The following is a 56,274-nucleotide window of genomic DNA, read 5'->3' as shown; positions in this document are numbered from 1 at the left end:
CCGCCTCGACGGCGCCGACCTGCTCAAACTGGCGCCGCACAAGCGTCCGGTCAACCTGATGTTCCAGTCGTACGCGCTGTTCCCCCACATGACGGTGGCCAAGAACGTCGCCTACGGGCTGGAGCGCGAGAACCTCCCGAGGGCCGAGATCAAGGCCCGGGTGGGCGAGGTGCTGGAGAAGGTCGGCCTGGAGCCGATGGCGAACCGGCGCCCGGCCCAGCTCTCGGGCGGCCAGCAGCAGCGTGTGGCGCTGGCCCGCGCCATCGTGAAGCGCCCCCGCCTGCTGCTCCTGGACGAGCCCCTCTCGGCCCTGGACAAGAAGGTCCGCGCCGAGATGCAGCTCGAACTCAAGCGCCTCCAGCACGAGGTCGGCATCACCTTCGTCGTGGTCACCCACGACCAGGAGGAGGCCATGTCCCTGGCCGACCGCATCGCGGTCATGGACCAGGGCCGGGTCGAGCAGGTCGACGCCCCCGTGACCCTCTACGACCGCCCGCGCACCTACTTCGTGGCCGACTTCATCGGCGCGAACAACCTGTTCACGGGCGCGATCCGCGGCGGCGTCTTCTCGGCCGAGGGCCTCGGCCCGCTGCCGTCCAAGGCGACCACGGCCGACGGCCCGGCGGCCTTGGCGATCCGCCCCGAGCGGGTCCGCCTGACCGAACCCACGCCCGGCATGGTGCAGGGTGTGGTCGTCGACGTGAGCTTCTACGGCGGCGTCTCCCACATCGCGGTCGAGGTCACCGGCCTGGGCCGCAAGGTCCTGGCGGCGACGCAGGGCTCGGCCCGCATCACCCCCGGGACCGTCGTGGGCGTGACATGGCGTCCGGAGGACGCGGTCCTCATCGCGAACTGACGACCGCTTCAGATCGACCACCGCCGCGTTCCCGTCATCCGGGACGCGGCGGTGTCTTCTACGGCCGAAAACGCGGGATAGGCGGCTGGGAGCGCGGAAGAAGCGTTCCCGGGCCGGGTTCCCCGCGTGGTCCGTTCCCCGCGCGGTTTGTTCTCCTGCGCGGTTCTTGCCCTGTGCGGTCCTTGTGCTGCGCGGTTCGCTCTCTTACGCGGCCCGTTCCCTGCGCGGCTTGTTCGCCACGCGGCTTGTTGTCCTGCGTGTCCGTTCCCCCGCGTGATCCTCCCTTTCCGGCATGACGTGCCTGCTGGCGGGTGGAGAAACGGGCAAGGAGTCGGGGCGCGCGGACGTCAGGCTTCTTGGGGTGGCGGGGTGGTGCCGGCGCGGCGGGCCGGGGCGCCGTTCCTGGGGCGGGGGGTGCGGGTGGTCTTCTGGCGGGCCGCCGGGGTCTCCTTGAGCGGGTGGCCGGTCGACATGCGGGCGAAGTCGAGGATGAGGCCCACGGCCTCGTCGGGGCCGATCGAGTGGTGGCGGGCGATGATGCGGTAGCCGTAGGCGTCTTCGAGGGCGACCAGGTTGCGGGCGATCTGCTCCGAGTCGCCGGCCAGCTTGAAGACCCCCTGGGCCGCGCCGATCTCCAGGATGGTCTGGTACATCGCCACCTGGCGGTCGTAGAGCGTGGTCAGCAGGGTGCCGTAGACGCGGTTGCGGCCGGCCGCGCCGCCCAGCTCGCACAGCAGGCGCACGCCCGCGTCGTCGGGCCCCTCGGGCAGGCCCGAGCGGATCGTCGTGATGAGTTTCTGGGCGGGGTCGGCGATGCCGCTGATCTTCTTGACCCGCTGCTCGTAGAAGCGTTCCATGCCGGCGTGGTGGGCCTCGATCAGCAGGTCGCGCAGATCGGGGTAGTGGTAGAGCACCGCCCCCGACGTGAGACCCGCCTCTTCTGCGATCTGGTTCAGATGGACGCCCTCGGCACCGTGCTGGATCATCGCCCGCCTGGCCGCGTCGATCAGCTCGACCCGCCGGTCTGCCCTGCTCTTGCGCTGAGTCATCGCACCCCGCCCCGTATGGAGGATCTCACAACTAGTGTCGCAGCTCTTGACGTGGTTGCTCGATAAGTATTTGAATCACGATTCAACAAATATCGGTCGGAGGGGATCGTGATTACGGACGCACTGCCGCGGGTCTTCTGGACCGACCGGCCCGGTCCGGCCGCGTACCCGCCGCTGACGGGCGGCACGACGGCCGACCTGCTGGTCGTGGGCGGCGGCTTCACCGGCCTCTGGGCTGCTGTGCTGGCCAAACAAGAAAACCCCGCGTGCGACGTCGTTCTGGTCGAAGCCGAACGTATCGCGTTCGGCGCCACCGGCCGCAACGGGGGTTTCATCGCCGACTCCATCACCCACGGCCTGACGCACGGCGCGCACCGCTGGCCTGGGGAGATCGATCTGCTGCTGGCGATCGGCCGGGAGAACCTGGCCGCCATCGCCGACTTCGTGGCCGAACACGACATCGACGCCGATCTGCGGCTGGTCGGCAAGACGTCGGTCGCCGTTGCGCCCCACCAGGTGGCGGAATTGCGGGCCGCCGAAAAGCGCCACCGGGACCATGGCGAGGACGCCACATTCCTGGACGCCGACGACATGCGGGCCGACGTGCACTCGCCGACCTACCTGGGCGGACTGCGGCTGCGCGGCACCGGCGGTCTCGTCGACCCGGTGAAACTTGCCTGGGGCCTGCGCGGCGTCGCCGAGAACCTCGGCGTGCGGATCTACGAGCACACGCCGGTGACCGGCATGGAACGCTCCGGTTCCTCGGTACGCGTGCCCACGCCCCAGGGCGTGTTCGACGCCCGCCAGGTGCTCATCGCGACCAACGCGTTCCCGTCGCCGCTGCGGCGGCTGCGCAACTACGTGCTGCCGGTGTGGGACTACGTGCTGGTGACCGAGCCGCTCGACGCCGAGCGGCGGGCCTCGCTCGGCTGGGCCGAGGCGCAGGGCGTCACCGACTCGGGCAACCAGTTCCACTACTACCGGCTGACCGCCGACGACCGGCTGCTGTTCGGCGGGTACGACGCCGTCTACAACTTCGCGGGCGGCGGCACCGACCAGCGCCCCGCCTCCCACGCCCTGCTCGCCCGCCACCTGCTGGAGACGTTCCCGCAGCTCGAAGGCGTGCGGGCGACCCACCGCTGGGGCGGCCTGATCGACTCGACCAGCCGCTTCACCCCGTTCTTCGGCACCGCCCTCGGCGGCCGGGTGGCCTACGCCCTCGGCTACACCGGGCTCGGCGTGGGCGCCTCGCGCTTCGGCGCCCTCGCCGGGCTCGACCTGCTGGCGCGGCGGGAGACCCGGCGTACCGGCCTGAAGATGGTGCGCCGCCGCCCGGTGCCGTTCCCGCCCGAGCCCATCCGGTGGCCGGTGGTCGAGTTCACCCGCCGGGCACTGGCCCGCGCCGACGCGAACGAGGGCAGACGCGGGCCGTGGCTCCGCGTGCTCGACCGCTTCGGCATCGGTTTCGACAGTTAGAAGACGTACAGATGACGACTCTGATCAACCCCGCGACCGGCCATGCCATCGAGGAGATCCCGGACAGCACCGACGTCCCGGCGAAGGTCGCGCGGGCGCGGGCCGCCTTCGAGCAGTGGCGTGAGGCGACCCCGTCGGAGCGGGCCCGGGTGCTGCTGCGCCTGGCCGACCTGGTCGAACGCGACGCCGACGAGCTGACCCGCCTGGAGGTCGAGGAGACCGGCAAGCCGGCGGCCGTCTTCCGCGACGGCGAACTGCCCTTCGCGGCCGACAACCTGCGCTTCTTCGCCGGCGCGGCCCGCTCGCTCGACGGCACCGGCGCGGGCGTGCTCAGCGCCGGCTACACCTCGATGCTGATCCGGCGGCCGATCGGCGTCGTGGGCTCGATCGCGCCGTGGAACTTCCCGTTCATCATGGCCGTCTGGAAGGTCGGCCCGGCCATCGCGGCAGGCAACGGCGTGGTCGTCAAGCCCGCCCCGCGCACTCCGCGCACCACGCTGCGCCTGGCCGAGCTGATGGCCGAGGCGGGCGCTCCCGAGGGCCTGCTGGGCGTCGTGACCGGCGGCGGCGACGTCGGCCAGGCGCTCGTGACCGACCCGGGCGTCGACATGGTGAGCGTGACCGGCTCGACCGCGACCGGCAGGGCCGTGATGCGCGGCGCCGTCGACGGCCTCAAGCGCGTCCACCTTGAACTCGGCGGCAAGGCCCCGGCCCTGGTGTTCGCCGACGCCGACCTGGAGGCCATGGCCTTCGGCGTGACGATGGGGGCGACGTACAACACCGGACAGGACTGCACGGCGGCGACCAGGGTCTACGTCGAGCGCTCCCGCTACGCCGAGGCCGTGGACGCCCTCGCGGGCGCGCTGGAGAAGGTTCGCCCGGGTGACCCCTGGGCGGAGGGGACCGACATCGGTCCGCTCATTTCGGCCGAGCACCGGGACAGGGTGCACGGCTACGTGGCGCGGGCGTCGGGCCGGGTCGTCCGCGGGGGCGGCCCGCTCGACGCTCCCGGCTACTACTACACGCCGACCCTGGTGGCCGACGCCGACCAGTCGAGCGAGATCGTGCAGGGGGAGGTGTTCGGCCCCGTCCTCGTCGCGTTGCCGTTCGACGGGGAGGACGAGGCGGTGCGGCTGGCCAACGACACTCCCTATGGGCTGGCGTCCTCGGTGTGGTCGTCCGACGTCTCCCGGGCGCTGCGGGTGTCGCACCGGCTCGACGTGGGGGTGACCTGGGTGAACGACCACCTGCCGATCGCGTCGGAGGCGCCGCACGGCGGGGTGAAGGGGAGCGGGTTCGGCAAGGACATGAGCCAGGAGGCGGTTGGGGAGTACTCGGTGACGAGACACCTGATGATCAAACACGCCGCCCCGGCGGCCAGAGACTCCTTCCGCCCGGCCTGAGCGGCGGGAACAGCCACGACAATCGTCTGATGTCCACCTTCTCTGCATTCGACGGCACCGTCCTGTCCTACCGGGTCGTCGGCCAGGGTGACCCGCTCGTCGTGCTGCCCGGCGGCCCGATGCAGGACGCCTCCTACCTGGGCGACCTCGGTGGCCTGCCGGGCCATCGCCGGTTGGTGATCCTCGACCCGCGCGGCACCGGGAGCTCGGCGACCCCGGCCCATCCCGCGACGTACCGATGTGACCGCCAGGTCGCCGACGTGGAGGCGCTCCGCCTCCACCTGAGCCTCGACCGAATCGACCTGCTGGGCCATTCCGCGGGCGCCAACCTCGCCGTCCTGTACGCCGCCGCCCACCCCGGCCTGGTCGGCCGCCTGGTCCTAGTCACCCCGAGTCTCTTCGCCGTCGGTCTCGATCCGACGGCCGACGACCGGCTCGCCGTCGCCCGCCTGCGCGTCGGCGAGCCCTGGTATCCCGAGGCGATCGCAGCCTTGGAACGGCTCGTCGCAGGAGCCCGAGCCGATCCGGAGGCGATCACGCCGTTCTTTCACGGCCGCTACGACGCGGCGGCCAAGGCGGCGGTCGAGGGTCCCGCGCGCAACATGGAAGCGGCCCGGATCTTCGGTTCCGACGGCGCCTACAGCCCGGCCGCGACCCGCGCGGCCCTCGGGGAACTGGCGGCCCGGGTGCTGCTCATCGCGGGGCAGTACGACGTCAACAGCGTCCCGGCCAAAGTCGAGGCGTTCGCCGCGTTGTTCCCCGCCGCCGAGTGCGTCGTGCAATCGGGTGCCGGGCACTATCCCTGGCTCGACGACCCCCGCACGTTCGTCGCGACCGTCTCGTCCTGGTTGGCGGCTCAGCCCGACTCGGAGTCGAAGTAGAGCTCTGACGTGACCCGATAGCGGTCGCCCCGGTAGATCGACCGGGTGAACTCGACGATGCGCCCGTTCACGTCGCGCGTCGTGCGTTCCACCAGCAGCGCCGGAAAGTGTTCCGGCACCCCCAGCAGCTCCGCCTCCGTCTCGTCGGTCACCGTCGCCTCGATGGTCTGCACCGCGCTGCGCACGTCGACCCCGAACCGCTCCCGCAGCACCTTGTAGAACGACCCCGTCTCCATGTCGGCCGGTTGCAGTCCGGCCACCAGCTCATGGGGCAGGTGGAGGCGTTCGATCGCCATCGGCGCGTCGTCGACGACGCGGAGCCTGACCACCCGGAGAACAGGGGTCGCGGGGGCCAGTTGCAGCCTGCTGGTCAGTTGGGGGCCGGCCGGGGAGGAGGCGAACTCCAGGATCGCGCTCAGCCATTTTCCCTCGGCCGGCGGCGCGTAGAACGATCCAGTCTGGGTCGCCGACAGCGCCTGGGTGACGCGCTGGGGGCCGGTGAAGGTGCCCCGTCCGTGTTCGCGGACCAGGACGCCCGAGCGCACCAGGTCGTCTATGGCCGCACGCAGCGTCGGGCGGGAGACGCCCAGTTCCTTGCACAGGTCGCGTTCCGACGGGATGGCCTCGCCGGGTTTCTTGTCGGCCACGTAGTCGAGCAGGAAGTCGCGTACCCGGTCGCGCTTCAGCCCCGCCCGCATGTTGACAGTCACGCCCTCGACCTTACCAGCGTCTTACCAGTTGTCGAATGTAAACACTGAATAACGGCTCTTGACGGGTCTACTGGTTAAGACCACTCTAGCGCCAGCAGGCAGATTGCTTACCAATATCTGACCACTGGGAGTACCAATGGCCCCCCGGTTCCTCGCCGCGGCAGCGGTCCTGGCGCTCGCCGCCGGGCTCACCGCTTGCGGCTCTTCGCCCACAGGAAGCACCACTCCGGAAGCGCCCGCCGCGACCGCGCTCACCGTCTGGATCATGCGCGACAGCATGTCCGACACCCTGCTCGGCACCTTCGAGCGCGACTTCGAGGCCGCGCACCAAGGGGTCACCCTCGACGTCCAGATCCAGGAGTGGGACGGCATCGGCCAGAAGGTCACCAGTGCCCTGGCCAGCAACGACGCCCCCGACGTGATCGAGGTGGGCAACACCCAGGTCGCCGAGTACGCCGCCAGCGGCGGCGTGAAGGACCTCACCGACAAGGTGACCGAGCTCCAGGGCGCCGACTGGCTGCCCGGTCTGGCCGACCCCGGCAAGATCGACGGGAAGCAGTTCGGCATTCCCTGGTACGCCGCCAACCGCGTCGTCATCTACAACAAGGACCTGTTCGAGAAGGCCGGGGTGGCCACCCCGCCCGCGACGCGGGACGAGTGGATCGAGGTGACCACCAAGCTCAACGCCGGCGGCAACCAGGGCATCTACCTGCCGGGCCAGAACTGGTACACCCTGGCCGGGTTCATCTGGGACGAGGGCGGCGACCTGGCCCTCAACGAGGGCGGCACTTGGAAGGGCGGCCTCGACACCCCGCAGGCTTTGGCCGGGATCGACTTCTACAAGAGACTCCAGGCGCTGGGCGAGGGGCCGAAGGACTCCGACGAGGCCAACCCGCCGCAGGCCGACGTGTTCGCCAAGGGCAATGTGGCGCAGCTCATCTCGGCCCCGGGCGGCGCGGTCGCCATCGAGAAGGCCAACCCCGAACTGGCCGGCAAGCTCGGCTTCTTCCCGATCCCCGGCAAGACCGCCGACCGGCCCGGCGCCGTCTTCACCGGCGGCAGCGACCTGATCATCCCCGAGGCGTCCAGGAACCCCGATCTCGCGTACGAGGTCATCAAGGCCCTCGCCGGTGAGAAGTTCCAGACGGAGATGGCCAAGGAGATGTCCTACGTGCCGAACCGGGTGTCGCTGGGCGGCGTGCTGACCAGCGAGGGCGCGGCGGCGATGGCCAAGGGGGCCGCCAACGGCCACGCGACGCCGAACTCGGCGAACTGGGCGGCCGTCGAGGCCAAGAACGTCATCAAGGAATACATGACGACCTACCTGACCGGCGCCGACGGCCGCGCCGAGGCGGCCAGGGCCTCGCAGGTCATCGCGGACATCCTCAACACCAAGTCCTGACGGGAACCGGGAGGCGGTCCACCGGCCGCGGCCGTTCCCCGAAGCCCGGCCGGCCCGTCCCAGAGCGAGGCCCGAGCTCGTGGCAAGCGGGCGGTCTGTCCTGAGGGCAGCCGCGCCCCAGTTCGTACAGAGAAGGAAGGACTTCTGTGGTCACGCAGGCTCCCGAGCGGCCCGTCGCCGCGGCGGCCCCGCCTCCACCGAGGCGGCGGCGCGGTCTCCCGGCCCTGTGGCCGTACCTGCTGGTGATCCCGACCGTCGCCGGTGCCGGCTACCTGCTGTTCTATCCGCTGATCCGAAGCGTGATCATCTCGTTCCAGCACTTCAGGACCGGTGAGCTCATCAGGGGTGGGGCCGCGTTCGTGGGGCTGGAGAACTACCACGAGGCGCTGGGCTCGGCGGAGTTCTGGGCGGTGGTCCGCCGGACCCTGGTCTGGACGGGCGTCAACACCGTCCTGATCATGGTCATCTCCACCCTGGTCGCGCTCATGGTCGCGCGGCTCGGGAAGAGGTTGCGGCTGGCCGTCCTGGCGGGGCTGGTGCTGACCTGGGCCACGCCGGTCCTGGCGGCGACGACGATCTTCCAGTGGCTGTTCCAGTCGAAGCTCGGAGTGGTCAACTGGCTGCTGACGAGCATCGGCCTGACCCGGTTCGACGGGTACACGTGGTTCGCGAACGGGACCGCCACGTTCGCCATCATGGTGCTGCTCGTCGTCTGGCAGTCGGTGCCGTTCGCGGCGCTGACCCTGTACGCCGGCCTGACCACCATCCCGCAGGAGCTGTTCGAGGCGGCCCGGATCGACGGCGCGACCGCGTGGCAGGTGTTCCGCGACGTCACCTTCCCCATGCTCCGGCCGCTGTTCGGGCTGATCACGTCGCTGGAGATCATCTGGGTCTTCAAGTGTTTCGCCCAGATCTGGGCGATCAGCCAGGGCGGCCCCGACGGCGCGACCACGACCCTGCCGGTGTACGCCTACCAGGTCGCCCAGTCGCTGCACAAATACGACCTCGGCTCGGCCATCTCGACCCTGACCGTGCTGATCCTCCTGGTCGTGCTGGTCCCGCACCTGCGCCGCATGTACAAGCACGAGGGAGCCGACCAGTGATCAAGCGCCTGCCCATCACGCTCGCCGCCCTGTCGGTGCTGGCCGTCTCGGTGTTCCCGGTCTACTGGATGGTCGTCACCGCGTTCAAGCCGACCCGGGACATCCAGGCCGACACCCCCCAGTTCCTCCCGCTCCACCCCACGCTCGAACACTTCGCGACCGCGATCGACTCGGAGGGTTTCGCGCTGTTCTGGCGCAACTCGCTGCTGGTGTCGCTCGGCGCGGTCCTGCTCAGCCTGGTCGTGGCGCTGCTGGCCGCGTTCGCGGTCGCCCGGATGCGGTGGCGGGGGCGCAAGGCGTTCATCCTCATGGTGTTCATCGCGCAGATGGCCCCGTGGGAGGCGCTGCTGATCCCGATGTTCATCATCGCCCGCGACACCGGCATGCTCGACCGGCTCTCCATGCTGACGCTCATCTACTTCATGAGCACGCTGCCCTTCACCATCGTCACCCTGCGCGGGTTCCTGGCGGCGATCCCGGAGGAACTGGAGGAGGCCGCCCAGATGGACGGCGCCAGCCGGGCCGCCGCGTTCCGGAAGGTCGTCCTGCCGCTGCTCGCGCCGGGGCTGATGTCGACGTCGCTGTTCGGGTTCATCACCGCGTGGAACGAGTTCGCGTTCGCCAACGCCCTCATCATCAAGAACCAGGACGACCGCACGCTCCCCGTCTGGCTCTCGTCCTTCTCCAACGTCTTCGGCACCGACTGGGGCGCCACCATGGCCGCCGCCACGCTCTTCATGCTGCCGGTTCTGCTGATCTTCCTGATCCTCCAGCGCCGGGTGACCTCCGGGATCATCGCCGGCGCGGTCAAGGGCTGAGAAAGGAAACCCAACGTGATCATTCCGCGGCCACGTGACCTGGCCGTCCTCGGGGGCTCCGTCGCCTTCTCCGAGGATCTCGTCCGGCACCGGCCCGATCCGGGCCTGCCGGAGGAGGGCTACCGCCTGACCCTCGACGAGGGCGGCATCGAGCTGGCGTCCGGGGGGCCCGCCGGGGCCTACTACGGGCGGCAGACGCTGCGCCAGCTCGGCGAGCGGCTCCCGGAGGGGGTGATCGAGGACGCGCCCCGGTTCGGGTGGCGCGGGGTGATGCTCGACGTGGCGCGGCACTACATGCCGAAGGCGTTCATCCTGCGGCTGATCGACCTGATCGCCGAGCTGAAGCTGAACGTGCTGCACCTGCACCTCACCGACGACCAGGGCTGGCGGCTGGAGATCCGGCGTTACCCGCGTCTCACCGAGGTTTCGGGCGACCACTACACCCACGAGGACATCCGGGAGATCGTCCGGTACGCGCAGGAGCGGTTCGTCCGCGTCGTCCCGGAGATCGGCATGCCGGGGCACGTGCAGGCGGCGCTGGCGGCGTACCCGGAACTGGGCAACGACCCTTCGCGGTCCTACGAGGTGTGGGCCGACTGGGGCGTCAGCGAGCACACCCTCAACCTCGAAGAGGAGACCATCGCCTTCTTCCACCACGTGCTCGACGAGGTCTGCGACCTGTTCCCCGGCGAGTACGTCCACGTCGGCGGCGACGAGTGCCGTAACACCGAATGGGAGCGCACTCCACGCGCCCGGGAGCGCATCCGCGAGCTCGGCCTGCCGGGCGCGCACGCCTGCCGGGCCTGGATCACCGCCCGGATGGCCGAGCACCTGGCGAAGAAGGACAGGAAACTCGTCTATTGGTACGAGAAGCCCGACGGTCCCCCCGGCGCCACCACCATGACCTGGCTCGACGAGGAGAGCGGCGAGCTGGCCGCGCTCGAGGGCCGCGACGTCGTGCTCGCCCCGCACCTGCGCACCTACCTCGACTATCCGCCGGAGCAGGAGGCGGGCCCGTTCTTCCCCGACCGGGTGTTGTCGTTGTCGAACACCTATCACTTCGCCCCGCCCGCCGCCCCGGGGATCATCGGCGTCCAGGCGCAGCTCTGGACCGAGTACATGCCGACCCCGGCCGACGTCGAACGTCAGGCCTTCCCCCGGCTGCTCGCGTTCGCCGAGGTCGCCTGGGGTTCGGCGGACGACTACTCCGACTTCCTGCGTCGCCTCGACCCCCACCTGAGCCGTCTCGCCGCACAGGGCGTCTCGGTGGGTCCGCTCATCCCATAGAAGAAAGGTCAGATGTGTCCAGCAAGAAGTGGTTAGCCGGCGGACTGATGTCCGCCCTCGCCGTCATCGGCCTGGTGGCGCTGCCGGCCGAGGCCGCGACCGCCGTCAAGGTCCAGTACAAGACCAGCGCGTCCGGGGCCCAGGCCGACCAGGCCGAGCCCTGGCTGAACCTGGTCAACACCGGCACCACCGCCGTGGCGCTCAACACCGTCAGGATCCGCTACTACTTCAAGGCCGACTCGGCGTCGCAGCAGTACCGCTTCGCCTGCTCGTGGGCGGTCGTCGGCTGCTCGACGATCACCGGCGCCTTCGGCACGATCTCGCCCGGCACGGCCACCGCCGACCGCTACCTGGAGATCGGCTTCACCGGCGGCTCGCTCGCCCCGGGCGCCTCCACCAGCGACATGCAGCTCCGGTTCTACCGGGCCGACTGGCAGCGCGTCACGCAGAGCGACGACTACTCCTTCGGCGCGCAGACCTCGTACGCCGACTGGAACAAGATCACCGTCTACCAGTCGGGCGCCCTGTTGTGGGGCAACGCCCCGGCCGGCGGCAACCCCAGCCCGTCGCCGTCGGCTTCTCCGAGCACGTCACCTCCGCCTGGAGGCAACAACGGCGTGGTCTTCGACGACTTCAGCTACTCCTCGCACACCGACCCGAACATCACCGCGCACAACTGGACGATCCGCACCAACCAGGGCGGACCCGGCATCCCCGGCGCGACCTGGCCGGCGTCCAACATCACCTTCCCGACCGTGAGCGGCGCCAACAAGGCCCTCCAGCTCAAGTCGGTCACCGACGGCACCTCGGCCGGCACCCAGCAGTCGGAGGTGCTGCACCAGCGCAAGTTCCTGGAGGGCACCTACGCCGCGCGGGTCTTCTTCACCGACACCCCGACGACCGGCCCCGACGGCGACCACATCGTGCAGACCTTCTTCACGATCACCCCGCTCAACCAGGACCTCGACCCGAACTACAGCGAGCAGGACTTCGAGTACCTCCCCAACGGCGGCTGGGGCGAGCCCGCGAACATCATGTACGCCACCTCGTGGGAGACCTACCGCAACGAGCCCTGGCTCGCGGTCAACACCCACACCGCCAACCGCATCAGCTACGCAGGCTGGCACGACCTGGTTCTCCAGGTCTCCGGCGGCGAGATCAAGTACTACATCGACGGCCAGTTGTTCGCCACCCACGGCGGCGACTACTACCCGGAGACCGTGCAGTCGGTGAACTTCAACCTGTGGTTCATCAGCGGCGGACTCGTCGGCAGCGCCACCCAGCGCCAGTGGATCCAGCAGGTCGACTGGTTCTACCACGCCAAGAACGAGGTGGTCGCGCCCGCCACCGTGATCCAGCGTGTGAACGACTACCGCACCGCGGGCACGAGCTGGGTCGACACCGTCCCGGCGAGCTGACGCTCGGGGACTGACCGGCGGCTCGCGCGCATTCGGGGCGCGCGAGCCGTTCAGTCGTTGCCCGGCACGTTCTTCAGGGCCTCACGTCGCGACAACCCGCTGAGCCCCTGGTGCTCGACGTAGCGCACGACCTCGCGCGGGTGGGTCTTGGCGTATTCGCGCAGCGCCCAGCCGATGGCCTTGCGGGCGAAGAAGTCGGTGTCGGACAGGCTCGGCTCGATGCAGGCGTAGAGGAGCGCGCTGTCGGTGTGTTCCTTGAAGGTGTTCTGCGACAGGATCGCCGTGCGGCGTTTCCACAGGTCGGGGCCGTGGGCCCAGTCGAGCATCGTCGGGCGCATCGTCTCGGGGAACCGGCGCAGCAGGCCGCCCACCCGGTGGACGGCCAGTTCGTCGACCAGGTCCCACCAGGCGCCGGTGACGATCATCTCCTCGTACATGGGCAGGGTGTAGAGGGTCTGCCACGGGCGGTAGAAGCGGAAGCCGGTCAGGTCGACCGCCGCGTAGCGCTCCTCGCGGTATTCGGCCTCGCGCCACAGTTCGAGGACGGCCCGGCGCCACACCGGCGCGGAGTCGAGCCGGTGGCCGGCGAACACCTTCTTCAGCGCCAGCCGCCTCGGCCCGCTCCGCACGCCGAGGAACGGCATCTCGGACTTCATGTAGGCCCGCATCACCGGCGCCTTCCCGGGGTCGGCGAGGTCGCCGAGAGCGGACCGGACCGCGTCGACGAGGCTCATCGCGGCCGGTTGGTCCGCTCTCCGGTCGCCAGCCCGTCGAACAGGACCGTGATGTAGTGGTCGGCGAGCGCGGTGGTGTTGAGCCGCCCGCCCGGACGGAACCACCGGACCGCCACCCAGATCGAGTCGCGGAGCATGCGGTAGGTCAGCTTCGGGTCGACGTCGGCCCGCAGCTCGCCGGTGGCCTGGCCCTTCTTGATCTGCTCCATCCACATGCGCTCGATCTCGTCTTCGGCCTTCACGAGGTAGTCGAAGCGGTGGTGCTCCAGCGAGCGCAGGTAGTTCCAGTCGTTCTGCATGACGGTGATCGCGGCCCGGTGGGGTTCGAGCGTGGCGAAGCCGGTGCGGACCATCTGGGCGAGCACCTCGGCCGGGCCCTTCCCGGAGTCGAGGATGACCCGGTAGCGCGCGGTCAGGTCGTCGAGGAAGGTGCGGAGGACCTCGTCGACGATCGACTCCTTGGAGTCGAAGTGGTGGTAGAGGCTGCCGGACAGGATCCCGGCCTCGTCGGCGATGTTCCGGACGGTGGTGGCCTGAAAGCCCTTGCGCGCGAACAGTTCAGCCGCCAGTTTGACCAGGTGGTCGCGGCGCTCCGAGGCGGTCACCCCGTGGGTTCTGCGCGCCGTCACGGTGCTCTTGCGCTGGTTCACCCACCCATTATGGGCTGTTGGGGCCGGCGGACCATTCAGAGCGCGGAATCGGCGATGATCGAGGATGGCGAAAATCAAATTCCCGTTCACGCTGGGCGTCGCCTCGGGGGAGCCCGCGCCCGACGGCGTCATCATCTGGACCCGGCTCGCCCCCGACCCCCTGAACGGCGGCGGCATGCCCGCGAGCGCGTTCGACGTGCGGTGGGAGGTGGCCGAGGACGACACGTTCGCGAAGCTCACGGCGTCGGGCACGGCCAGGGCCCAGCCCTCCGGGGCGCACAGCGTGCACGTCAAGGTCACCGGTTTACACCCGGCGTCGGTCTACTTCTACCGGTTCCGCGCCGACGGCCACACCTCGCGCGTGGGCCGCACCAAGACCGCGCCCGCACCCGCCTCGACGGCGCCGCTGAAGATCGCGGTGGCGAGCTGCCAGCGCTACGAGCACGGCCACTTCACCGCCTACAAGCACATGGTCGCCGACGACCCCGACGTGATCCTGCACCTGGGCGACTACATCTACGAGTACGGCAAACCGGCGGTGCCCGAGCCGGGCCGCTACGTCCGGCCGCTGAAGGACTCGACCGCCGCCTGCACCACCCTCAACGCCTACCGCGAGCGGTACGCCCTCTACCGCCTCGACCCCGACCTCCAGGCCGCCCACGCCGCCGCGCCCTGGATCACCATCCCCGACGACCACGAGGTGGTGAACAACTACGGGGGCCGCACCGGCGACCCGAAGCGCAGGAAGGCCGCCTACCAGGCCAACGCCGAACACCTGCCCTACCGCGTCAAGCCGGCCGGCGACGCGATGCAGTACTACCGATGGCGTCCGTTCGGCAAGGTGCTCGACCTGCTGGTGGCCGACGCGCGGCAGTACCGCGTGGCGGGCGACATCCTCGGCCCGGCCCAGACGACCTGGCTGCTCGACCGGCTCAGGGATTCCACCGCCCGCTGGACCGTCCTCGCCCAGGCGCTGTTCTTCGCCCCGCGCACCCCGCCGAGCACCGACGCCTGGGACGCCTACCCGCAGAGCCGCCGGAAGGTCCTCGACGCCGCGCCGGAGAACTTCGTGGTGCTGAGCGGCGACGTCCACAACGCCTGGGCGGCCCGGCTTGACAGGGGCGTGGAATTCGTCGCGACGTCCGTCAGCAGCGCCCCGCCGGCCGTCCGCGACGACGTCCTGGAGCGCAACCCGCACCTCGGGTTCTTCGACGGACGGCGCGGCTACCTGGTCGCCCACGCCTCGATGGAGGAGTTCACGGTCGACTACCGGGCCGTCGGGTACGTCGACCGCCCCGGCGCCCCGGTGTCCACGGCAGCCTCCTTCCGCGCCGTCGGTAACAAGCTCGAACGAATCGACTTGTGAAATTGCAGGTAAGACCTCTAGCGAATAGGAAACTTTCCTATTAGATTTCGGGCATGCCCAAGTGCGGTGCCGCATGACGCGAAGCACGGAGCTGTTGCGTCTGGCTGATTCGGTCATCCTCCCCGGCTTCATCGGGACCTCGCCCCCCGACTGGCTTCGCCGGCGTCTCGCCGACGGCCTCGCCGGGGTGGTCTTGTTCTCCCGGAACGTCGACACGCCGGACCAGCTCGCGGCCCTCACGGCCGCGCTGCGCGCGGAGAACCCCGCGCTCCTGGTCGGCATCGACGAGGAGGCGGGCGACGTCACCCGGCTGGAGGCCCGTACGGGCAGCTCCCGCCCCGGCAACTACGCCCTCGGCGTGGTCGACGACGTGCATCTCACCGAGGAGGTGGCCAGAGACGTCGGACACGACCTGGCCGCCGCCGGAGTGACGATCAACTTCGCGCCCGCCGCCGACGTCAACTCCAACCCCGACAACCCGGTGATCGGGCTGCGCTCCTTCGGCGCCGATCCCGGCCTGGTCGCCCGCCACACGGCGGCGTGGATCAGGGGGTTGCAGTCGGCCGGCGTGGCGGCCTGCGCCAAGCACTTCCCCGGCCACGGGGACACCTCGCTCGACTCCCACCACAGCCTCCCGGTGGTGGCGGTCAGCCGCGAGGAACTGCACGAGGTGGAGTTGTGGCCGTTCCGCGCCGCCATCCAGGAGGGCGTGCGGGCGATCATGACGGGACATCTGGTCGTGCCGGCGTACGACGAGACGATGCCGGCCACCCTGAGTTCCCGCATCCTCACCGACCTGCTCCGGGGCGAGCTCGGCTTCGACGGCGTGGTGATCACCGACGCCATCGAGATGGCCGCCGTCGCGGACGTCTACGGCATCGGCGGCGCCGCCGCCCGCGCGGTGGCGGCCGGGGCCGACTCCATCTGCGTCGGCGGCGAGCACGCCGACGAGGCGACCTTCGACCACATCCGGGAGTCGATCGCCGACGCCGTCACGGGCGGCCTGCTGCCGGAGGCCCGGCTGCACGAGGCGTGCGCCCGGGTGGCCAAGCTGGCCGCCTGGCGCTTCACCCCCGGCGACCGCGTGCTCAACGGCGGCCCGGTCGGCCTGGCCGCCGCCCGCCGCGCGATCAGGGTGAGCCACCACGACGGCGCCCGCCTGCCGCTCAGCGCGGCCCCCCACGTCATCGAGCTGGCGCCGGACACCAACCTGGCCATCGACAAGGGCCAGCCGTGGGGCGTCGCCGATCCGCTGGGAGCGCTCCTCCCCGGCACCACGGTGACCCGCCTCGGCGAGGCCGAACTGGCCGACGGCCTGCCCGCCGACCTTCTCGACCGGGCCGCCGACCGGCCGCTCGTCGTGGTCGTGCGCGACGCCCACCGCCACGCCTGGCAGATGGACGCCCTCGGCCACGTGCTCGCCGCCCGACCCGACGGCGTGGTGGTCGAGATGGGCCTGCCCGGACGCACCGACCTGGGCTCCGTGCACATCGCGACACACGGCGCGTCGCGGGTCTGCGGGCAGGCGGCGGCCGAGACCTTGACCGGTCGTTTGCCGTGAAATCCCCATAATCAACGGCCTCGCGGGCGCAGCCGCGGGGCCGTTTCCATTTCCAGACCAAAATTCTGATCACAGAGTGCTATCAATCAACTACGCAGAGCTATATGCTCGGCAGTGCTTTGACCGGCCAGTCAAACAGACCGTCAAGGAAAGCGCGAGAAGGAGCCGTAGTGATCAAGAAGATCTGCGTGACCAGTGCGATGCTCGCGGCCGCCGCCGGTGCGAGCCTCATCGCCACCCCGGCCCACGCCGACACGTGGTCCGACAACTGGAGCGCGAACATCGGTTCGGCTCAGTCGGGCAACAACTTCGGCTGGGTCGCGGCGCGCAACGCCGGCTCCGGCCGTTCGACGAACGTCAACACCATCAACGGCATCTCCGCTACCGCCACCGGCGGCAGCGTGACCGTGGTCTACATCTTCAAGTAAACCGCCGGTCGCGTCCCCAGCACTCACCCCACCCGAAGGAGAGATCATGTTCAAGAAGCTTGCCATGACCGGTGCCGTCCTCGCCGCCGCCTGTGGCGCGAGCCTGATCGCCGCGCCCGCCCACGCCGACACCTGGATCAGCAACGGCAGCGTGAACCGCGGCTCCGCCCAGTCGGGCAACGTGTTCGGCAACGTGGCCGCCACCAACATCGGCGGCGGTTCGTCGACCAACTCCAACACCATCAACGGTGTCTCGGTCACCGCCCGCAACAGCGTCGCGGGCCTCGCCTACCGCTTCGACGACTAGTCGTCGACTCCGGCGCGCGCCGGGCTCTCCTTCCGGGCCCGGCGCGCGCCGTCGCGCGTTGCGGCCATGATGGGTTCTTGTACGTCATGCCGCACATGCAAGGGGAATGTCGATGAAGGCCGCGTATGTCACCTGGGACGGGCCCGATCCGGAACGCGAGACCGTGCTCTCGGCGTGGCTAGCCGAGGGGATCGAGGGCGCACCCGTCCGGTGGGACGACCCCGAGGCCGACTGGTCGGAGTTCGACGCGGCCGTGGTCCGCTCACCGTGGGACTACGTCGGCCGGCGCGACGAGTTCATCGACTGGGCCTGGCGGGCCGAACAGCACACCCGGCTGCTCAACCCGGCGTCGGTGCTGGCCTGGAACACCGACAAGACCTACCTGAAGCACCTGGGCGTGCCGACCGTGCCGACCCACTGGAGCTCGCTGGCCCTGCCCGACTGGCCCGAATACGTCGTCAAGCCGACCGTCTCCGCCGGGGCCCGCGACACCATCCGCACCACCTCCGCCGAGGAGGCCGCGGCGTTCGCCGCCTCCCTTGAGGCCCAGGGCCGGCCGATCATGGTGCAGCCCTACGTCGAGAGCGTCGAACACGAGGGCGAGTTGTCGCTCCACTACTTCAACGGCCAGTTCAGCCACGCCGTCCGGCGCACCCCGCTGCTGATCCCCGGCATCGGCGACCTCAACGACGCCGGGGCCAAGGCCACCCTGCGCGACCCCGACGACGACCAGTTCGACCTGGCCGAGGAGATCCTGGGCAAGGTGGCCGAGCCGCTCCTCTACGCCCGGGTCGACCTCGTGCGCATGCCCGGCGGCGAGCCGGTGCTGATCGAGCTGGAGCTCACCGAGCCGTTCCTCTACCTCGACACCGAGCTCGAGGCCCCCGGATTCTTCGCCCGTTCCCTGAAGGAGATGCTCTCCTGAGTCATCCGTGGGCGGTGATCCCGCCGTCCACCGGGATGACGGTTCCCGTGAGGTAGGAACCGGCCCGTGACGCCAGGAAGATCGCCGTCCCGGCCATGTCGTCGGGACGGCCGATGCGGCCGAGCGGCACGCTGTCGGCGACCATCCGGCGGGCCTGCGGGTCGTCGAGCACGAACGACATCATCTTCGAGTCGAACGGGCCGGGCGCGATGGCGTTGACGGTGATCGACTCCTTCGCCAGGCGGTCGGCCAGGTGCCGGGTCAGCATGTGGACGGCCGACTTGGTGGCCGAGTAGGCGTAGCTCTCCATCGCCGGGGTGCGCAGGCCGTCGACCGAGCCGATGTTGATGACCCGGGCCGGGTCGTGGGGGGTCGCGGCCTTCCTGAGCAGGGGGAGGAACCGCTGCGTCAGGGCGAAGACCCCCTTGACGTTGATGTTCCAGAGCTTGTCGAAGGCCGACTCGGGATAGTCGTCGAGGGGCGCGCCCCAGGCCGCCCCGGCGTTGTTGACCAGCACGTCGAGCCGGTCGTGGCGGGCGGCGACCAGGTCGTGCACGGCCTCGACGCCCTCCCGCGTGGACAGGTCGGCCCGCACCGACCCGCACCCCAGCGCGGCGGCGGCCTCCTCCAGCTGGTCCTGCTTGCGGGCGGTGAGGTAGACGGTCGCGCCGCCGTCCACGAACCCCTGGGCGATCATCCGCCCGATCCCACGGGACCCGCCGGTCACCACGACGATCTTGCCTTCGACGGAGAAGAGAGTCATGGGGCCGAGGGTACCGACCGGTCGGTCTGTAGGGAACGGGGACCTTCCGTGTGTTAGCGTTCGGGTATGCAGCGCGCCCATCTGACGACGACGCCGGACTCCGTCCCGGCGCGCTGACCACTGCCTTACTTCGAAGCCCGGGGCGCACCGCCCCGGGCTTCGGTGTCGTGTGCGCCCCTTTCTCACCAAGGGAGACGCATCGTGTACGACCACCGCAGACTCGGCCGTGAACTCGACCTGTTCGACGGCGATCCGCTCATCGGCGCGGGGTTGCCCTTCTGGTTGCCCGACGGCGCGGCGGTCCGGATGGCGCTGGAGGACTACGTCCGCGACGTCGAGAGACGCAACGGCTACCGGCACGTCTACTCACCGATCATGGGCAAGCGCGAGCTCTACGAGATCTCCGGCCACTGGGACCACTACCGGGACGACATGTACCCGCCGATGTCGGTCGGCGAGGAGCAGGTGGTCCTGCGGCCCAGCCTGTGCCCGCACCACGCGCTGATCTACCGGTCACGCGGGCGCAGCTACCGCGACCTGCCGCTCCGGCTGGCCGAACTCGGCGGGATGTACCGGTCGGAGCCGTCGGGCGTGCTGGGCGGGCTGACCCGCGTCCGGGCCATCCAGCTCAACGACGCGCACATCTTCTGCACCGCCGACCAGGCCGTCGAGGAGGCCCGCGCGGCCCTCGAACTGATCGCCGCCGCCCACGCGGCCATGGGCGTCAAGCCGGTGCGCCACCGCCTGTCGCTGCCGGGCTCCTCCGGGAAGTACGTCGCCGTCCCCGGCCTCTGGGAGCGCGCGGGCGAGATGCTGCGGGAGGTGCTCCACGACGTGGAGTACGAGGCCGTCGAGGGCGAGGCCGCGTTCTACGGGCCGAAGATCGACATTCAGATCGCCGACAACCTCGGGCGGGAGTCGACCCTGTCGACCGTCCAGATCGATCTCTACCAGCCCGCCCGGTTCGGCCTGGAGTACACCGGCGCCGACGGGGCCCGGCACCGGCCGGTCATGGTCCACCGGAGCATCGTCGGCAGCGTGGAGCGGGCCGTCGCCCACCTGATCGAGGTGCACGGCGGCGCGTTCCCGGCCTGGCTCGCGCCGGTGCAGGTGGCGGTGCTGCCGCTGGGGGAGGACGAGGTGGCCTATGCCGGGGCGGTGGTCTCGCGGTGTGCCGGCCTCGGGCTGCGCGCGGAGCTCGCGGGGCCCGGGAGGGGCAGCCTGGGGGCGCGGATCCGGGAGGCGCGGCTCGTGCCGTACCAGTTGATCGTCGGGGCCCGGGAGGCGGCGGCCGGTGAGGTGTCCATCCGCCTTCGCGACGGGCGCAAGCCCGCCGCCCTGCCGGTGGGGGAGGCGCTCGGGAGGATCGGGGAGATCACCTCGCGACGGGGGACCGGGTTGTGGTGACTAAGCTTTCGATGACCGCCCATTACTACCGAGGGAACCCGCGATGAGCGACGTGCGTGCCGAGTACGAGGAGCTGAAGGCCAGGGGACTGAAGCTCGACCTGACCCGGGGCAAGCCCGCCTCGGCCCAGCTCGACCTGTCCACCCCGATGCTCTCGCTGCCTGGGACGTCCTACCGCTCCGCCGACGGCACCGACACCCGCAACTACGGCGGGCTCAACGGCCTGGCCGAGCTCCGGGCGCTGTTCAGCGGGTTCCTCCAGGTCCCGGCCTCGCAGCTCATCGTGGGCGGCAACTCCAGCCTCGCCCTCATGCACGACGCGATCGTCCACTGCCTGCTGGGGGTGCCGCTCGGCGCCGCCCGCCGGTGGGCCGACGAGGAGCGGGTGGCCTTCCTGGCCCCCGTGCCGGGATACGACCGGCACTTCGCGTTGTGCGAGCGCTTCGGCATCGAGCTCATCCCGGTCGCGATGACCCCCGCCGGTCCCGACATGGACGAGGTCGAGCGCCTCGTCGCCGCCGACCCGGCGATCAAGGGCATCTGGTGCGTGCCGAAGTACTCCAACCCCGACGGCACGACCTACTCGGCCGAGACCGTCGCGCGGCTGGCCACCATGACCACGGCGGCGCCCGACTTCCGGATCTTCTGGGACAACGCCTACGCCATCCACCACCTGTTCGACCAGGAGGCCGAGCTCGCCGACCTGCTGGCGCTGGCCACCGAGGCCGGCAACGCGAACCGGGTGTTCGTGTTCGGGTCGACGTCCAAGGTGACCCTGGCCGGTTCGGGCGTCTCGTTCTTCGGCGGCTCGCCCGAGACGATCGCCTGGTACCTCGGCTACATGGGCAAGGGCACGATCGGCGCCGACAAGGTCAACCAGCTCCGCCACGTCGAGTTCCTGCGCGACGAAGACGGCGTGCGGGCCCACATGCGCGCCCACGCCGACCTGATCCGGCCCAAGTTCGAGACCGTCGACCGGATCCTGTCGAAGGAACTGTCGGGCCTGGCGACCTGGTCGTCGCCGCTCGGCGGCTACTTCATCTCGCTCTCGGTGCCCCAGGGCACGGCGAAGGAGGTCGTGCGCCGCGCCGCCGAGGCCGGCATCGCGCTGACCCCGGCCGGGGCCACCCACCCCTACGGGCAGGACCCGTCCGACTCGGTCATCCGCATCGCCCCCACGTTCCCCGACCTGGCGGAGCTCGAAGCGGCGATCAGCGGGCTGGCCGTCTGCGTGCGGCTGGTCGCGGCCGAGCGCGCCTGAGCGCGCCTTACCTGAAGTGATCGCTCGATGACTGATAGACATCGAGCATGGCGTTGCACTCCGGACACACGCACCACAAACACCCGGCGTCGCGATCGGTCAACCCGGTCACGGCGCTGGGTCTCGACCTGACCGCGCCCACCCACCGGCTGTTCGACACGCCGGTGCCCGCCGAGGCGGCGTGGCAGTTCGTCCACGACGAACTGATGCTCGACGGGAACGCCCGGCTCAACCTGGCCACGTTCGTGACGACGTGGATGGAGCCGCAGGCCGCCCGGCTGATGGCCGAGTGCGCCGACAAGAACATGATCGACAAGGACGAATACCCGCAGACGGCGGAGTTCGAGCGGCGCTGCGTCTGCATCCTGGCCGACCTGTGGAACGCGCCGTCGCCGTCCGACGTGATCGGCACGTCCACGACCGGGTCGAGCGAGGCCTGCATGCTGGCCGGGATGGCGCTGAAGCGCCGCTGGTCGGGGCCCGGGAGACCCAACCTGGTCATGGGGGCCAACGTCCAGGTGTGCTGGGAGAAGTTCTGCCGCTACTGGGAGGTCGAGCCCCGGCTGGTGCCCATGTCGGGCGAGCGTTTCCACCTGACCGCCGAGGAGGCGGTCAGGTACTGCGACGAGAACACCATCGGGGTGGTGGCCGTTCTCGGGTCGACGTTCGACGGGTCCTACGAACCGGTCGCCGACATCTGCGGGGCCCTCGACGCCCTCCAGGAGGCGCGCGGGTGGGACATCCCCGTCCACGTCGACGGGGCCTCCGGGGCGATGATCGCGCCCTTCCTCGACCCCGGGCTGGTGTGGGACTTCCGGCTGCCGAGGGTGGCGTCGATCAACACGTCGGGGCACAAGTACGGGCTGGTCTACCCCGGGGTCGGATGGGTGTTGTGGCGGCACACGGACTGCCTGCCGGAGGAGCTGATCTTCCGGGTCAACTACCTCGGCGGCGACATGCCGACCTTCGCGCTGAACTTCTCCCGGCCCGGGGCCGAGGTCGTGGCGCAGTACTACAACTTCCTGCGGCTCGGGCGGCGGGGCTATCAGGAGGTCCAGGGGACCTCCCGGGCGGTGGCCACCCACCTGTCGCGGAAGATCGGCGAGATGGGGGTGTTCCGGCTCATCTCCCGGGGCGACGAGCTGCCCGTGTTCGCGTTCACGACCGCCGACCCGGTGACGGCCTTCGACGTGTTCGACGTGTCGCGGCGGCTGCGGGAGCGGGGGTGGCTGGTGCCGGCGTACACGTTCCCGAAGGACCGGGAGGACCTGGCGGTGCTGCGGATCGTGGTGCGCAACGGGTTCAGCCACGACCTGGCCGATCTGCTGCTGGCCGACCTGGAGCGGGTGCTGCCCGACCTGGAGGCGCAGCCCCATCCGATGCACCGGGACATGAAGGCGATGGGCTTCCACCACTGAGGGCGCGGGTCGGAGAGGCGGCGTTCAGCCGCAGTCGGAGCCGTCGCCGGGCAGCCGGCCCTCCGCCGCGGCCCGCAGGCGGTCGGCGAACTCGTCGTAGTAGCGCAGGTCGCGCGGGCCGGCCGAGCGCAGGACGGTCAGCGCGCACGCGCGGAACGTCTCGCTCAGGCGGCTGTAGTAGGGGACCCGGGGGCGCAGCAGCGCGCCGTCCATCGCGCGGCGGACCGTCTGGGCGAAGTCGCCGAACTCCGCGACCAGGCTCTCCGGCTCCTCCGCGTCGCCGCGCAGGCAGGTGAGGGCCTCGGTGAACTGGCGCGTCTCGTACTCGCTCACCTCGTAGGCGGCGGCGAGCACCGGCGCGTAGCTGCCGCAGGCGAACAGCTTCGCCTGGACCGCCGGGGTCGTCAGGTGCTCGACCAGGCTTTCCGCGGCGGCCCGGTTGCGGGTCTTGGGGGAGATCACCAGCACGGAACCGCCGAGCACGCCGCCCCGGGGCAGCGGCCGGTAGGAGAAGGTGAGCCTGCCGCCGGCGTCGCGGAACCGGCTGTCGAGCCACAACGAACGGAACACCGAGGGCCAGTGCCGCATCACCATGGGGGCCGGCGGGCGGGCGCTGCGGAAGGCCCGCAGGGTGTCGCCCTCGGAGTGGTCGAGCGAGTCGCCGTCGATCAGGCCGGTCTTCAGAGCGGTCCGCCAGGCCTCCAGGCGGGGCCCGGCGACCGCGCGCAGTTCGGCGCCGCCGGGCATGTCGCCGGGGTCGGACAGGAGCGGCACGAGCTCGGGGCCGATCGCCTCGATGAGGTTGACCATCGCGCCCTCGTAGTCGTCGAGCTGGGTCAGCGCCTGGCCCGGCGGCTTGGCGCCGGACGCCTCGCCGCCCCAGATCCTCGACACGAGCTCGCCGGTCGCGCCGATCGAATAGGCGAGCGGCACGTCGGCGGCGAACGGGACGCCGTACTGGGTCCCGCCGATCTGACCGGCGGCGACGGACTTGGCCATGAAGGCCGAGGCCGGGTGGGGCAGCTCGACGGGGGAGGCGTAGCCGTTGGCCACGAACTCGGCGAGGTGCGCGACGTCGAGGACCAGGACGTCGTAGGGGCACGCGCCGTCCTGGTCGGTGGCGGCCATCTCGGCCCGCGCCTCGTCGGGGATCCGGGAGATCTCGACGTACCGGGCCGTGTGGCCGCGGTCGTGCCACGCGTTGACCAGGCCGCGCTGGGTGCGGTCCATGCTGTCGTCGTAGCCCGCGGCCACCGTTATCTCGTCGGTGTTCCCCGGGCAGCCGCCGGCGGGGGCGCGGTTCAGGAACGACATCGCCCCGCTGAAGGCGATGGTCAGCGCGAAGCCGGCGACGAACGGCCACACGGGACGCCTGCGGCGGGTCATCGGGGCTCCCTGAGCCGGTCGAGGGCCGTGGTGACGTCGAAGCCGGCGGCTTCGACGCAGAAGACGCCGCTCTCGCCCGCGTGGTCGGACCGCAGGGCGGGCGGGCACGCGGTGCCGCCGACGTTGACGATGTAGACCGGGGCATCGCTCGGTTTGCCGGTCGCCTGCTCGACGACCTCGGCGGTGATCCGGCGCAGGTCGGCCTGCTTCCCCGGGCTGGTGTCCGTCACGATCACCATGACGTCCATGGGACGGTTTCCCATGCCCGCGATGGTCGAGGCGGCGTCGAGGTCCCAGTCGCGCGGCGTCCACTGGGCCAGGTAGCCGACCACCTGGCCGCCCTGCGAACCGGCGAGGTCGGAGGGATAGGCGTTGTAGATCTGCGGACGGCCGTCCCGGGACGGCCGGCGCGCGATGTCGAGCGAGATCCGGTCGGTGGGGCGGAGGGCGTCGACGATCTCCCCGACCGCCCGCACCGTCACCGGCAGGTGCCGCTGCATCGATCCCGACCCGTCGAGCACCAGGGCCAGGTCGAGCCGCTGCTCCCGGTTCCCGATCGCCTCCATCGCCGCGGCCAGCGCGCCGCCGGCCGGCGCCGGCTGCGCCTCGGGAGCGGGCGTGACCGCCCGTGCCCGCAACCACCCGGCCAGTTCGCGGACGACCGTGCTCCGCCCGGCGCTATCCCGGTCGGGCCACGCCGGGCGGATCGCCCGGTAGTCGAGCGCGGCCAATGACGGAATGTCGGGAATCCACAACCGGCCGCGATTCTGGTCGCCGCCCGGGCAGATCTGGCCGGGCCGGTTGTTGTAGTCCTCCATCAGGTGGCGCGGCAGCAGGAAAGCCGAACGGCGTAACAGGGTGTTGCGCCGGGATTCGTAATCGCGCTGCAGATTGCACAGCAGGGAAATGGGATCCGCCTGGTCCTTCCAGAAGGCGTCGCCCATCTCCTCGGGCAGTTCCCGCATCTTGTCCTCGGCCGCCTCGGGATTCGGAAAGACCCGGCGCGCGTTCAGCCCGGCCGTCGCCGTCAGGCCGATTCCGGTGATGAGCGGGTCGGGCCGGGCGAAGTTCCGGCCCGGTCGGGCGTAGAACCGGAGCACCGAATCGAGGGAGACGCCTCCGGCCTCACGCTCGACCTGGTTGCGCAGCGTCTCCGGAACGCCCACCGCGATCTCCGCGTAGCCGACCGGCCCGGCGTCCTCGACGGGCGCCCCGGCCGCGGCCAGCAGGTTCGCGATGTCCCGGCTCTCGACGACGACCAGGTCGGGACGGGGGCCGATCAGCCGGACGCCGTCGGGGGTGCGCCAGCCGTTGCGCAGCGCGGCCAGGAGCCCGGTGACGGGCGGTGCGGCGACCACCTTCAGCCGGGTCTCCGCGCACCGGTTCGCGGCCCGGTCGAGGGTGAACTGCCGCGCCAGCAGGTCGAACGCCGGAACCTCGTACGACGGCACGCTCAGCACGATCTCCCGCGGCATCGGACACTGCCCGATCCACGCCTGGAGGCGCTGCCACCCGGCGGGCGCCGTCTGCGCCAGCGCGAGCACCATCCCCCCGGCCACGACGCCCGCCGCGCCCATCCGCAACGAGGGCCACACGGCGGCGATCCGCCCTCGCGGCCACCAGCGCGGGAGCCGGCGTTCCCGTCCCGCGGCCCTCCGCCGCCACCGGTCGCGCACCGGACGGTAGACCGCGGCGACCAGGATGACGCCGATGGCGATCCGGACGACCCAGCGGGCCGCGAGTTCGGTGCCGGTCACCGCCAGCCCGATCTCGGGCAGGATGCCGAGCAGGGCGATCACGGCGGCGATCCGGGCGTCGGAGCCGTCGCGTGCGCCCTCTCTCGTGCGGGGCTCTGCGTCCCCCGAAGGACTCATGGACTCCGTCGCCCCTCCGTCGACTGCGGACCGAGCGTAAGCAGGGCCCGCGCCGGTTTCGGGCGGGATGATGGAATTGAGACCTTTGGCGCGGTGCCGGGGAGGACGCGGCGAAGGCGCTGACGGGGCGGCGAGGACGGCATGACGGATTCTTCGCCATTGACAGTTTCGAATTCGACCGCATTCGACGGTCTGCCCGTTAAGGTGGCGCTAATCGAGCAGCGGGAGGCGCTACCAATGAGGCCGACACTAATCGCGCTATTCACCGGTGTGCTGGGCATTTCGGCGTGTAGTGCGGCCGATTCCTCTGTTGAGACGCCCATGGAACGCCCGAATTCCGCGCTTTCGTGCACGTCTTTCTTCTGCCATATCGGCTCCGATCCCGCCATTGTCGTCCACGACCTGGAATCGTCGAATCTGGGCTCGCTCAAGGCCCGGCTGACCTGGCTGGAGAACGAGGCCTGCCTCGTCGCCGTCACCCGCGACACGACCGTCGTCCCGGTCTGGCCGAAGGACACCACGCCCGTCCGCGCGTCAGACGGACGGCGCGGCGTGCACGTCCCGGGCAAGGGCGAGATCCTCGACGGCGACACCTTCAAGCAGGGCGGGTCGTGGCTCGCGGGCGCCGACATCCCCTCGGGCTGTGGCGGTCACGACGGGGTCTTCGCCGTCGACAGTTTCGAGTCGTAGGAGCCGCGGGCGGCCAGGACGTCGCCGATGTGCGAGTCGGCCCACGACGTGATGGCGTCGACCACGCCTTCCAGGCTGCGCCCGAGCGGGGTGAGTTCATAGTCGACCCGGGGCGGCACCACCGCGTGGACCGTGCGGGTCACCAGGCCGTCGCGTTCGAGGCCGCGCAGCGTCTGGGTGAGCATCTTCGGGGTGACGCCGTCGATCTTGCGGGACAGTTCGGTGAAGCGCAGCGGGCCGCCGCGGAGCTGGGTCACGATCAGCACGCTCCACGCGTCGCCGATCCGGTCGAGCACCTGGCGGCTCGCGCAGTCTCTCAAGCTGTCCACCTGCTCACTATCCCTCAGGAGAGTACTGCACTTCAAGGTGCCCTCTATCGATCGGGAAGCATGACCTGACCTGCTCTGTTGCCCCCGTTACATCGGTAATGAGAGGGAGCGAGATGACCTACGTCGTCACCGGCGCCACCGGACCCTTCGGGCGGCTCGCCGTCGAGAGCCTGCTGCGCCGCGGGGTGCCCGCCGGGGAGATCCGCGGGATCGGACGCCAGATCGAGAAGGCCGCCGACCTCGGCGTGGAGATCCGCAGGGCCGACTACGAGGACGGCGACGCGCTCCGCGACGCCTTCGCGGGGGCGTCGCGGTTGCTGTTCGTGTCGGGGTCGGAGCTGGGACGGCGGCGGCAGGGGCAACACGCCAACGTCGTGGCCGCCGCCGTCGAGGCCGGGGTGGAGCTGGTGGCGTACACGAGCATCCTGAACGCCGCCACCTCCACGATGGACCTGGCCGAAGACCACCGGGCCACCGAGAAGCTGCTGACCGATTCGGGGCTGCGGTCGGTCTTCCTGCGGAACGGGTTCTACTACGAGGTCTACGCCGGCCAGGTGCCCGCCTACCTCGAACACGGCGTCGCGGGGGCGGCCGGAGACGGGCCGATCGGCGCGGCGGCCCGCGCCGACCTCGCCGACGCCGCCGCGGCGGTGCTCACCCAGGAGCCGGAGAAGGGGGTGTACGAACTGGCGGCCGAGGTCTTCACCCTGGCCACCCTGGCCGAGGCGGTCACCGAGGTCACCGGGCGGCCGGTCGGCTACACGCCGCTGACCGGCGAGCAGTACCGGGAGGTTCTCAAGGGCGCGGGGTTGCCCGACGAGGTCGCCGGGATCGTCGTCGGCATCGACCTCGGCATCGCCGGGGGGAACCTGGCGGCGTCGGGCGACGACCTGGCGAAGCTGATCGGCCGTCCGCCCGTCACGTTGCGGGAGGCGCTCGCTCAGTAGGCGAAGGCCGGGGCGGTGCGGGCCGGCGTCCGCACCGCCCAGCCCGCCAGCACCCCCAGCGCGGCCAGCGTGTAGGCGACCGTGCCGAGGCCCGTCACGTAGGCGACCGCGCCGGCGGCGGCCACCCCGAGCCACTCCCAGCGCCCGTCGAGGGCGACCAGGGCGACGAGCAGCAGCGCATACCAGGAGTAGCCGGGCGTGAGCAGCAGGAACGCGGTCCCGGTCACGACCAGCCCGCCCTGCCAGGGCCGCGCGGGGTCCCCCTTCACGATCGTGTACGCCGCCACGGCCCCCATCGCCAGCACGACCACCGGCAACGCCCAGGCGTCGGGCGCCAGCAGCCGGACCAGCCCGTAACGCCCGTCGGACCCGGTCGAGTAGCCCTCCTCGGACGCGTAACCGCCCAGGTAGCCGAACACCGACGCCTTCGAGGCCAGCGCATAGGGCAGGTAGGCGAGGACCACCACGAGGCCGGCCGGCACCAGGACGGCCATGGCGTCGCGCGGGCGGCGTACACCCGAGAGCGCGCCCGGCAGCAGGACGGCGGGGAAGAACTTCGCGGCGACGGCCGCGCCGAGCAGCGCACCCCCGGCGGCGCGCCGCCGCGCCAGCAGCCCGAGCGCCGCCACCGCCAGGAACACCGACAACACGTCGGCGTGGGCGTTGTTGACCGCCTCGATCGGCACCGCCGGGCACCACGCCCACAGGCACGCCCCCCGCGCCCCCGCGAGCCGCACCAGCAGCAGCGTCGTCGCCGTCGCCAGCAGCAGGCCGCCCACCTGCAGCGGCTTGTGCCGGGACCCCGGCGGCGACAGGGTGTGGACGGCCAGGAAGTAGGCCTCCGACACCGGCGGATAGATGGTCGGCACCCGCGGCCGGTTGATGCGGGTGCAGCCGCCGCCCCACAACCACGACAGGTACGCCGTGCGGCAGATCGGCCCCTCGGTGAACAACCAGTCGTCGCGCAGTCCGGCCAGCTCCTCGGCGACGGGCGGGTGGTCGTAGGGGGAGATCCCGGCCGCCTGCACCCGCCCGTCCCACGCGTAGCGGTAGGAGTCGGTGCTGGTGCGCGGCCCGTCCAGCAGCCCGACCGCCCCCACGGCGAGCCCGCCCGCCACCACCAGCACGGCCGCCCTCCCCGGCGGCACCCGCCAGAGCGACCACGCCGCCGCCGCGAACAGCGCCCAGCAGACCGCGTACCAGCCGATCAGCCCCGCCGGGTCGGCCAGTTGGCCGCGCCGGGTGACGGCGACGGTCAGCGCGGCGGCCAGGGCGCCCAGCAGGGCGACGGTGAGTCTCACCGGGCCAGGGTCTCAACCACCGGGTCGCGGACCCCGGTCACCGGGCCGCGCCTCGACGTTTCGTCAGGTGTCGTTGCCGCTCCGATGGGCCTGCGGCGCGATTCCATGTGACGTATGAATCCCACGCTCCCGCGGTTCAGAGGCCGGTTGCACGACGCCAGGACGGCCGTCGCCATCGGGCGGTGGCTCGGATCGGCCGTCGTGGTGTGCTTCCTGACCGGGTTGATCAGCCACGTGCTCCAGCACCCGCCCGGATGGATGGCCGGCCTGCTGCCGGTCCGGCCGGTGTGGGGCTACCGGCTCACCCAGGGGCTGCACGTCGCGTCCGGGCTGGCGGCGATCGTGCTGGTCATGGCGAAGCTCTGGGCGGTCTACCCGAGGTTGTTCACCTGGCCGGCGTTCCGGTCGCCGCTCCACCTCGCCGAACGGCTGTCGATCGCGCTGCTCGTCGCGGCGACGGTGTTCGAGCTGTTCACCGGGCTGATCAACATTCTCCAGTGGTATCCGTGGCCGTTCTCCTTCACCCAGACCCACTACGCCGTCGCCTGGATCGTCGCCGGCGCGCTGCTGCTGCACCTGGCCGTGAAGGCGCCGCTGATCAGGGAGAACTGGCGCGGGAAGCCGGCCGACCTCGACGCGGCCGACCGCAGGGCGCTGCTCGCCGGGGTCGGCGCGGCGGTGGGCGCGGTCACGCTCACGACGGTCGGCCAGTCGCTCTCGGCGCTGCGGGGGTTCGACCTGCTCGCGCCGCGTAACCCGGACGTCGCGACCCAGGGCATGCCGATCAACCGGACGGCCGCCGCCGCGCAGGTCACCTACGCCTCGTCCGAGGGCTGGGCGCTTGAGGTCGCCGGGCCGAAGCCCTACCGCGTCACCCTCGCCGAACTGGAGGCGCTGCCGCAGCGGCGGGTGCGGCTCCCGATCGCCTGCGTCGAGGGCTGGAGCGTCGACGCGTGGTGGAGCGGGGTGCCGCTCCGCGACCTGCTGGCCCGCGCGGGCGCGCCGCCGGGCACGGCCGTGCGGGTGGAGTCGCTGGAGGTCTGGGGCTACTACCGGGTCATGGAGATGCCCGCCCAGTACGCCGACGACCCCCAGACCCTGCTCGCGCTGCGGCTCAACGACGAGGTGCTGTCGCTCGACCACGGCTACCCGGCGCGGATCATCGCCCCCAACCGCCCCGGCGTGCTGCAGACCAAATGGGTGTCCCGGATGGAGGCCCAGGTGGAGACGCTGTGAGGGCGTTGCGGTTGTCGCTCGGCGCCGCCGGGGTCGCCCTCGTCGGCGTGGGCCTGTTCTTCCTGCTGCCGCTGCCGGGCCTGCTCGGGGTGGTCGTCTGGTTCGCCGGGGCCGTCGCGCTGCACGACGTGCTGATCGGCCCGATCGTGCTGGCGACCGGCGTGCTCGTGGCGCGGCTGCCCGACCGGGCCGTGGTGCGGGGCGCGCTGATCACGATGGGCGGGCTGGTGCTGATCACCGTGCCGGCGCTGCTGCGGCCGGGGCCGTCGCCGAACCCGACCGTGCTGGTCCAGCCCTACGGCCGTAACCTGCTCATCTGCCTGGCGGCGGTGGCCGTCGTCGCGGTCGTGCTGGTACTGCTGCGCCGCCGCCGCTGACCCGCCGTCATTCGGCGGGTGCCCGGAGCCGGGCGTGCAGGCCGGCGAAGCGGCTCCACGGGGCCTGGGCGGCCACCGCGCGGGCGTCGGCCGCCGTGTCGACGTCGCGCAGCGCCGGCAGCTCGCCGACCCGCAGGCCCTTGTCGCGCAGGCGGGCGAGCTGGGCGGCGCCGGTCTCCGCGACCGACATCGGCACGCCGAGCAGCAACGCCGGATCGGGGTCGGCCAGGCCGAGCGCCCAGAAGCCGCCGTCGTCGGCGGGCCCGAACCAGGCGTCGTGCCGGCCGAAGTCCAGCGCGGGTGCCAGCAGATCGGGCCTGACCTGCGGGGTGTCCATGCCGATCAGCAGCGCCGGGCCGGCGCAGGCGGCGAACGCGGCGGCCAGGCGTTCGTCCAGGCCGCCGCCGCACTGGGGGCGGATCTCGAAACCGGCGGGCAGCCAGTCTCCGGGAGACCCGGCCAAGACCAGGACGTGCCGGTCGGCGGGGGTGCGCAACGCCGCGGCGAGGGTGTCGGCCAGCGCCGCCTCGGCCAGCGCGGCCGCCTCGACCGGGGTGAAGGGCGGGGTCAGCCGGGTCTTCACCCGTCCCGGCACGGGTTCCTTGGCGATCACGAGAAGCGTCGTCATTCGCCCAGCACCCGCCGCATGTCGCGAACCGCCTGGAACGTTCCCCGCCAGGTGCCGGTGACCTTCGACTTCCCGCTGCGCGGCAGGTAGGGCACGTCGATCTCGCGCACCCGCCACCCCGCGTCGGCGGCCCGGACCACCATCTGGAGCGGATAGCCGCTGCGCCGGTCGGTGAGATCGAGCTTGAGCAGCGCCTCCCGCCGCGCGGCGCGCAGCGGACCGAGGTCGTGCAGGCGCAGGCCGGTCCGCCGCCGCACCATCTTCGACAACGCCCAGTTCCCGGCCCGCGCGTGCGCGGGCCACACTCCGCGCGACCGCGGCCGCCGCCGCCCCAGCACCAGGTCGTCTCCGGCGGAGAGCAACTGGACGAACTCCGTCAGCAGCCCCGGATCGAGTGAGGCGTCACAGTCGCAGAAGCAGACGACGTCGGCCTCGGACGCCAGGAGCCCGGCGTGGCAGGCCGCCCCGAATCCGCGCCGCGGCTCGTGCACCACCGTCGCGCCGAGCGAGCGGGCGATCTCCGCCGACCCGTCGGTCGAGCCGTTGTCCACGACCAGCGCCCGCCAGCCCGGCGGGACGCGCTCCAGCACCCACGGCAGGGCCTCGGCCTCGTTCAGGCAGGGCAGCACGACGTCCACGGTGTCCACGGTTGTTTCGATCACCCTGCCACCGTAGGAAGGACCGGCCCCGGTCGATCCCCGCGCAACGCGGGTTATGCGCGCTCATGACCTGAGGGGGGCGTGCGCGAACTCCACCACCCCGTCGCCGAACTCCACCGAGGGCTTCCAGCCGAGGTCACGGCGGAGCCGCGCGGAGTCGGCCGTGATGTGCCGCACGTCGCCCAGCCGGTATTCGCCGGTCACCACCGGCATCGGCCCGCCGAACGCGGTCGCCAGCGCGGTCGCCATCTCGCCCACGGTGTGGGGGTGGCCGCTGCCGGCGTTGTAGGCGGTGTGCCGCCCCTCGGGCCGGTCGCCGACCGCGTCCAGCGCGGCCAGGTTGGCCGTCGCGACATCTCTGACGTGCACGAAGTCACGGCGCTGCCCGCCGTCCTCGAACACCCGGGGCGCCTCCCCGCGCTCCAGCGCCGACCGGAAGAACGACGCCACCCCCGCGTAGGGGGTGTCGCGCGGCATGCCGGGCCCGTAAACGTTGTGGTAGCGCAGCGACACCGCGCGCCCGCCGGTCGCCCGCGCCCACGCGGCGGCGAGATGCTCCTGGGCGAGCTTGGTGGTGGCGTAGACGTTGCGCGGGTCGGCCGGGGCGTCCTCGGTGACCAGGCCCGGGGCCATCTCCGCGCCGCAGAGCGGGCAGCGCGGCTCGAACCGCCCCGCGTCGAGGTCGGCGACCTCCCGGGGGCCGGGCCGCACCACGCCGTGCACCGGGCAGACGTAGCGGCCCTCGCCGTACACGACCATCGACCCGGCCTGGACCAGCCGGGACACCCCCTGCCGCGCCATGGCCGCCAGCAGCACGGCGGTGCCGTGGTCGTTGCACGACACGTAGTCGGGCGCGTCGCCGAAGCCGGAGCCGAGCCCGACCATCGCGGCCTGGTGGCAGACCGCGCCGACCCCGCGCAGGGCCGCCTCCAGTGCCGCGGCGTCGCGCACGTCGCCCCGGACGAACTCGGCGTCCGGGATCTCCGGCTCACGGGGATGGGCGGCGGGCAGCAGGGCGTCGTACACGACCGGTTCGTGACCGGCGGCGGTGAGGGCGGCGACGATGTGCGAGCCGATGAACCCGGCTCCTCCAGTGACGAGAACTCGCATGCCAGAAAACTACGGAACCCGCAGGTCGGCGCCGTGTTCCCGCGCCGCCGGGCCGCCGTGGAAGGGGCCGGGCGCCCCCGAAGGGGGACGCCCGGCCATATGACAAGCGGTTCAGCTCACCAGCACCTGGTCGAAGACCGTCGTGTTGAGCTGTCCCGCCTCATGGGAGCAGACGAAGAGCCCGATCGTCGCCGGTCCGGCGATGGTCGCCGTGCCGATCGCCGTCCAGTCCTCGCCGTTCGCCGACCGGTAGGTGGTCACCGTCGACCCCACCCGGGACACCCGCAACCACACGGGTGCCGTGGCGGCTCCGCCGTCCGCGTCGGAGTTGAAGTTCGCCTGCTGGTGGATCCCGTTCGCCGGGGTCAGGAACACCCCGGAGTACGGCGACAGCGCCGTCGCCGCGGATTTGATCATCAGGCCCGACTTCGCCCAGTCGTCGGTGTTCTCCTGGCTGATCACGCGGGCCACGATCGTCCCGTTCGCCGGGAGGTCGCGGTAGACGTAGTGCATCTGGTCGGCCGTGCCCCACACGTCGCCGCCCGCGCCGGAGATGGTGAAGGTCCGGCCGTTGACGCTGGCCGTCCCGGCCAGGGCGGGGCCGCCGACGTCGACGGAGTTCCACCCGGCCGGCAGGCCGGTGGTGTTGGCGGGGGTCACCGTCACGTCCGAGAACGTCGCCGTGGTCGTCTGGCTGCCGTCGTGGGAGACGGCGAACAGGCCGACCTGCGCGGCGGCGGCCATGGTGACCGTGCGGGCGCCGACGCGGGTCCACGTCACGCCGTCGTCGGAGTCGAAGGCGGTGAAGGTGTTGCCGGCGCGGACCAGCTTCAGCCACACGTCAGGGGGGTCCAGATCGGAGCCGGTCACGTCGTGTTCCCCGGTCGTCTGCAGGTGGACGCCGTGGTCGGCGCTCAGCAGCAGGGCGGCGTACGGGGAGCCGGAGACGGAGGTCTCCTTGAACATGACGCCGGCCTTCGTCCAGGCCTCGGCCCGGGTCAGCGAGTTCACCCGGGCGACGATGGCGCCGTCGCCGGTGAGCGGGCGGCGCACGAAGTGCATCTGGTCGGTCTCGCCCCAGACGTCGTCGCCGCCCGCCGTGACGGTGAACAGGCCGCCGAGTTCGCCGGAGGAGCCGGGCAGCACCGGGTCGCCCACGTCGCCGCCCGTCCACAACGCCGGCAGGCCGTTGTCGTCGGCCGACTCGAACGTCACGTGGTCGAAGGTGGCGGTGCCGAGGACGGTGCCGTCGCGGTGGGCGGTGACGAACATGCCCGCCGACACCGTCTCCGGCAGGCCGGGCAGAACGTGCCGGCCGACCGGGGTCCAGTTCTCCCCGTCGGGCGAGCGGAAGGCCTTGATGACGTCGCCCTCGCGGGTGAGGCGGACCCACGCGTCGGGGAAGGCGAACGGGCCGCCGACCACCGACGAGGGGTCGGAGGTCTGGAAGTGCATGCCGTTCTCGGGGGTGACGAACAGGTCGGCGTAACCCGACGGGCCCCTGATCATGAGGCCCGCCTTGGCCCACGGCGCGGTCTCCGACTGCGAGGTGACGCGGGCGGTGATCGAGCCGTCGCCGGTCAGCGGGCGGTTGAGGAACGAGTGCTCCTCGGTGTCGGCCCACACGTCGGTGCCGCCGCCGTTGACGGTGTACGTCCCGTTCGCCGTGTCGTAGGTGGCCGAACCGGCGGGCGTGGCGCCGTCGACGTCGGCGCGGGTCCACGGCGCGGGCACCGGGCCGACCGTCGAGCCCTGCGTGACCTGGACGTTCTCGAACGTGGCCGCGCTCAACGCGGTCATGTCGTGGGAGCTGACCCACAGGCCGATGGTCGCCTGGGCGGCCATGGGCAGAGTGGTGGTGCCGATCGCCGTCCACACGACGCCGTCCGCGGAGCGGTAGGCGGTGAAGACGTCGCCGGTCCTGGTCAGCTTCATCCAGCCGCCCAGCGACGGGTAGCCGCCGCCGTCGCCCTGGAAGTCGTACTGGAAGTGCATCCCGTTCTCGGGCGTCAGGGCCACCGCGGCGTACTTCGCCATCGGGGTCGCCGACTCCTTGATCATGACGCCGGCCTTGGCCCACGGGTGGGTGTCGCCCTGCTCGGTGAGCTTGGCGATGACGGTGCCGTCGCCCTGGAGCGGCTGGAAGACGTAGCGGAACTCGTCGGTCTGGTCCCAGACGTCGTTGCCGCCGCCCCTGATCGTGAACGAGCCGGCGTCGTAGTAGGTCGTCCCGGCGACGGTGCGCGGGCCGATGTCGGCGCTGGCCCACGGGGCCGGGGGCTGGGTCAGCTCCAGGAAGTCGGCCGCGTAGGTGGCGTCCTGGCCGGGGGTCACGATCGTGTGGGTGATCTCGCCCTCGTCCGACCAGCCCTGCCAGGCGTACTGCCTGCCGTTCCAGAACTGGGTCGCGGGGGCGCTCAGCACCCGCTCGACCCCCACGACCGCCTGCTCCACCCGGGTCCCGGTGAACGGCACGCCGTCGACCGTGTACGTCGGCCCGAGAGGATCGGAGGTGAAGGTCAGCTCGACCAGGTTGGGCTTCACGTCGACGAACGAGGTGTGCTGGAGCCCGCCCGCGTCGGTCACCGTGAGCTGCACCCGATACCACGTCGTGGCCACGTTGTCGGCGACGCGCGGGATCGTGAACGTGCCGCCGCGCACGCCGCCCACCGGCCCGAGGAACGGGTGCACGTGGTCGGCGTGGTGGAAGACGACCGACCACGAGAACGCCGAGGCCGGCAGCACGCCGTCTTCGGGGTCGGTGCCGGTGGCCGCGTAGGTGATGGTGTCACCGGCGTCGTACGTGCTCAGCGAGACCGGCGCGGTGATCGTGCCCGTCGGCCTCCGGTTGCCGACGGTGACCCGGACCGTCGCCTGCGTGGATTTCGCGCCGTCACTGACGGTCAGCGTGACGTCGTAGGTGCCGTTGGTGGTGTACGTGTGCGTCGGGCTCGCCTCGGCCGAGGTGGCGCCGTCCTTGAAGTCCCACAGGTAGGTCACGTCGTCGCCGTCGTCGGGGTCGCCCGACCCGAGCGACGAGAAGTGCACTTCCAGCGGCCCGAGGCCGTCGGAGGGCGTCGCCGCGGCCTTGGCCACCGGCGCGCGGTTGCCGCCCGAGGGGGCGATCCGGTATAACGCGCCGGGGTAGATGTTGAGCTGGTAGAGGTTTCCGTCGGGGCCGGTCGAGATCTGCACCGGCGTGCCGGCGTTCAGGTCGAAGTCGTTGACCGAGATGACGCTCTTGAACTCCTCGTCCATCTTCAGGTACTTGATGAACCCGAGCGTGTAGTCGGCGAAGAAGACCGCGTTGTCGTACTCCTCCGGGAACGTCCCTCCGGTGTAGATCTCCAGCGAGGTCACCGACCCGGCCGCGGCCGGGGGAGCGGTGTGCGGGTAGGTGTAGACCGGGTTGGCGTAGCCGCATCCGGCGCAGAAGCCCTCCGCGAGGGGCCAGCCGTAGTTGCCGCCCTTCTCGACGAGGTTGATCTCCTCCCACTCCGAGCCGCCCACGTCGCCGGTGAGGATCTTCCCGGCGTTGGGGCCGCTCGGCACCACGTCCCAGCGGAACGGGTTGCGCAGGCCGTAGGCCCAGATGGAGCGTTCGGCCCCCGGGGTGGCCGCGAAGGGGTTGTCCGGCGGGATCGTGCCGTCCTTGTTGACGCGCAGGATCTTGCCGTGGGGCGTGCCGAGGTTCTGCGAGTTGGGGTTGTAGGTGTTCATCCCGAGCGACCAGTACAACTTGCCGTCCGGGAGGAACCGCAGCTCGCCGCCGTGGTGGAAGACGTTCGACTGCTGGTTCGACTGGATGAGCACCAGTTCGGAGGCCGCCGCGATGGTGTCGCCGGTGACGGTGAAGCGGCTCAGCCGGTTGAAGTTGTCGCTGCGGGTGTAGGCGACGTAGACGTAGTGGTTCGTGGCGAAGTCGGGGTCGAGTTCCAGCCCGAGCAGGCCGCGCTCGTCGGCGTTCGCGGTGGGCAGGGTGATCATCGGCGCCGTCTGGAGCACGCCGTTCTTGATCAGCTTGATGGCGCCGTTCTTCTCGCCGATGAGGATGCGGCCGTCCGGCGCGAACCGGAAGGCCGTCGGCATGTCGAGGCCGTCGGCGAGGAGGGTCTTGTCGAACTCCACCGGCGGCGCGGCCTGGGCCGCCGGCGCGGGCACGACGACGAACACGATGAGGAGCAGTAAGGCGGTGAGGGTGCGCATGGTGGTACCTAGTCGGTGAGGGCAGGCAAGGGGGCCTTGGCAGGCTGGCCGGCGGGCTCCTCGTCGTGGGAGGAGGCGTGGTCGACGAGGCCGTGCTGGGTGAGCTCCCAGTAGTGGCGCCGCGAGGGGCGCAGGAGCTGGAAGAAGGCCTTGTACGCCGCGACGCTCATCAGCCCCCAGTAGAGGGGGACGGTGAGCATCGCCCGGACCGCGCGGTGGAGCCCCCGCTCCATGCAGCCGGTCATCAGGCAGTACATCATCAGGAAGTTGCCGAGGATCATCGTCATGACGCCGAGGTAGAGCACCACGGCCGGGAACAGCGCCTCGATGTACTGCGTGCCGGTGAAGACGTAGACCAGCGTCATCAGCCAGAAGAACGGGTTGACGAGCGTGGTGAACGTGGAGAACCCGAGTGTCAGGTGGAAGGCGATCCAGCGGCGGGTGCCGAGTTCCCGCCAGAGCTTCACCGGGTGGCGGGTGTGCACCAGCCACGTCTGGATGTAGCCCTTGATCCACCGCGACCGCTGCCGCACCCAGTTGCCCAGGTGGCTGTTGGCCTCCTCCTCGGTGACCGACACCATCATGCGCACGTCCCAGCCGCGCCGGGCGATGCGGATGCCGAGGTCGGCGTCCTCGGTGACGTTGTAGGCGTCCCAGCCGCCCAGCGCGCGCAGCGCGTCGGTGCGGAAGTGGTTGGAGGTGCCGCCGAGCGGGATGGCCAGGCGGTGCCGGTCGAGGCCGCGCAGCGACAGGGAGAAGTTGGTGGCGTACTCGGCCGCGAAGCACCGGGTGAGCCAGTTCGTCCAGGGGTTCCAGTACTGGAGTTCGGCCTGCACGCAGACGACGCGGTCGGCCAGCAGCCGGAACGCCAGCACCGACTTGCGGAGCTGGTCGGGGTCGGGCCGGTCCTCGGCGTCGTAGATGACGCAGAACTCGCCGCGTGCCTTCTCCAGCCCGACGTTGCACGCCTTCGGCTTCGTCTTCGGGTTGGAGTGGGGGATGATCACGACCTCGAACTGCGGCAGCAGGTCGATGGTGGCCAGCGCGCCCCGGGTCGCGTCGTCGTCCTCCTCGATCAGCAGCAGGATCTGCAGCTTCTCCGGCGGGTAGTCCATCTGGGACAACCGCTTGAGCAGGAACGGCAGCACCTCCGCCTCCCGGTGCAGCGGCACCAGGACGGTGTAGAGGGGCAACATCTCCCGGGGGATGGTGTCGATGTCGGAGGGCTCGAAGCGGAGCACGGGCGAGCCCCACGCGCCGAACACCATGGCCAGCTTGAAGGCGATGACGGCGACGTAGATCGCGGTGACGATCGCGACGGCGGCCTGGCCGTACCAGACGGGGCCGGGGCCCCAGCCGGTGACGACGTGCAGCGCCGGCGCCCCGATCAGCAGGGCGATCACCAGCGTGCCGGTGACCGCCTGGCCCCGGCTGAGCAGCCGGCGCGCGCTCAGTTCGTCGGGAATGACGGCGGTGGGGGTCATCGCACGGTCTCCGTTCGGATGGCGCGGTAGATCAGGCGGTCGGCGTCCTGGTAGAGGAGCTGGTAGTTCTCGTTGAGGACCGGGGTGTCGTGCAGCGACTTGTAGACGCCGTCCTCCGCGCCCTTCGACGAGCGCATGTAGATCCAGCGCACCCCGCTCTCGACGGGGTCTTCGAGCGCCGGTTCCCACATCCGGAACGAACCCTCGTAGATGATCTCCCCGAGGGGGAGCTGCGACTGGAAGGTGACGAGCTCGTTGCCGAAGTTCTGCATCAGCACCCGCCCGCCGTCGTAGTTGGCTTTCAGCCAGGTGGCCGAGCCGACGTCGATCCGGCCGCCGGGGGAGTTCAGGTAGGCCACCGGCTCCTCCAGCGTCTTGGTGCCGGGCACCGCCAGCACCGTCGCCGCCACGGCGACCGCCAGGAAGGGCTTGGCCTGCTTGACGTACGCCACCAGGAACCCCGCGAACACCGCCGCGCCCAGCGCCATGACCATGCCGAACCGCACGTTGTAGAGGTCGCCGTGGATCTCGGTGACGTGCAGCGGGCGCTGCCCGGCGTACAGCGTGAAGATGTAGAACGGCAGGAACCCGAGCAGGGCGTACGGCGCCAGCGTGGCCGCGTGGACGCGGTGGCGGGCGAAGTAGAGGATCACGCCGAGGGCGGCCAGGCCCAGCGTCACGTAGCCGATGTCGTCGGCCATCGCGATCAGGTAGGTCTGGGCCGAGACGACGATGTCGCCGACGGTCCGGTCGCCGGCGGTCACCCACAGAGACGGCTTGGCGTACTCGCCGACCTGCCAGTAGAGCGGGTTGCCGAAGATGATCCAGTTCCACCCGCACCAGGCGGCGATGCCGCTGTAGGCGATCACCGAGAAGAAGATCAGGTTCGCCTCGATGTGCGTGTAGCCGCGCCACCGGCGCAGCGCGGTGTAGCCCACGACGCAGGTGACCGCGAGGCAGAGCACCCAGCCCTCGTACCGGGTCAGCGTGGCGAGAACGGTCCACATCGAGGAGAGGGCGATCTGGCCGTAGCGCCCGGTGCGGCACCACTCCTGGAGGTGGTAGACCGCGCCCGCGATGCAGGCGAACAGCAGCGACTCGGTCATCGGGGTGGCCTGGAGGTAGAGCGAGTTGGTGTTCAGCGCGAACACCGCGGCCGCCGCCACGCCGGCCCAGCGGGTGCCCGCCATGCCGTCGGCGATCTTGTACAGGTACCGCACCGTGATGACGAACGAGATCATCGAGCCGATGCCCGACGCGAGGCCGGTCGTGTAGAAGAACTCGATCCACACCAGCGGCACCGCCAGGACGTGTGGCAACGGCAACCACACACCACCGAGCTGGGCGAGGCCGGCGGTCGGGCTGTCGACCACACGCGCCGCGATCAGGACGTGCGAGACCGCGTCCTTGTAGCTGAGGACGACGCCCTCGTTGAAGTAGTAGACCGCCGCGACGACCGACAGGACGGACGCGAGGCCGGTCACCACGGCCAGCAGCGGGTCGTCGGGGGTGAGGGCCCGGCGGGTGCGGCGCCACTTCAGGCCGTCTCTGACCAGGTCGCGGTAGACGCCGGCGAGGCTGGTGAGCGAGCGCAGGATGACCCTGATCGACGCGCCGGTCTGGTGGCCGTGCTGGCGCGGGTAGTGGTTGACCGGGTGTTCGACGATGCGCGTGTAGCCCGCGCCGATCTTGGCGAGCAGCTCCGGCGAGATCGCGGCGGCTTCGCCGGTCAGCGTCAGGTCGTCCAGGAGCTTGCGGTCGAGCAGCTTGTAGGCGCAGTCGACGTCACGGCTGCGGGTGCGCAGCAGCACCCGGCTCATCTGAGTCCAGATCCACGCGTTGACCTTGCGCATGAACGGGTCGGCGCGGTGCTTGCGGTAGCCGATCACTCCGTCGGCGCGTTCGTCGCGCTGCACCTGGAGGAAGGTCAGCAGGTCGTCGGCCCTGAACTGGCCGTCGGAGTCGGTGAGCAGGATCCGCCGCATGTCGGTCTGGTCGAGGGCGGCCGCGATGCCGGTGCGGACCGCCGCTCCGTATCCCTGGTTGACCTGGTGGTGGACGGCGATGACACGTCCGGGGTAGAGCTCGGCGAGCTCGTCGAGCACCCGTCCGGTGCCGTCGGGGGAGCCGTCGTTGACGACGACGACCCGGTGCTCCATGGCGGCCAGCGTGCCGAGGAAGTCCTCGACTGTTGTCCGGAGGTTCTCTTCTTCGTTGTACGCGGGCATGACGACGGTCACGCCCTCGGTGTACAAACGCGCGGCTCGGGGCGGCGCGCCGGGAATTTCGAGGGTCACGCGAGGGCCTCGGCCTTCTCTCGGGCCTTCTCACGGGTGGCGAATACGAACTTGTCACATACGAGATAGGTGACAATCGTGCCGATTAGGACACCGGTCGCAGCGGAAATGAGAGTTGGCAGGTATGGGTGTACAAGGGCGAAAACGCCCGTATTGACGGCGAGCGACAGGAGTGCCGTGCCGTTGTAGCCCGCCCATCTCCTGACGGTGAGCGGGAAACGGCGGTCCCCCCAGGTGAACTTCGAGCTCAACACGAAGTTGAGCTGGGCTGACAGGAGAAAACCGATGGCATCGGCGGCGGTCCACGGGACGCCGGCCGATGCCATTGCGGTCATCGCGAGGTACTGGACTCCGAAGCAGAAACCACCCACCAGGAGAAATCGCACCACACGTAAGTGATAATCCGGAACAATCGCCACTCGTCCCCCACGGCTTGTACCTGGTGATCGCGGATTGGTACGTGCCAAGCGTCATGAAGTTTCATGACATGTGCGGAAGGGTGGCGTTATCGCAGCGTGAACTATAGCTAGCGAGAACTTCTACAGAGAAGTTAAGTATATGAACTTCTGACCCGGCCAAATGACAATGGCGTGTCGGCCGAAATCCCGTCTTGGAACGGTCCCGGCAGGTCAGGGCAACCTTTCACCGGCCGGTGAAGTCAAGGTGCGGATTAACGGTGGCGTGTCCTGGCGGGCGTGGGGGACCCGCCAGGACACGCACCGCTCCGCGCGGCGGCGAGGATGCCGACGACCCCGGCGAGGGATGGGGTCGTAGGCGCCGCTAATCGCGCGGAGTCACTGGGGCACCGTCGTCTTCCGCGAGCGGTGCGCGGTAGTGGCGCTGGATCAACCGGGCCGCGCCCACCGGGTCGTCGGACGGATGTGTCATCTCGCGACCATCCTCATTCCAGACGAACGACCCGTGCTTGCACCAAACGGTCAGATCGGCCGATACCGACAGAACGGACATCCCATTTCCGTTGCTCTGGTAGGTGTGGGTGAAGCCCTGACGATGCAGCGCGTACCTCAGGAGTCGCGTCGCCTCACAGGGATCGCGCCAGGGCAGGTATGGCCTACCCGAACGGACCGCCAACACCGGCCCACCCCCATTGGATGGATTTGTACCAACGTTTGGATAATGCGGGGCTCACGCCGTGGGGTCAAGTGGTTGTTCCAAGTTAGACCGAGATCGTCTAGATTTGTTGGCACAAAAGGGTGGATTGAGGAAAGATGGCACGATCGTCGCTCTACCAGCAGGTGGCCGCCGAACTCCGGAAGGCCATCTACTCGGGTGAGTTCCGCCCGGGTGATCAGATCCCCACCGAGACCGAGCTCATGGACGGCCATCAGGTCAGCCGCAACACGGTCCGCCTGGCCCTGGGTGAGCTGGAGAACGAGGGCCTCATCCTCCGCATGCGCCGACGTGGCACCTTCGTCCGGGAACGCCGGCCTCTTCTCATGCGCCCGCAGGACGAGTTGTTACCCCTCGGTGGCGACCTGCCGCGCTTCGACGCCTTCGTGCACGCCGTCACCTCCGAGGGGCGGGTGGCCGAGCAGAACATAGAAGTGCAGATCGTGCAGCCGCCCCCCGACGTCGCCACCCGCCTCGAACTCGTCGAGGACGACGCCCACACCGTGGTGCGCCGCCGGCTGCGCTACGTGGACGGCCAGCCGTACAACACGAACGACTCCTACTACCCGCTCAGGCTGGTCGCCGACTCCGAGATCGTGCGTCCCGGCAACATCACCCGCGGGGCCAACCGGGTTCTCGAGGAGCTGGGGCATCCCCAGGTCCGCTTTGTCGACGATATTTCGGCACGTATGCCAACTCCGGATGAATCGACACGTCTACAGCTAGAACCCGGTACACCAGTTGTCGTCTATGTCCGTGTTGGGTACGACCCTGACGAAGCACCCGTCCGGGTCGCCGTGTCGGTGCTCCCCGCCGACAAGCATCTGATCAGGTACGAGCTGGAACGCCATTGACCGAACTCAGGCCGTCCGTCTAGGACCGCCTCACCTGTGGTCGCGCCGCGAGCGCCCCCCGGGCCGCGCTCGGGGTGGCGTCGGCGTGTGCGTCAAACGCCGCCACCGCAGGTATCAGGCCTGCCTTCTCGCGCGAGGTCGCTAGCGGGAAGCGGGCGGCCGTGGCTCGCGTTGTGAACCTCCCTCGAAGAGGCGCGGGCCGGTAGCCCCCATTTCGTCCAATCAGGTCGCGCTTTAGGGGCGACGGACGCCGTGCGCACCTAATTGGTCACTCTCAGTAATCACAGGTAAACCCGCAGCAACGAAGGGATCCCCCATGCGCATCGACACCCTCAACCTCTCCGCAGAACTTGTGCTCCGCCGGGCGGACGCCACCGACCTCCCCGACGTGCTCACTCTGCTCGCGGACGCGGCGCGGTGGCTCGACGGCCTCGGCGTCCGACAGTGGCCGAGCGGCGGTTTCCCGGCCGCGCGCATCGAACCCCTCATCGACGAAGGAGTCCTCTACGTCCTGACCGTCGCCGACGAAACGGCCGCCGTGATGGCCCTCGACGACCACGCCGACGCCGAGTTCTGGACGCCGTCCGACCGTCCGGAATCGGCGTTCTACGTCCACAAGCTCGCGGTGAACCGGGCCCACTCGGGCCGGGGGCTCGGCGAGGTGCTGCTCGACTGGGCCGGTCTGCGGGCCCTGGCGGCCGGGCGGCGGCACGTGCGGCTCGACTGCTCCAAGGAGAACCTCCGCCTGCAGGGCTACTACCTCGGGCAGCGGTTCCGGCACGTCCGCACGGTCGACCTCCCGCACCGCGCGTCGGGGGCGTTGTTCGAGCGCCCGGCGGGGCTGCGCGGCGGCCGGACCGAGGCCAGGGTGCGCGACCTCACCGCCGCCGGAAAGGTCCTGCTGACCCACTGAAGAGGCGTGAGAGGACCCGCTACTGTTCCCCCATGACCGGACCGTTGCTTGAAGTCATCGTGCTCGACGTGCGCGACGCCGTCGCCGCAGAAGAGGGCGGCGCCGATCGCCTGGAGGTCGTGGCCGACATGTCCGCCGGCGGGCTCACCCCGCCGGCGGAGACGGTCGCCGCGATCGCCGAGAAGTGCACGTTGCCGCAGATGGTGATGGTCCGGCTCGACGCCGGTTTCACCGCGGGCGACGAGGAACTGGCCCGGCTGCGCGCTCAGGTGCGCGAGATGGCCGAGGCCGGCGCGGCCGGTTTCGTCTTCGGTTTCCTCACCGCCGAGGGGGCCGTCGACCTGGCGGCCACCGAGGCGCTGATCCACGCGGCCGCGCCGCTGCCGTGGACCTTCCACCGCGCGGTCGACCACGCGGCCGACGTCCAGGCGGGCTGGCGGGCCGTGCGGCTGCTGCCCAACCTGGCCACGATCCTGACGTCGGGCTCCCCGCGCGGGGTGGGCGAGGGGCTGCCGGTGCTGCGCACGCGGGCCGAGGCCGGCGACGCGGCGCTGATCATGGCCGGGGGAGGGTTGTCGTTCGACCACGTGCCGGTGCTGCTCGACTACGGGGTCAAGGCCTTCCACATCGGCAGCGCGGCGCGCGAGTCGTGGTTGTCGGCCGTCGACCCCCGGCGGGTGGCCCGCTGGCGCGCGCTACTCGACGCCTAGCCGGCGCAGCCGGGCCGCGAGTTCGTCGCGTTCGCGGCGGAGCGCGATGACCTCGAATTCGAGCTCGATGATCCGGCGGATGGCCGCCAGGGTCATGCCCTCGCCCATCAGGACGACCACCTGCCGGATCTGACCGATGTCGTGACGGCTGTAACGGCGCTGGCCGCCGGCCGAGCGCTGGGGCGAGACCACCTGCTGCTGGTCGATGCGGCGCAGGAACGCCTGCTGAACATCCAGCATCGAGGCGACCTGGCCCACGCTGAACATGGGGGCGAACTCGTCGTCCAAGGCCGACAGGCCGACGGGGTAGGCCCCCGGCAGTTCCGCGCTCATCCGCCCCCTTTCCGCTTCAGCCGTCGATGGCCCGGTGGCCGGTGTTGATGACGATCTTGCGCGGCCTGGCCTTCTCCAGGACCGGGATGCGGACGGCCAGGACGCCGTTGTCGTAGGCGGCCTCGATGGCCTCCGCGTCGAGGTGCTCGGAGAGGTAGACCCGCCGGGTGAAGGTTCCCATGACCCGTTCCCGCACGAACGCGCGCTCGCCCTCGGCGTACTCCTCCGAGCGGCGGGCCGAGACGGTCAGCACGCCCCGGTCGACGGTGACCTCGACCGAGCCCGGGTCGATGCCGGGAAGGTCGAAGCGGAGGACGACGTCGTCGGCGCGGCGGATGCCGTCCATCGGCATGACGGCGCCGGTCTCGTCCTTCGTGTACTGCCGGGTCAGCTGATTGAACTGCCGCTCGAACTCCTGCACGAACGGGTCGATCGACGTCAGCAACATCGCGCATCACCTCCGAAGATCCGGGAGACCCCTCGGGCTCCCGTCAACCTGTCTCCTGTCTGAGAGAGAACCTACAACTGAAGTTATAGGTTTCCTGTCGGAGGACTGTCAAGCCCGAGCGCGAGATCGGCCCGGCGCAGCGCGGCGACCAGGGTCTTGATGGTGGCGGGCTCGTCGAGCACCCCGCCCTCCTGGCGTCGGGCCCGCCAGGCGTCGACCCTGGCCCGGTATTCGGCGTAGGTCGCCAGGTGGTGGGCGTAGACCACGGCGAAGCGGCTGACCAGGTGGGACGGGTGCATGTCCCAGCCCTGGTAGAAGCCGTGGGCCAGCGAGTGGCGCACCGTCTCGGCGTGCCGCCGCCACAGCGCCAGCACGTCGTCCCGGGACGATGAGGCGGGCGCGGCGGCCAGCGAGCCGTCGGACAACTCGACGCCCTCGGGGTGGAGCACCGTCTGCATGACGTGGCGGGCGTGGTCGCAGGCCGGATGGTCGAGCCGCTGCTCGTGGGGCGGCAGGCCGCAGGCGGCGGTGTAGTCGAAGACGCCGAAGTGGGCCGCCCTCAGCCGCCCGCGCAGGTTGGCCACCAGGTCGGGGGAACGCTGGAGGAACAGGATCGTCTGCGGCGCCTCGACCTGCATCTCGAAGCCCAGCGCCGGCAGGCCCAGGTCGTGTTCGATCTCGGCCAGGGAACGGGCGAACATCCCCAGGTAGGACTCCATCAGCACCTTGGGGAAGGTGATCACGAAGCCGTCCGGGAGACCGCCTTTGAGCTCGACGACCCGCTCCAGGAACCCGCGCAGGGTGCGCAGCGACCGCCCGGGGTCGCCGTCGGCGAACGACTTCACCCGCACGCCCCAGCGCCGGGGGAGCGCCGGCATGGCGGCCACCGCCTCGGCGGCCCGGACCGCGTCGGCGTCCTCGTCGGCGCCGGTGTAGCCGTCTTCGAAGTCGATTCGCAGGTCCTGGACCGGCTCCCGGGCCAGCGTCCGCGCCACCCGGTCGTGGACGTCGCCGCCGAACAGCGCGGCGAACTCACCGGGAGTGACCAGGCCGAGCAGCCCGGCCGCCTCGGCGCCCCAGTCGGCGACCGTCGAGGCGGTCAGCAGGTTCGCCGGCACGTAGACGGTGTGGACCGGTTGCCAGGCGATCTCCCGCGCCGGGAAACGTGCCTGCTGGGTCCGGTAGACGTTGTCGAAGCCCGCGACGTTGATCTCCACGGACCGACCCTAACCCCGGCCGATCGCCTCCAGCATGGCCGCCCGCCCGACCAGCTTGACCCGTTCGCCCCGATCGAGGGTGCGGGCCAGCTTCTCCTCGGCCTGCTCGATCGCGAGCCAGTCGGGATAGGTGATCGGCCGCACGCCGCGCTCCCGCAGCAGGTCGTCGACCCGGCGTTCGCGGGGGCTCTCGGTCACCGAGGCCAGCAGGGTGCGCACGGTCTCGGCCGCGTCGGACTTGTTGGTGCCGATCACCCCGGTCGGGCCGCGCTTCAGCCAGCCCGCCACGAACTCGCGGTCGCGGACCTTCCCGGCCACGTTGGGCACGGTCATGGTCTCCTCGGAGAACGGCACGCCCGGCAGCGCCACGCTCTGGTAGCCGACCGAGCGCAGCACCATGTCGGCGGGGATCGTCTCGAACTCGCCCGTGCCCACGACGCGCCTGCCGTCGACGCGGGTGCGCTCCAGGCGTACCCCCTCGACGTGGCTGACGCCGAGGATCTCGACGGGCCGCAGCCAGAAGCGGACCTCCAGGCGGCGGGGCCGGTTCTCCGGCACCCGCGCCGACCACGACTGGAGCACGTCGACGTTGCCCCTGATCTGCCGGGTCAGCTCGGTCAGGTCGACGCAGGCCACCTCGTGGGGGAAGGTCAGGATGTCGGCGTTCAGCAGGTCGCCGAGCTCGCGCAGCTCCTTGAGGGTGAACTTGGCGTGCTGGGCGCCGCGCCGGCCCACCATGTGGACCCGCTTGACCTTCGACTCGGCCAGCGCGGCCAGCACGTCGGCGGGCACGTCGGTGGAGCGCAGCTCGTCGGCGGTCTTGGCCAGGATCCGGACCACGTCGACCGCGACGTTGCCGACCCCGATCACCACCACGTCCTCGGCGTCGAGGGTGAAGCCGGGGGCGTCGGGATGGCCGCAGTACCAGTTCACGAAGTCGGTGGCCGCCACGCTCCCCGGCAGATCCTCCCCCGGTACGCCCATCCTGCGGTCGACCATCGCCCCGGTGCAGTAGACCACGGCGTCGTAGCAGGTCAGCAGATCGTCGACGGACAGGTCGAGGCCGAGCTCGACGCCGCCGAGGAACCGCACCCCCGGGGTCTCCAGGACCCGGCGAAGATAGGTCGCGATCGACTTGATCGAGGTGTGGTCGGGCGCCACCCCGTACCGGACCAGCCCGTAGGGCGTGGGCAGGCGCTCCAGGACGTCGACCTCGACGGGGCCGGGGGACTGCTTGGTGAGAGCTTCGGCGGTGTAGATCCCGGCCGGGCCGGAGCCCACCACAGCGACACGCAGCGCCACGGGGATGCCTCCTTGCGAAGAAGCGGCTCTCCGGATTCTTTACCCATCGGGGGCCGGGTAGCCAGTGCGATATTGGGGGTTGCGCCACATCTGTTCCGCGATCACAGTTGGACCTCGTGGGCGGAGCGGGGAAACGGCGACGGCGCACCGGCGTAAATCCGGGTGCGGATGGCACGGGAGATGAAACGCTCCCCGACATGAGATTCCACCGCGACGAGATCGGCGCGCGGCGCTACGAGGCGTTCGGCCGCGTGATGGCGGCCTTCGCCACCGAGCCCGAGATGATGGAGACCTGCCGCGATCTGGGCTGGTGGCCCGGGACCGACGGCTGGGAGATCGAGTGGCGCGAGGGCCCCTTCGCCACCGAGGTCGCCGACCTGCTCATCGAGCGGGTGCGCGAGCCCGGTTTCCCCGGCCCCCTGGTCGGCCCGCTCGCCCCCGTGACCCCGCTGTGCGCCCGCCTCGACGTGATGGGCGTCAGCTTCGACCTGCGGGCCATCGACCCGCTCGGCCTCGACCGGATGCGGGCCCGGCCGGGCGTGTGGCGCCTGTCGGAGGCGCTCGACCCGGCCCGGCGCACGGGGTCGCGCCAGCCGTGGGAGGAACTCCTGGGCGGGTGATCCTTTTTGTCCGCTTATAGACTCAAGTGCTGTACGCGGACATCGCTCGGGGGAATCGATGGTCTGGGCTTTCAGTAGGAGCAGACACGGCCCACTCGGCCCTGAACAGGACTTCATCGCACTTGACCGACGGGATCGGCGCAGCCAGTGGTACCTGCTGGCCGCGCTGCTCGGCGGGGCCGTGGTGGGGTACGCCGGCGCCGGGCTCTCCGGCGCCGCGCCCTCCTGGCTCATGGCCGTCTGCGATCCCTACCTGATCATGGTGCTGGCCGTGATCGTCGGAGCCGGCGCGGCCGGGTTCGGCTGGGCGCTGCTCAACGGCTCCATGGCCGCGTTCGGAGCGCTGGTCGGCCAGATCACGGCCGGCGCGGCGATCCACCACGACGCGCCCTTCGCCGGCCTCGGCTCCGCGCCCGGCGGCCTGGTCGCGGGCCTGACCATCATCACCGTGCTGGGCCCGCTGAGCTACGGCGCGACGCGCTGCGACCGGGTCGGCGGCGTCTGCTACGGCCTCACCTCCGGCCTGCTGCTGTCGACGGCCGCCGAGGAGATGCTGGCCCTGACGGAGGAGTGGCCCTACGCCCTGGCCACCTCGGCCGTGCTGGGAGCGGGCTTCCTGTTGCTGTTCCGCCGCCGCCTCGCCGACCGCCTCTTCGGCGTCGCGGTCGGACTCGCCTACAGCCTCGGGTACGGGTTGGTGCTTCAATCGCTCTGAATCTCGGTAGCCTTTGACGACTACAGCAGCCCTATCGAGGAGTAGCCGTGCTTCTGCGGATGTCGACCCTGTTCCTGCGCACCCTGCGTGAGGATCCGGCGGACGCCGAAGTCCCGAGCCACAAGCTCCTGGTCAGGGCCGGTTACGTCCGCCGTGTCGCCCCCGGCATCTACTCGTGGTTGCCGCTCGGCAAGATCGTCCTGGAGAACGTCGCCAGGGTCGTGCGCGAGGAGATGAACGCCATGGGCGGCCAGGAGGTGCTCTTCCCCGCCCTGCTGCCCCGCGACTATTACGAGGCCACCGGCCGCTGGACCGAATACGGCGACACGCTGTTCCGGCTCAAGGACCGCAAGGGCAACGACTACCTCCTCGGCCCCACCCACGAGGAGATGTTCACCGACATGGTGAAGGGCGAATACTCCTCCTACAAGGACTATCCGGTCACGCTCTACCAGATCCAGACCAAATACCGCGACGAGGCCCGTCCCCGGGCCGGCATCCTGCGCGGGCGCGAGTTCGTGATGAAGGACTCCTACTCCTTCGACCTCGACGACGAGGGCCTCAAGCGCAGCTACGAGAACCACCGGGCGGCGTACATCCGGATCTTCGAGCGGCTCGGCATCGACGTGAAGATCTGCTTCGCGACCTCCGGCGCCATGGGCGGCTCGGCCTCCGAGGAGTTCCTCGCCCCCGCCCCCACCGGCGAGGACACCTTCGTGGCCTGCCGCACCTGCGGCTACGCCGCCAACGCCGAGGCCGTCACCACGCCCGCCCCCGAGCCGGTCACCGGCGAGCGCGCGGCCCTGACGGTGCTCGACACCCCCGGCACCCCGACCATCGAGACGCTCGTCTCCTACATGAACGAGCACCACGGCCTGAAGATCACCGCGGCCGACACGCTCAAGAACGTGGTCGTCAAGGTCGTCACGCCCGGCATGAAGGAGCCCGAGACCCTGGTCATCGGCGTGCCCGGCGACCGCGAGGTCGACTTCAAGCGCCTGGAGGCCACCCTGGCCCCCGGCGAGCCGGCCATCTTCGAGGCGGCCGACTTCGCCCGGCACCCCGGGCTGGTCCGCGGCTACATCGGCCCGCAGATCCTCAAGGAGCTCGGCATCCGCTACCTCGTCGACCCCCGCGTGGTCGACGGCAGCGAGTGGGTGACCGGCGCCAACGAACCCGGCAAGCACGCCGCCCACGTGGTGGCCGGCCGCGACTTCATCGCCGACGGCACCATCGAGGCCGCCGAGATCCGCGCCGGCGACGCCTGCCCCGTCTGCGGCAGTGACCTGTCGATCGACCGCGGCATCGAGATCGGCCACATCTTCCAGCTCGGCCGCAAGTACGCCGACGCCGCCCAGCTCGACGCCCTCGGCCCCGACGGCAAGCCGATCCGGATCACCATGGGCTCCTACGGCATCGGCGTCTCCCGCGCCGTGGCCGTGATGGCCGAGCAGCGCCACGACGCCCTCGGCCTGGCCTGGCCCCGCGAGGTCGCGCCCGCCGACGTCCACATCGTCGGCACCGGCAAGGAGAACCAGATCGAGATCGCCACCCAGATCGCCGAGGAACTGGAGGCCAAGGGCCTGCGTGTGCTCCTCGACGACCGCCCCCAGGTCTCCCCGGGCGTGAAGTTCAAGGACAGCGAACTCCTCGGCCTCCCGACCGTCCTGATCGTCGGCCGGGGCATCGGGAACGGCGTGGTCGAACTCCGCGACCGCGCCTCGGGCGACCGCGCCGAGATCCCCGTCGCAGAGGCCGTCCAGAAGGTCGTCGAGGCCTGCGCCTAGAAAGGCCACCGGGGACGGCAGGGCCGCGTCCGTGCCCGGACTCAGCAGGAGGGGCGGCTCGTCACTATGGGGGGAGTGTGACGAACCGCCCGCTCACGTCCCCTCCGGCCGAGCGGAGGGGAGCTATCCGATCTAGCGGCGCCTCAATGAGCGCCGCCAGGAGAAACCACCGGGTAGGTCGACGCTGACCTGCTTTCCACCGTCGGCGCGCTTCGTGTACCGCACGCCGCCCTTGCCGACGCTGTGGCCGACTCCGCCGCGCGAGAAGTTGATCCGGAACGGACCGATCTTGATCGTTTTTCGGAAGCCCCAACTCATGACGTCCTGAACTACCCGAGAAATCGGGAATAAACGGAAACGGTCCGCGTCGGGGGCGCTTGACGGAGGAGCGGCGCACCGCCCGTTCGGCCGCCGGGATAGGGGTTTCAGCACGCCTGGACGCCGCCGAGCGTGGTGCCCGGGTGGTGATCGTCAGCCCGCTTTGACGCGTGCACCTGAGACGGGGGAGCGTCCTAGCCTTCGCGTGACGTTGAGGGTGCTAAGGCGTCTGGCCCGCTTCGGGGGCCGGGAGCATCGCCGGCGCCGTCGACCCCTGGGGCTGCTGCGGCACGACGGGCTCGCCCGAGCTGGGCCGCATGGGCGTCGGTTCGGTCACGGCGGGGCTGGAGACGGCGTGTTCCTGGCCCGGCATGCCCGGGAAGGCGGGGATCTGCGGCTGCCAGCCGAAGCCACGCACGGCGGCCTCCTGGGTCGCCAGCACCGCCAGCCGCCGCAGCCCCGGATCGGTGTCGGCCGACAGTTCCACGTAGGCCGCGCAGACCCGCTCCTCGACGTAGGCCGCCAGGCGGGCGGCCTGGGCGGGCGTGGTCACCTCGAAGGGAAGCTGGTAGGTCCCCGGCTCGGCCGGGGTCTCGCCCCGGCGGCGCATCAGGGTGCGCAACTGGTCGCGGCGGGCCCGGTGGGCGTCGAAGCCGGTCGTCGCGCGGGCCCTGAGCGCGCCGGTCGTCTTGGCGCCGATGACGCCGTAGGCGTACACGGCGGCGTGCTCGGCGGCCAGCGCCTTCGAGAGCGCGACCGAGGCGCTCACTTCAGCCGCCCGAGGGCCTGGGCGTGGACGGCCTCGCAGGCCCCCATGCTCGCCACGAGCTGCGCCACGACGGGCTTGGCGGCGGCGGCCTGCTCGGGCCGCGCGGCCGCCGCGGCCCGCTCGGCCTCTTTCAGCGCTTCCACGGTCACCTCCGGGTTGACCACGGGGGTCGGGGTCGCGGCGGGGGAACCGGGGTCGGTCAGATGCTTGCGGAGGGCCGCCAGGTGGGCCAGATGGCGCTGCTGGAACGGCTGCAGCGCGGGCGCCAGCTTCGCGTCCGACAGGGCGGCCTGCTGGTAGAGCGCGACCAGCTTCTCCTTGCCGCCGATGAGCCCGGCCAGCAGCGCCGCGTGTGGATCGGGGGAGGGCGAAGCCGCCGGTGACGCGGCCTCCTGCCCCTTCGCGCAACCCACCAGCACCAGGCCGGCCCCGGCACCCAGCAGGGCACGCCGGGACAGGTTCATACCGGACTCTCCCACAGGCACCCGCCCATGGTAGAGCGCTCCAGACTCCACCCAACCCGCGCCACACGGACGGTTCGTGCTCTCGGGTCGCGTAGAGCGGTCCAGACGGGATGCGGGCGGGCGCGCGTTCGCGCGGCGCGGCGAGCGGTGCCGGTCTGTCGATAGGCTGTGGGCACGTTGGGCGAGGTACGCCCCCGATGGCCATTGGTAAGGAGGTCACCATGGGCGAATCCGCCCGACGCGACCGCCTCGTGGCGCTGCTCGCCCCGGTCGTCGAGGCCGAAGGTCTCGATCTCGAAGACGTGACGGTCACCCCCGCCGGCAAACGCCGGCTGGTGCGGGTGGTCGTCGACCGTGACGGCGGCATCAGCCTCGACGACGTCTCCGAGGTCAGCCGTTCGGTCTCCGACCGGCTCGACGCGACCGACGCGCTCGGCGGCGGTCCCTACGTGCTGGAGGTCACCTCCCCCGGTGTCGACCGCCCGCTGACCGAGCCGCGCCACTGGCGCCGTGCGAGAGGCAGGCTGGTCAAGGCGGCGCTGACCGACGGCACCGGAGTCGAGGGCCGGATCCTCGAAGCCGACGACGACGGCGTCGAGATCGAGGCCGCCGGCCGTTTCGCGTACGCGGATCTGGCAAAGGGCAAGGTCCAGGTGGAGTTCCGTCATCTGGACGACGAGGACGAAGATGAAGAAGACATCGCAGACGGCGATGAGGGCTGAGGGGGAGCCTTGTGGACATTGACATGAGCGTCCTGCGCAGCCTGGAGCGGGAGAAGGACATCTCGTTCGACCTGGTCGTCAAGGCCATCGAGGACGCGTTGCTGATCGCCTACTTCCGCACCGAGGGCGCCGCGCAGAAGGCCCGCGCCCAGCTCGACCGCGTCTCCGGGCACGTGTCGATCCTGGCGGCCGAGATCGGCGAAGACGGCGAGATCCTCCGGGAGTACGACGACACCCCGGGCAACTTCAGCCGCATCGCGGCGACCACCGCCAAGCAGGTCATCCTGCAGCAGCTCCGCGACGCCGAAGACGAGATCAACTTCGGCGAGTTCGCGAGCCGCGAGGGCGAGCTGGTGGCCGGGGTGATCCAGCAGGGCAAGGATCCCCGCGTCGTGCTGGTCGACCTCGGCAAGATCGAGGCCATCCTGCCCCACAACGAGCAGGTCCCCGGGGAGGACTACGTCCACGGGGAGCGCATCCGCTGCTACGTGGTCCAGGTCAAGAAGGGCAACAAGGGCCCTTCGGTGACCCTGAGCCGCACCCACCCGAACCTGGTGAAGAAGTTGTTCGCGCTGGAGGTCCCGGAGATCGCCGACGGCACCGTCGAGATCGCCGCGATCGCCCGCGAGGCCGGTCACCGCACCAAGATCGCGGTCCGCTCCCGCAAGCCCGGCGTCAACGCCAAGGGCGCCTGCATCGGCCCGATGGGCTCCCGGGTGCGCAACGTGATGACCGAGCTCCACGGCGAGAAGATCGACATCATCGACTGGTCCGAAGACCCGGCCGACTTCGTCGGGAATGCGCTGTCGCCGGCACGGGTTTCACGAGTGGAGGTCGTCGACGCCGACGGCCGGGTCGCCCGGGTGACCGTTCCCGACTACCAGCTCTCGCTGGCGATCGGGAAGGAAGGGCAGAACGCCCGGCTGGCCGCGCGGCTGACCGGGTGGCGCATCGACATCAAGCCGGATACTCATGAGGCACCGGCCGATCCCGCAGATGCGTCGGCAAGGTAAGCTGGAATACGGTGACCAGGCCGCCCCGCTGAGAACGTGCGTGGGCTGCCGGGTTCGCACGGCCAAGTCCGAGCTACTCCGACTGGTGGTGGCCGGGGATGTGATCATCCCTGACCTGCAGAAACGGCTCCCGGGACGCGGTGCTTCACTGCACCCCTCCCCGGCCTGCCTGCAGCTCGCAGATCGTCGCCGGGCGTTCACCCGCGCTTTCCGCGCGGAGGGAACGCTCGATCAGACGCGTTTGCGGGCCTACTTGGAGGACTTGACGAGGAAAGCCGCCGGGTGAATGGTTACCAACTGTTTCGTAGGACGCCGAGTTGATGGGCGGAGTCAGATTGCTATGAGCGCCTGATGAGCACGCGGCAATGAGTACGTCCAGGTAGCGACGGTCCGGCGGCACAGCCTCCCGGGCCGAGTTAGGGAGTGCAGTGGCGAAGGTCCGGGTATACGAGCTCGCCAAGGAGTTCGGTGTTGAGAGCAAGGTCGTGATGGCCAAGCTCACCGAGATGGGCGAGTTCGTTCGATCGGCGTCTTCAACGATTGAGGCGCCGGTTGTCCGCAAACTGACGGAGGCGTTCGGTAAGGGCGACTCCAAGGGGGGCAAGTCCCCACGTCCGGCCCCACGGCCGGCACCCCGGCCGGTCGGCAACGACCAGGCCGGCAACGGCGCTCCGGCGCCCGCATCACCGTCGGACTTCGGCAACCGGCCGATTCCGAAGCCGGGTCCGCGGCCGGCGCCGCGTCCCGTTCCCATGCCGCATCCGGCGCCGCAGCCCGCTCCCCAGAGCGAGGCCGCCCCGCGTCCCGCGGCTCCGCCCGCCCCGGCTCCGCGCCCCGAGGCGCCCCGTCCGGCGGCTTCTTCTTCCAACGCGCCCTCGGCCGGTGGGCCGTCGGCGCCGTCCGGCCCTCGGCCGACGCCCGGTCCCAAGCCGGGTCCGCGCCCGGCCCCCGGTCCTCGCCCGACCCCCGGCCCCGCGGCCGGCGGCGGTGCGCCGCGTCCGGGTGGCGACCGCGGTCCCAAGCCGGGTCCGCGCGGCCCGCGTCCGGGCAACAACCCGTTCTCTTCCAACGCCAGCGGCATGGGCCAGCGGCCCGCGCGTCCTGGCGACCGTCCCGACCGCGGTGACCGTCCCGATCGGGGCGAGCACGCCGGTCCTCGGGGCGACCACGCCGGTCACCGCGGTGACCGGCCCGACCGCGGTCCTCGTGAG

General features: G+C 70.8%; 55 protein-coding genes and 1 pseudogene (1 of these 56 cut by a window edge). 32 read left to right on the top strand and 24 right to left on the bottom strand.

The features are described 5' to 3' along the window. Nucleotides 1-856, top strand: partial view of an ABC transporter ATP-binding protein gene (locus AW273_RS12465; protein ID WP_083949705.1) — the 3' portion only. 179 nt of this gene lie to the left of the window's left edge; only the last 856 of its 1,035 coding nucleotides appear in the window; the start codon falls outside the window, past its left edge; it ends in the stop codon at nucleotides 854-856. Between the two features lie 347 nt (nucleotides 857-1,203). Here the strand turns inward: AW273_RS12465 and AW273_RS12460 are convergent, their stop codons facing one another. Continuing rightward, nucleotides 1,204-1,905 (bottom strand): TetR/AcrR family transcriptional regulator, encoded by a 702-nt coding sequence (locus tag AW273_RS12460; protein ID WP_062348352.1) that lies wholly within the window; start codon nucleotides 1,903-1,905, stop codon nucleotides 1,204-1,206. Between the two features lie 108 nt (nucleotides 1,906-2,013). Here AW273_RS12460 and AW273_RS12455 point away from each other — a divergent pair, with 108 nt between their 5' ends. From AW273_RS12455 to AW273_RS12445, 3 genes are read left to right on the top strand one after another with little or no spacing between them, the layout of a single operon-like run. Further along, nucleotides 2,014-3,381 carry an NAD(P)/FAD-dependent oxidoreductase gene (locus tag AW273_RS12455; protein WP_232327335.1) on the top strand — a complete coding sequence of 456 codons (1,368 nt, stop codon included), beginning with the start codon at nucleotides 2,014-2,016 and terminating at the stop codon, nucleotides 3,379-3,381. A gap of 11 nt (nucleotides 3,382-3,392) precedes the next feature. Then, on the top strand, nucleotides 3,393-4,784 hold the full coding sequence (locus AW273_RS12450) for an aldehyde dehydrogenase family protein (protein WP_062348348.1): 1,392 nt from the start codon (nucleotides 3,393-3,395) through the stop codon (nucleotides 4,782-4,784). Between the two features lie 29 nt (nucleotides 4,785-4,813). Next, a complete protein-coding gene (locus AW273_RS12445) occupies nucleotides 4,814-5,665 on the top strand; it encodes an alpha/beta fold hydrolase (protein ID WP_062348346.1) in 852 nt (283 codons plus the stop codon). Here AW273_RS12445 and AW273_RS12440 read toward each other — a convergent pair. After that, nucleotides 5,641-6,375, bottom strand: coding sequence for a GntR family transcriptional regulator (locus AW273_RS12440; protein WP_232327333.1), 735 nt, complete (start codon nucleotides 6,373-6,375; stop codon nucleotides 5,641-5,643). The genes AW273_RS12445 and AW273_RS12440 overlap by 25 nt on opposite strands. 136 nt (nucleotides 6,376-6,511) lie before the next feature. On the opposite strand from AW273_RS12440, the gene AW273_RS12435 reads away from it, so the two are divergent. From AW273_RS12435 to AW273_RS12415, 5 genes are all read left to right on the top strand, one after another. Continuing rightward, on the top strand, nucleotides 6,512-7,777 hold the full coding sequence (locus tag AW273_RS12435; RefSeq protein WP_062348345.1) for an extracellular solute-binding protein: 1,266 nt from the start codon (nucleotides 6,512-6,514) through the stop codon (nucleotides 7,775-7,777). Nucleotides 7,778-7,923: 146 nt separating this feature from the next. Then, complete coding sequence (locus AW273_RS12430; protein WP_198168123.1) at nucleotides 7,924-8,880, top strand: carbohydrate ABC transporter permease; 957 nt, start codon at nucleotides 7,924-7,926, stop codon at nucleotides 8,878-8,880. Next, a complete protein-coding gene (locus AW273_RS12425) occupies nucleotides 8,877-9,698 on the top strand; it encodes a carbohydrate ABC transporter permease (RefSeq protein WP_062348343.1) in 822 nt (273 codons plus the stop codon). The genes AW273_RS12430 and AW273_RS12425 overlap by 4 nt, the downstream gene beginning before the upstream one ends. Nucleotides 9,699-9,713: 15 nt before the next feature. Then, the gene (locus tag AW273_RS12420; RefSeq protein WP_062348341.1) at nucleotides 9,714-10,985 is read left to right on the top strand and encodes a beta-N-acetylhexosaminidase; all 1,272 of its coding nucleotides are present in this window, start codon (nucleotides 9,714-9,716) and stop codon (nucleotides 10,983-10,985) included. A gap of 14 nt (nucleotides 10,986-10,999) precedes the next feature. After that, nucleotides 11,000-12,403, top strand: coding sequence for a cellulose binding domain-containing protein (locus AW273_RS12415; protein WP_232327331.1), 1,404 nt, complete (start codon nucleotides 11,000-11,002; stop codon nucleotides 12,401-12,403). A 50-nt stretch (nucleotides 12,404-12,453) separates the two neighbouring features. Here AW273_RS12415 and AW273_RS12410 read toward each other — a convergent pair whose 3' ends face one another. Together AW273_RS12410 and AW273_RS12405 are read right to left on the bottom strand one after the other, a co-directional pair. Continuing rightward, entirely contained in the window at nucleotides 12,454-13,137 is a 684-nt protein-coding gene (locus AW273_RS12410) for a DNA alkylation repair protein (RefSeq protein WP_062348337.1), read from the bottom strand. Beyond that, complete coding sequence (locus tag AW273_RS12405; RefSeq protein ID WP_232327329.1) at nucleotides 13,134-13,787, bottom strand: TetR/AcrR family transcriptional regulator; 654 nt, start codon at nucleotides 13,785-13,787, stop codon at nucleotides 13,134-13,136. Before AW273_RS12405 ends, AW273_RS12410 begins: the two co-directional genes overlap by 4 nt. Nucleotides 13,788-13,851: 64 nt before the next feature. On the opposite strand from AW273_RS12405, the gene AW273_RS12400 reads away from it, so the two are divergent. The 5 genes from AW273_RS12400 (at nucleotide 13,852) to AW273_RS12380 (ending at nucleotide 18,374) form a co-directional block, all read left to right on the top strand. After that, on the top strand, nucleotides 13,852-15,153 hold the full coding sequence (locus AW273_RS12400; protein WP_062348336.1) for an alkaline phosphatase D family protein: 1,302 nt from the start codon (nucleotides 13,852-13,854) through the stop codon (nucleotides 15,151-15,153). 73 nt (nucleotides 15,154-15,226) lie between these two features. Next, a complete protein-coding gene (locus tag AW273_RS12395) occupies nucleotides 15,227-16,714 on the top strand; it encodes a glycoside hydrolase family 3 protein (RefSeq protein WP_062348485.1) in 1,488 nt (495 codons plus the stop codon). A 170-nt stretch (nucleotides 16,715-16,884) separates the two neighbouring features. After that, on the top strand, nucleotides 16,885-17,142 hold the full coding sequence (locus tag AW273_RS12390) for a hypothetical protein (protein WP_030450924.1): 258 nt from the start codon (nucleotides 16,885-16,887) through the stop codon (nucleotides 17,140-17,142). 46 nt (nucleotides 17,143-17,188) lie between these two features. Then, nucleotides 17,189-17,449: a hypothetical protein gene (locus AW273_RS12385; RefSeq protein ID WP_030450923.1), complete on the top strand. Its 261-nt coding sequence runs from the start codon at nucleotides 17,189-17,191 to the stop codon at nucleotides 17,447-17,449. Nucleotides 17,450-17,561: 112 nt separating this feature from the next. Then, nucleotides 17,562-18,374: an ATP-grasp domain-containing protein gene (locus AW273_RS12380; RefSeq protein ID WP_232327328.1), complete on the top strand. Its 813-nt coding sequence runs from the start codon at nucleotides 17,562-17,564 to the stop codon at nucleotides 18,372-18,374. A gap of 1 nt (nucleotide 18,375) precedes the next feature. Here the strand turns inward: AW273_RS12380 and AW273_RS12375 are convergent, their stop codons facing one another. Next, nucleotides 18,376-19,137 (bottom strand): SDR family oxidoreductase, encoded by a 762-nt coding sequence (locus AW273_RS12375; RefSeq protein ID WP_062348331.1) that lies wholly within the window; start codon nucleotides 19,135-19,137, stop codon nucleotides 18,376-18,378. 201 nt (nucleotides 19,138-19,338) lie between these two features. Here AW273_RS12375 and thrS point away from each other — a divergent pair, with 201 nt between their 5' ends. From thrS to gad, 3 genes are read left to right on the top strand one after another with little or no spacing between them, the layout of a single operon-like run. Next, on the top strand, nucleotides 19,339-20,544 hold the full coding sequence (gene thrS, locus AW273_RS12370) for a threonine--tRNA ligase (RefSeq protein WP_062348330.1): 1,206 nt from the start codon (nucleotides 19,339-19,341) through the stop codon (nucleotides 20,542-20,544). Between the two features lie 43 nt (nucleotides 20,545-20,587). Beyond that, entirely contained in the window at nucleotides 20,588-21,805 is a 1,218-nt protein-coding gene (locus tag AW273_RS12365; protein ID WP_062348328.1) for an aspartate aminotransferase type Ic, read from the top strand. Nucleotides 21,806-21,852: 47 nt separating this feature from the next. Further along, nucleotides 21,853-23,223 (top strand): glutamate decarboxylase, encoded by a 1,371-nt coding sequence (gene gad / locus AW273_RS12360; protein WP_062348327.1) that lies wholly within the window; start codon nucleotides 21,853-21,855, stop codon nucleotides 23,221-23,223. 24 nt (nucleotides 23,224-23,247) lie between these two features. Here the strand turns inward: gad and AW273_RS12355 are convergent, their stop codons facing one another. Both AW273_RS12355 and AW273_RS12350 read right to left on the bottom strand, forming a co-directional pair. Then, complete coding sequence (locus AW273_RS12355) at nucleotides 23,248-24,609, bottom strand: extracellular solute-binding protein (protein ID WP_083949704.1); 1,362 nt, start codon at nucleotides 24,607-24,609, stop codon at nucleotides 23,248-23,250. Further along, on the bottom strand, nucleotides 24,606-26,483 hold the full coding sequence (locus tag AW273_RS12350) for a vWA domain-containing protein (RefSeq protein ID WP_157555738.1): 1,878 nt from the start codon (nucleotides 26,481-26,483) through the stop codon (nucleotides 24,606-24,608). The genes AW273_RS12355 and AW273_RS12350 overlap by 4 nt, the downstream gene beginning before the upstream one ends. Nucleotides 26,484-26,804: 321 nt before the next feature. Here AW273_RS12350 and AW273_RS12345 point away from each other — a divergent pair, with 321 nt between their 5' ends. After that, entirely contained in the window at nucleotides 26,805-27,173 is a 369-nt protein-coding gene (locus AW273_RS12345; protein WP_062348322.1) for a hypothetical protein, read from the top strand. Here AW273_RS12345 and AW273_RS12340 read toward each other — a convergent pair. After that, nucleotides 27,134-27,502 (bottom strand): winged helix-turn-helix transcriptional regulator, encoded by a 369-nt coding sequence (locus AW273_RS12340; protein ID WP_232327326.1) that lies wholly within the window; start codon nucleotides 27,500-27,502, stop codon nucleotides 27,134-27,136. The two genes, AW273_RS12345 and AW273_RS12340, sit on opposite strands and share 40 nt — an antisense overlap. A 113-nt stretch (nucleotides 27,503-27,615) precedes the next feature. Between AW273_RS12340 and AW273_RS12335 the strand changes: the two genes are divergently transcribed. Beyond that, complete coding sequence (locus AW273_RS12335; protein ID WP_062348317.1) at nucleotides 27,616-28,449, top strand: NAD(P)H-binding protein; 834 nt, start codon at nucleotides 27,616-27,618, stop codon at nucleotides 28,447-28,449. Here the strand turns inward: AW273_RS12335 and AW273_RS12330 are convergent. Further along, entirely contained in the window at nucleotides 28,443-29,750 is a 1,308-nt protein-coding gene (locus tag AW273_RS12330) for a glycosyltransferase 87 family protein (RefSeq protein ID WP_083949703.1), read from the bottom strand. The genes AW273_RS12335 and AW273_RS12330 overlap by 7 nt on opposite strands. 114 nt (nucleotides 29,751-29,864) lie before the next feature. Here AW273_RS12330 and AW273_RS12325 point away from each other — a divergent pair, with 114 nt between their 5' ends. Beyond that, complete coding sequence (locus AW273_RS12325; RefSeq protein ID WP_062348315.1) at nucleotides 29,865-30,986, top strand: molybdopterin-dependent oxidoreductase; 1,122 nt, start codon at nucleotides 29,865-29,867, stop codon at nucleotides 30,984-30,986. Beyond that, nucleotides 30,983-31,363, top strand: coding sequence for a hypothetical protein (locus AW273_RS12320; RefSeq protein WP_062348313.1), 381 nt, complete (start codon nucleotides 30,983-30,985; stop codon nucleotides 31,361-31,363). Before AW273_RS12325 ends, AW273_RS12320 begins: the two co-directional genes overlap by 4 nt. 7 nt (nucleotides 31,364-31,370) lie before the next feature. Here AW273_RS12320 and AW273_RS12315 read toward each other — a convergent pair whose 3' ends face one another. From AW273_RS12315 to AW273_RS37155, 8 genes are all read right to left on the bottom strand, one after another. Further along, nucleotides 31,371-31,991 carry a TIGR04282 family arsenosugar biosynthesis glycosyltransferase gene (locus AW273_RS12315; protein ID WP_062348311.1) on the bottom strand — a complete coding sequence of 207 codons (621 nt, stop codon included), beginning with the start codon at nucleotides 31,989-31,991 and terminating at the stop codon, nucleotides 31,371-31,373. Next, nucleotides 31,988-32,653, bottom strand: a complete 666-nt coding sequence (locus AW273_RS12310; RefSeq protein WP_157555736.1) for a glycosyltransferase family 2 protein — start codon at nucleotides 32,651-32,653, stop codon at nucleotides 31,988-31,990. The genes AW273_RS12315 and AW273_RS12310 overlap by 4 nt, the downstream gene beginning before the upstream one ends. A gap of 60 nt (nucleotides 32,654-32,713) precedes the next feature. Beyond that, the gene (locus AW273_RS12305; protein WP_062348308.1) at nucleotides 32,714-33,760 is read right to left on the bottom strand and encodes an NAD-dependent epimerase/dehydratase family protein; all 1,047 of its coding nucleotides are present in this window, start codon (nucleotides 33,758-33,760) and stop codon (nucleotides 32,714-32,716) included. A gap of 111 nt (nucleotides 33,761-33,871) precedes the next feature. Beyond that, entirely contained in the window at nucleotides 33,872-37,966 is a 4,095-nt protein-coding gene (locus AW273_RS12300) for a PQQ-dependent sugar dehydrogenase (protein WP_063909930.1), read from the bottom strand. 8 nt (nucleotides 37,967-37,974) lie between these two features. Next, on the bottom strand, nucleotides 37,975-39,450 hold the full coding sequence (locus AW273_RS12295; protein WP_062348307.1) for a glycosyltransferase: 1,476 nt from the start codon (nucleotides 39,448-39,450) through the stop codon (nucleotides 37,975-37,977). After that, nucleotides 39,447-41,690 carry a glycosyltransferase family 2 protein gene (locus tag AW273_RS12290; protein WP_232327325.1) on the bottom strand — a complete coding sequence of 748 codons (2,244 nt, stop codon included), beginning with the start codon at nucleotides 41,688-41,690 and terminating at the stop codon, nucleotides 39,447-39,449. Before AW273_RS12290 ends, AW273_RS12295 begins: the two co-directional genes overlap by 4 nt. Before the next feature lie 53 nt (nucleotides 41,691-41,743). Further along, nucleotides 41,744-42,166 (bottom strand): GtrA family protein, encoded by a 423-nt coding sequence (locus AW273_RS12285; RefSeq protein ID WP_198168121.1) that lies wholly within the window; start codon nucleotides 42,164-42,166, stop codon nucleotides 41,744-41,746. Nucleotides 42,167-42,527: 361 nt separating this feature from the next. Next, entirely contained in the window at nucleotides 42,528-42,716 is a 189-nt protein-coding gene (locus AW273_RS37155; protein WP_157555734.1) for a hypothetical protein, read from the bottom strand. A gap of 260 nt (nucleotides 42,717-42,976) precedes the next feature. Between AW273_RS37155 and AW273_RS12280 the strand changes: the two genes are divergently transcribed. From AW273_RS12280 to AW273_RS12270, 3 genes are all read left to right on the top strand, one after another. Beyond that, a complete protein-coding gene (locus tag AW273_RS12280) occupies nucleotides 42,977-43,732 on the top strand; it encodes a GntR family transcriptional regulator (protein WP_062348303.1) in 756 nt (251 codons plus the stop codon). A 316-nt stretch (nucleotides 43,733-44,048) separates the two neighbouring features. After that, a complete protein-coding gene (locus AW273_RS12275) occupies nucleotides 44,049-44,645 on the top strand; it encodes a GNAT family N-acetyltransferase (RefSeq protein ID WP_063909929.1) in 597 nt (198 codons plus the stop codon). Nucleotides 44,646-44,677: 32 nt separating this feature from the next. Next, nucleotides 44,678-45,355: a copper homeostasis protein CutC gene (locus AW273_RS12270; protein ID WP_062348302.1), complete on the top strand. Its 678-nt coding sequence runs from the start codon at nucleotides 44,678-44,680 to the stop codon at nucleotides 45,353-45,355. Here the strand turns inward: AW273_RS12270 and AW273_RS12265 are convergent. From AW273_RS12265 to AW273_RS12250, 4 genes are all read right to left on the bottom strand, one after another. Continuing rightward, entirely contained in the window at nucleotides 45,341-45,688 is a 348-nt protein-coding gene (locus AW273_RS12265; protein ID WP_062348300.1) for a MerR family transcriptional regulator, read from the bottom strand. The two genes, AW273_RS12270 and AW273_RS12265, sit on opposite strands and share 15 nt — an antisense overlap. A gap of 16 nt (nucleotides 45,689-45,704) precedes the next feature. Next, nucleotides 45,705-46,136 carry an Hsp20/alpha crystallin family protein gene (locus AW273_RS12260; protein WP_062348299.1) on the bottom strand — a complete coding sequence of 144 codons (432 nt, stop codon included), beginning with the start codon at nucleotides 46,134-46,136 and terminating at the stop codon, nucleotides 45,705-45,707. Between the two features lie 83 nt (nucleotides 46,137-46,219). Then, nucleotides 46,220-47,353: a DUF6986 family protein gene (locus tag AW273_RS12255; protein ID WP_062348297.1), complete on the bottom strand. Its 1,134-nt coding sequence runs from the start codon at nucleotides 47,351-47,353 to the stop codon at nucleotides 46,220-46,222. 9 nt (nucleotides 47,354-47,362) lie between these two features. After that, entirely contained in the window at nucleotides 47,363-48,655 is a 1,293-nt protein-coding gene (locus AW273_RS12250; protein ID WP_083949701.1) for an FAD-dependent oxidoreductase, read from the bottom strand. A gap of 197 nt (nucleotides 48,656-48,852) precedes the next feature. Between AW273_RS12250 and AW273_RS12245 the strand changes: the two genes are divergently transcribed. From AW273_RS12245 to AW273_RS12235, 3 genes are read left to right on the top strand one after another with little or no spacing between them, the layout of a single operon-like run. Continuing rightward, a complete protein-coding gene (locus AW273_RS12245; RefSeq protein ID WP_232327323.1) occupies nucleotides 48,853-49,275 on the top strand; it encodes a hypothetical protein in 423 nt (140 codons plus the stop codon). Between the two features lie 58 nt (nucleotides 49,276-49,333). After that, complete coding sequence (locus AW273_RS12240) at nucleotides 49,334-49,990, top strand: hypothetical protein (protein WP_157555732.1); 657 nt, start codon at nucleotides 49,334-49,336, stop codon at nucleotides 49,988-49,990. Between the two features lie 47 nt (nucleotides 49,991-50,037). Continuing rightward, nucleotides 50,038-51,777, top strand: a complete 1,740-nt coding sequence (locus tag AW273_RS12235; RefSeq protein ID WP_198168120.1) for a proline--tRNA ligase — start codon at nucleotides 50,038-50,040, stop codon at nucleotides 51,775-51,777. A 132-nt stretch (nucleotides 51,778-51,909) separates the two neighbouring features. On the opposite strand, the gene AW273_RS36195 is transcribed toward AW273_RS12235, so the two are convergent. The 3 genes from AW273_RS36195 to AW273_RS38555 form a co-directional block, all read right to left on the bottom strand. After that, nucleotides 51,910-52,095, bottom strand: coding sequence for a DUF4236 domain-containing protein (locus AW273_RS36195; RefSeq protein WP_030450894.1), 186 nt, complete (start codon nucleotides 52,093-52,095; stop codon nucleotides 51,910-51,912). 220 nt (nucleotides 52,096-52,315) lie between these two features. Next, nucleotides 52,316-52,864: a ferritin-like domain-containing protein gene (locus AW273_RS38560; RefSeq protein ID WP_063909928.1), complete on the bottom strand. Its 549-nt coding sequence runs from the start codon at nucleotides 52,862-52,864 to the stop codon at nucleotides 52,316-52,318. Continuing rightward, nucleotides 52,861-53,328 carry a hypothetical protein gene (locus AW273_RS38555; protein ID WP_062348294.1) on the bottom strand — a complete coding sequence of 156 codons (468 nt, stop codon included), beginning with the start codon at nucleotides 53,326-53,328 and terminating at the stop codon, nucleotides 52,861-52,863. The genes AW273_RS38560 and AW273_RS38555 overlap by 4 nt, the downstream gene beginning before the upstream one ends. Before the next feature lie 221 nt (nucleotides 53,329-53,549). Here AW273_RS38555 and rimP point away from each other — a divergent pair, with 221 nt between their 5' ends. The 5 genes and pseudogenes from rimP to AW273_RS39320 form a co-directional block, all read left to right on the top strand. After that, nucleotides 53,550-54,050, top strand: coding sequence for a ribosome maturation factor RimP (rimP, locus tag AW273_RS12220; protein ID WP_062348292.1), 501 nt, complete (start codon nucleotides 53,550-53,552; stop codon nucleotides 54,048-54,050). A 23-nt stretch (nucleotides 54,051-54,073) separates the two neighbouring features. Further along, nucleotides 54,074-55,063 (top strand): transcription termination factor NusA, encoded by a 990-nt coding sequence (nusA, locus tag AW273_RS12215; RefSeq protein ID WP_198168119.1) that lies wholly within the window; start codon nucleotides 54,074-54,076, stop codon nucleotides 55,061-55,063. Further along, on the top strand, nucleotides 55,023-55,349 hold the full coding sequence (locus AW273_RS12210; protein WP_369409038.1) for a YlxR family protein: 327 nt from the start codon (nucleotides 55,023-55,025) through the stop codon (nucleotides 55,347-55,349). The genes nusA and AW273_RS12210 overlap by 41 nt, the downstream gene beginning before the upstream one ends. A 142-nt stretch (nucleotides 55,350-55,491) precedes the next feature. Next, nucleotides 55,492-55,632, top strand: a pseudogene (locus tag AW273_RS39325) (translation initiation factor IF-2 N-terminal domain-containing protein); the annotation flags it as partial. A 433-nt stretch (nucleotides 55,633-56,065) separates the two neighbouring features. After that, nucleotides 56,066-56,274: hypothetical protein (locus AW273_RS39320; protein WP_369409037.1), on the top strand; the 209-nt coding region annotated here is incomplete at its 3' end.

The sequence above is a fragment of the Herbidospora yilanensis genome (assembly GCF_001570565.1).
GTDB lineage: Bacteria > Actinomycetota > Actinomycetes > Streptosporangiales > Streptosporangiaceae > Herbidospora > Herbidospora yilanensis.
Note: the sequence above shows the minus strand (reverse complement) of the source record. Positions and strands in the feature narration are given on the sequence as shown.

Bases quoted from the DNA above. Each gene is read 5' to 3' on its own strand.
- AW273_RS12350 (WP_157555738.1), bottom strand. From the start codon at position 26,483: ATGAGTCCTTCGGGGGACGCAGAGCCCCGCACGAGAGAGGGCGCACGC.
- AW273_RS12295 (WP_062348307.1), bottom strand. From the start codon at position 39,450: ATGACCCCCACCGCCGTCATTCCCGACGAACTGAGCGCGCGCCGGCTG.
- AW273_RS12355 (WP_083949704.1), bottom strand. From the start codon at position 24,609: ATGACCCGCCGCAGGCGTCCCGTGTGGCCGTTCGTCGCCGGCTTCGCG.
- AW273_RS12460 (WP_062348352.1), bottom strand. From the start codon at position 1,905: ATGACTCAGCGCAAGAGCAGGGCAGACCGGCGGGTCGAGCTGATCGAC.
- AW273_RS12380 (WP_232327328.1), top strand. From the start codon at position 17,562: ATGAAGGCCGCGTATGTCACCTGGGACGGGCCCGATCCGGAACGCGAG.
- AW273_RS12260 (WP_062348299.1), bottom strand. From the start codon at position 46,136: ATGTTGCTGACGTCGATCGACCCGTTCGTGCAGGAGTTCGAGCGGCAG.
- AW273_RS12305 (WP_062348308.1), bottom strand. From the start codon at position 33,760: ATGCGAGTTCTCGTCACTGGAGGAGCCGGGTTCATCGGCTCGCACATC.
- AW273_RS12270 (WP_062348302.1), top strand. From the start codon at position 44,678: ATGACCGGACCGTTGCTTGAAGTCATCGTGCTCGACGTGCGCGACGCC.
- AW273_RS12450 (WP_062348348.1), top strand. From the start codon at position 3,393: ATGACGACTCTGATCAACCCCGCGACCGGCCATGCCATCGAGGAGATC.
- AW273_RS12240 (WP_157555732.1), top strand. From the start codon at position 49,334: ATGGTCTGGGCTTTCAGTAGGAGCAGACACGGCCCACTCGGCCCTGAA.
- AW273_RS12435 (WP_062348345.1), top strand. From the start codon at position 6,512: ATGGCCCCCCGGTTCCTCGCCGCGGCAGCGGTCCTGGCGCTCGCCGCC.
- AW273_RS12395 (WP_062348485.1), top strand. From the start codon at position 15,227: ATGACGCGAAGCACGGAGCTGTTGCGTCTGGCTGATTCGGTCATCCTC.
- AW273_RS12315 (WP_062348311.1), bottom strand. From the start codon at position 31,991: ATGACGACGCTTCTCGTGATCGCCAAGGAACCCGTGCCGGGACGGGTG.
- AW273_RS12300 (WP_063909930.1), bottom strand. From the start codon at position 37,966: ATGCGCACCCTCACCGCCTTACTGCTCCTCATCGTGTTCGTCGTCGTG.
- nusA (WP_198168119.1), top strand. From the start codon at position 54,074: ATGAGCGTCCTGCGCAGCCTGGAGCGGGAGAAGGACATCTCGTTCGAC.
- AW273_RS12280 (WP_062348303.1), top strand. From the start codon at position 42,977: ATGGCACGATCGTCGCTCTACCAGCAGGTGGCCGCCGAACTCCGGAAG.
- AW273_RS12325 (WP_062348315.1), top strand. From the start codon at position 29,865: ATGAATCCCACGCTCCCGCGGTTCAGAGGCCGGTTGCACGACGCCAGG.
- gad (WP_062348327.1), top strand. From the start codon at position 21,853: ATGGCGTTGCACTCCGGACACACGCACCACAAACACCCGGCGTCGCGA.
- AW273_RS12275 (WP_063909929.1), top strand. From the start codon at position 44,049: ATGCGCATCGACACCCTCAACCTCTCCGCAGAACTTGTGCTCCGCCGG.
- AW273_RS12365 (WP_062348328.1), top strand. From the start codon at position 20,588: ATGAGCGACGTGCGTGCCGAGTACGAGGAGCTGAAGGCCAGGGGACTG.
- AW273_RS12245 (WP_232327323.1), top strand. From the start codon at position 48,853: ATGAGATTCCACCGCGACGAGATCGGCGCGCGGCGCTACGAGGCGTTC.
- AW273_RS37155 (WP_157555734.1), bottom strand. From the start codon at position 42,716: ATGTCCGTTCTGTCGGTATCGGCCGATCTGACCGTTTGGTGCAAGCAC.
- AW273_RS38555 (WP_062348294.1), bottom strand. From the start codon at position 53,328: ATGAACCTGTCCCGGCGTGCCCTGCTGGGTGCCGGGGCCGGCCTGGTG.
- AW273_RS12410 (WP_062348337.1), bottom strand. From the start codon at position 13,137: ATGAGCCTCGTCGACGCGGTCCGGTCCGCTCTCGGCGACCTCGCCGAC.
- AW273_RS12265 (WP_062348300.1), bottom strand. From the start codon at position 45,688: ATGAGCGCGGAACTGCCGGGGGCCTACCCCGTCGGCCTGTCGGCCTTG.
- AW273_RS12345 (WP_062348322.1), top strand. From the start codon at position 26,805: ATGGAACGCCCGAATTCCGCGCTTTCGTGCACGTCTTTCTTCTGCCAT.
- AW273_RS12400 (WP_062348336.1), top strand. From the start codon at position 13,852: ATGGCGAAAATCAAATTCCCGTTCACGCTGGGCGTCGCCTCGGGGGAG.
- AW273_RS36195 (WP_030450894.1), bottom strand. From the start codon at position 52,095: ATGAGTTGGGGCTTCCGAAAAACGATCAAGATCGGTCCGTTCCGGATC.
- AW273_RS12385 (WP_030450923.1), top strand. From the start codon at position 17,189: ATGTTCAAGAAGCTTGCCATGACCGGTGCCGTCCTCGCCGCCGCCTGT.
- AW273_RS12335 (WP_062348317.1), top strand. From the start codon at position 27,616: ATGACCTACGTCGTCACCGGCGCCACCGGACCCTTCGGGCGGCTCGCC.
- AW273_RS12375 (WP_062348331.1), bottom strand. From the start codon at position 19,137: ATGACTCTCTTCTCCGTCGAAGGCAAGATCGTCGTGGTGACCGGCGGG.
- AW273_RS12210 (WP_369409038.1), top strand. From the start codon at position 55,023: ATGAGGCACCGGCCGATCCCGCAGATGCGTCGGCAAGGTAAGCTGGAA.
- AW273_RS12445 (WP_062348346.1), top strand. From the start codon at position 4,814: ATGTCCACCTTCTCTGCATTCGACGGCACCGTCCTGTCCTACCGGGTC.
- rimP (WP_062348292.1), top strand. From the start codon at position 53,550: ATGGGCGAATCCGCCCGACGCGACCGCCTCGTGGCGCTGCTCGCCCCG.